The organism is Nostoc sp., assembly GCF_036917315.1.
Lineage (GTDB): Bacteria > Cyanobacteriota > Cyanobacteriia > Cyanobacteriales > Nostocaceae > Nostoc.
In genome coordinates this window covers 403,701-444,356 of record NZ_JBALDR010000048.1, presented here as the reverse complement: position 1 = coordinate 444,356, position 40,656 = coordinate 403,701, and the positions used below count along the sequence as shown (strand labels likewise).

General features: G+C 42.4%; 33 protein-coding genes and 1 pseudogene (1 of these 34 cut by a window edge). 8 read left to right on the top strand and 26 right to left on the bottom strand.

Annotated features, from left to right (window positions below; all coding sequences use genetic code 11):
• Positions 1 to 111: 111 nt before the first annotated feature.
• From V7K84_RS23210 to V7K84_RS23150, 13 genes are all read right to left on the bottom strand, one after another.
• A complete protein-coding gene (locus V7K84_RS23210) occupies positions 112 to 381 on the bottom strand; it encodes a type II toxin-antitoxin system RelE/ParE family toxin (RefSeq protein WP_334841486.1) in 270 nt (89 codons plus the stop codon).
• Positions 378 to 566 (bottom strand): hypothetical protein, encoded by a 189-nt coding sequence (locus V7K84_RS23205; protein ID WP_094347334.1) that lies wholly within the window; start codon positions 564 to 566, stop codon positions 378 to 380. The genes V7K84_RS23210 and V7K84_RS23205 overlap by 4 nt, the downstream gene beginning before the upstream one ends.
• A gap of 153 nt (positions 567 to 719) precedes the next feature.
• A complete protein-coding gene (locus tag V7K84_RS23200; protein ID WP_334841484.1) occupies positions 720 to 986 on the bottom strand; it encodes a type II toxin-antitoxin system RelE family toxin in 267 nt (88 codons plus the stop codon).
• Entirely contained in the window at positions 983 to 1,222 is a 240-nt protein-coding gene (locus V7K84_RS23195; RefSeq protein ID WP_334841482.1) for a hypothetical protein, read from the bottom strand. The genes V7K84_RS23200 and V7K84_RS23195 overlap by 4 nt, the downstream gene beginning before the upstream one ends.
• Before the next feature lie 575 nt (positions 1,223 to 1,797).
• Positions 1,798 to 3,663, bottom strand: coding sequence for an ABC transporter ATP-binding protein (locus tag V7K84_RS23190; RefSeq protein WP_334841481.1), 1,866 nt, complete (start codon positions 3,661 to 3,663; stop codon positions 1,798 to 1,800).
• Between the two features lie 88 nt (positions 3,664 to 3,751).
• A complete protein-coding gene (locus V7K84_RS23185; RefSeq protein WP_334841479.1) occupies positions 3,752 to 4,750 on the bottom strand; it encodes an aldo/keto reductase in 999 nt (332 codons plus the stop codon).
• Positions 4,751 to 4,863: 113 nt separating this feature from the next.
• Positions 4,864 to 5,484: a GDSL-type esterase/lipase family protein gene (locus V7K84_RS23180; protein ID WP_334841477.1), complete on the bottom strand. Its 621-nt coding sequence runs from the start codon at positions 5,482 to 5,484 to the stop codon at positions 4,864 to 4,866.
• Positions 5,485 to 5,677: 193 nt separating this feature from the next.
• Positions 5,678 to 7,216 carry an amidohydrolase family protein gene (locus tag V7K84_RS23175; RefSeq protein WP_099101810.1) on the bottom strand — a complete coding sequence of 513 codons (1,539 nt, stop codon included), beginning with the start codon at positions 7,214 to 7,216 and terminating at the stop codon, positions 5,678 to 5,680.
• A gap of 252 nt (positions 7,217 to 7,468) precedes the next feature.
• Positions 7,469 to 8,833, bottom strand: a complete 1,365-nt coding sequence (locus tag V7K84_RS23170) for an LLM class flavin-dependent oxidoreductase (RefSeq protein WP_334841476.1) — start codon at positions 8,831 to 8,833, stop codon at positions 7,469 to 7,471.
• A 608-nt stretch (positions 8,834 to 9,441) separates the two neighbouring features.
• The gene (locus tag V7K84_RS23165) at positions 9,442 to 9,627 is read right to left on the bottom strand and encodes an FMN-binding negative transcriptional regulator (protein ID WP_334841474.1); all 186 of its coding nucleotides are present in this window, start codon (positions 9,625 to 9,627) and stop codon (positions 9,442 to 9,444) included.
• A 168-nt stretch (positions 9,628 to 9,795) separates the two neighbouring features.
• Entirely contained in the window at positions 9,796 to 11,385 is a 1,590-nt protein-coding gene (locus V7K84_RS23160) for a B12-binding domain-containing radical SAM protein (RefSeq protein WP_334841472.1), read from the bottom strand.
• A gap of 739 nt (positions 11,386 to 12,124) precedes the next feature.
• Complete coding sequence (locus tag V7K84_RS23155; protein ID WP_334841470.1) at positions 12,125 to 12,748, bottom strand: 4Fe-4S single cluster domain-containing protein; 624 nt, start codon at positions 12,746 to 12,748, stop codon at positions 12,125 to 12,127.
• A gap of 653 nt (positions 12,749 to 13,401) precedes the next feature.
• The gene (locus tag V7K84_RS23150) at positions 13,402 to 14,643 is read right to left on the bottom strand and encodes a peptidase (RefSeq protein ID WP_334841468.1); all 1,242 of its coding nucleotides are present in this window, start codon (positions 14,641 to 14,643) and stop codon (positions 13,402 to 13,404) included.
• 546 nt (positions 14,644 to 15,189) lie between these two features.
• On the opposite strand from V7K84_RS23150, the gene V7K84_RS23145 reads away from it, so the two are divergent.
• From V7K84_RS23145 to V7K84_RS23130, 4 genes are all read left to right on the top strand, one after another.
• Positions 15,190 to 17,262 (top strand): serine/threonine-protein kinase, encoded by a 2,073-nt coding sequence (locus V7K84_RS23145; protein WP_334841503.1) that lies wholly within the window; start codon positions 15,190 to 15,192, stop codon positions 17,260 to 17,262.
• A 254-nt stretch (positions 17,263 to 17,516) separates the two neighbouring features.
• Positions 17,517 to 18,761: an O-antigen ligase family protein gene (locus tag V7K84_RS23140; protein WP_334841466.1), complete on the top strand. Its 1,245-nt coding sequence runs from the start codon at positions 17,517 to 17,519 to the stop codon at positions 18,759 to 18,761.
• Positions 18,762 to 18,775: 14 nt separating this feature from the next.
• Complete coding sequence (locus V7K84_RS23135; RefSeq protein WP_334841464.1) at positions 18,776 to 19,921, top strand: glycosyltransferase family 4 protein; 1,146 nt, start codon at positions 18,776 to 18,778, stop codon at positions 19,919 to 19,921.
• 30 nt (positions 19,922 to 19,951) lie between these two features.
• Positions 19,952 to 20,143 (top strand): hypothetical protein, encoded by a 192-nt coding sequence (locus V7K84_RS23130; RefSeq protein ID WP_334841463.1) that lies wholly within the window; start codon positions 19,952 to 19,954, stop codon positions 20,141 to 20,143.
• Positions 20,144 to 20,158: 15 nt separating this feature from the next.
• Here the strand turns inward: V7K84_RS23130 and V7K84_RS23125 are convergent, their stop codons facing one another.
• From V7K84_RS23125 to V7K84_RS23115, 3 genes are all read right to left on the bottom strand, one after another.
• Complete coding sequence (locus tag V7K84_RS23125) at positions 20,159 to 22,789, bottom strand: chloride channel protein (RefSeq protein WP_334841462.1); 2,631 nt, start codon at positions 22,787 to 22,789, stop codon at positions 20,159 to 20,161.
• 258 nt (positions 22,790 to 23,047) lie between these two features.
• Complete coding sequence (locus tag V7K84_RS23120) at positions 23,048 to 24,361, bottom strand: TldD/PmbA family protein (RefSeq protein ID WP_334841460.1); 1,314 nt, start codon at positions 24,359 to 24,361, stop codon at positions 23,048 to 23,050.
• Between the two features lie 354 nt (positions 24,362 to 24,715).
• Positions 24,716 to 25,576, bottom strand: coding sequence for a Tab2/Atab2 family RNA-binding protein (locus V7K84_RS23115; RefSeq protein WP_334841458.1), 861 nt, complete (start codon positions 25,574 to 25,576; stop codon positions 24,716 to 24,718).
• Between the two features lie 281 nt (positions 25,577 to 25,857).
• On the opposite strand from V7K84_RS23115, the gene V7K84_RS23110 reads away from it, so the two are divergent.
• Both V7K84_RS23110 and V7K84_RS23105 read left to right on the top strand, forming a co-directional pair.
• Positions 25,858 to 26,190: a DUF433 domain-containing protein gene (locus V7K84_RS23110; RefSeq protein WP_334841456.1), complete on the top strand. Its 333-nt coding sequence runs from the start codon at positions 25,858 to 25,860 to the stop codon at positions 26,188 to 26,190.
• A gap of 189 nt (positions 26,191 to 26,379) precedes the next feature.
• Positions 26,380 to 26,547 carry a hypothetical protein gene (locus V7K84_RS23105; protein ID WP_334841454.1) on the top strand — a complete coding sequence of 56 codons (168 nt, stop codon included), beginning with the start codon at positions 26,380 to 26,382 and terminating at the stop codon, positions 26,545 to 26,547.
• Between the two features lie 37 nt (positions 26,548 to 26,584).
• Here the strand turns inward: V7K84_RS23105 and V7K84_RS23100 are convergent, their stop codons facing one another.
• Entirely contained in the window at positions 26,585 to 27,232 is a 648-nt protein-coding gene (locus tag V7K84_RS23100; protein WP_334841452.1) for an HAD-IA family hydrolase, read from the bottom strand.
• 157 nt (positions 27,233 to 27,389) lie between these two features.
• Positions 27,390 to 28,583, bottom strand: coding sequence for an NAD(P)/FAD-dependent oxidoreductase (locus V7K84_RS23095; protein WP_334841450.1), 1,194 nt, complete (start codon positions 28,581 to 28,583; stop codon positions 27,390 to 27,392).
• Positions 28,584 to 28,779: 196 nt separating this feature from the next.
• On the opposite strand from V7K84_RS23095, the gene V7K84_RS23090 reads away from it, so the two are divergent.
• The gene (locus tag V7K84_RS23090; RefSeq protein WP_334841448.1) at positions 28,780 to 29,766 is read left to right on the top strand and encodes a methyltransferase domain-containing protein; all 987 of its coding nucleotides are present in this window, start codon (positions 28,780 to 28,782) and stop codon (positions 29,764 to 29,766) included.
• 141 nt (positions 29,767 to 29,907) lie between these two features.
• Here the strand turns inward: V7K84_RS23090 and V7K84_RS23085 are convergent, their stop codons facing one another.
• The 8 genes and pseudogenes from V7K84_RS23085 to V7K84_RS23050 form a co-directional block, all read right to left on the bottom strand.
• A complete protein-coding gene (locus V7K84_RS23085; RefSeq protein ID WP_334841447.1) occupies positions 29,908 to 30,042 on the bottom strand; it encodes a hypothetical protein in 135 nt (44 codons plus the stop codon).
• 73 nt (positions 30,043 to 30,115) lie between these two features.
• Positions 30,116 to 30,481, bottom strand: coding sequence for a hypothetical protein (locus V7K84_RS23080; RefSeq protein ID WP_334841446.1), 366 nt, complete (start codon positions 30,479 to 30,481; stop codon positions 30,116 to 30,118).
• Positions 30,482 to 30,495: 14 nt separating this feature from the next.
• A complete protein-coding gene (locus V7K84_RS23075) occupies positions 30,496 to 32,523 on the bottom strand; it encodes a serine/threonine-protein kinase (RefSeq protein WP_334841444.1) in 2,028 nt (675 codons plus the stop codon).
• Positions 32,524 to 33,076: 553 nt separating this feature from the next.
• Positions 33,077 to 34,171: a serine/threonine-protein kinase gene (locus tag V7K84_RS23070; RefSeq protein WP_334841443.1), complete on the bottom strand. Its 1,095-nt coding sequence runs from the start codon at positions 34,169 to 34,171 to the stop codon at positions 33,077 to 33,079.
• Between the two features lie 472 nt (positions 34,172 to 34,643).
• A complete protein-coding gene (locus V7K84_RS23065; RefSeq protein ID WP_334841441.1) occupies positions 34,644 to 35,204 on the bottom strand; it encodes a hypothetical protein in 561 nt (186 codons plus the stop codon).
• Between the two features lie 122 nt (positions 35,205 to 35,326).
• Positions 35,327 to 36,553: a type II secretion system F family protein gene (locus V7K84_RS23060; RefSeq protein ID WP_334841440.1), complete on the bottom strand. Its 1,227-nt coding sequence runs from the start codon at positions 36,551 to 36,553 to the stop codon at positions 35,327 to 35,329.
• 156 nt (positions 36,554 to 36,709) lie between these two features.
• Positions 36,710 to 37,840 (bottom strand): annotated as a pseudogene (locus V7K84_RS23055) (type IV pilus twitching motility protein PilT); the annotation flags it as partial.
• 100 nt (positions 37,841 to 37,940) lie between these two features.
• Entirely contained in the window at positions 37,941 to 39,944 is a 2,004-nt protein-coding gene (locus V7K84_RS23050; RefSeq protein ID WP_334841439.1) for a GspE/PulE family protein, read from the bottom strand.
• A gap of 369 nt (positions 39,945 to 40,313) precedes the next feature.
• Here V7K84_RS23050 and grpE point away from each other — a divergent pair, with 369 nt between their 5' ends.
• Positions 40,314 to 40,656, top strand: partial view of a nucleotide exchange factor GrpE gene (grpE, locus tag V7K84_RS23045; protein WP_334841438.1) — the start only. Its footprint extends 404 nt past the window's final position; 343 of the gene's 747 nt are visible here — the first part of the coding sequence; it begins with the start codon at positions 40,314 to 40,316; its stop codon lies off the right edge, out of view.

Here is a 40,656-nt window from a genome sequence, read left to right as displayed (position 1 = left end):
AGTTTGCGGTTTAATCTGATTGCTGCTCTCTACAATTACGAGCTTTCTCTTCCCAAAATCAAATCTTCCTGACCGACTTTTGCAAGAGGTCTATTCTATACTTGGTGTAATTTACTGTGCCCCATGTATAACAGCAAGTACATCAATTTGTTCGGGCTTGATGTAATAGATAATTCGATATAAACCTTCAATAACTTCCCGAATTTGCTCGGTTTCAAACTCTGGTACAATTCGACCAGATAGAGGGAAATTCGCAAGCTGCTGGGAACGTTTGGTTATACGGTCAATAATCCTGGTTGCGTACCGAGGTGAATTCTGGGCAATGTAAGTATAAATTGCAGATAGGTTTTCTACGGCTGTTTCTGTCCAAAAAACTTTCACTCTGGTAGTCCAAATTTTGCCCTAACTTCCTGTACGGAAATTACTTTACCAGCTTGACTCTCAGCAAGTCCAGCTTCCACAACTTGTCTAACATAAATCTCATACATGAGGTCATCCCATGTTGAGTTAGCAGGTAATTTATCAATTAGCTTTCGAGCTTCTTCTTTAATATTGAGCTTTTCCATAGAGATTACAGATAACTTGCTTTTCTATATTGTATGCTCAACGGGAATCACGTTTGGGGTTTGTGGAGGTGCGATGTCTAACGACAAGCCGCGTTGCATCTACGCGTTTTGGGTTTGTGGGGAGGTGCGATCGCTCTAAGTTTTTCTTGCATCTCAACTTTCATCTTTATAAATATTTTTACGATGTCCGACTTCCACAACATTCACCACTAGAAGATCGTCGAAAATATCATAGATAACGCGGTATTCACCTATTCTAATTCTGTAAGCATTTTCTTTCCCTTTTAGCTTTTTAACCCCATTCGGACGTGGTTCTGTAGCTAAATCATCAATTTTAATTTGTATACGTTCTTGAAGTTCTGACGGTATTTTTTTAAGTTGCTTCAATGCACTCCTCAATATTTCAACTTTATAACTCACGCAACTTCCTTTTTGATTCCTGTTTTTAGTTCTTTTTTAGCTTCTTCCCATGACAATGAATTCTCAACACTAGCTTCTTTTTTCACTTTGTCGTAGGCTTTTAAATCTTCTTCCTCTTCTTCTTCTTCGATTGTTTGAAGTAGTGCGTAAATTTCATCTAAAGTACTATCATAAGCTTGATCTAACAGGATGTTAATCTCTTTAATTAATTGTTCGCGTTCCTGTTCACTCTTCATTTTTAGACCTCTTTTATTGCAAATATATGTTTATATTTTGTCTTTCTTACTCTCAACTGAGGCTGTGACTAAGACAGTAATTCAATTATAAATGCGATCGCGTTTTGGGGTTTTGAGATAGGGAGAGGAAATAAATAAGTGTATTGACGCCTATACCAGTCGTAAAAATTACTCAAAATTTCTCTTTGCTTCCCTGCTCATTTCACGATAATCTCACTTTTTCGCGTTGCTCCTCTTAAGGAAGCGATCGCATCTGTATTTTATTTCACTGGTGGTAAAGTTCCCCCGTCACCTGCATCGGTATACTTACAATAGACATTCAAGCCGATTTTGAGGATGTAGAGAATAACAATAGTCGCGAGCGATGCAGCACTTATGATATGAAACTCATATTTAATTTTTGAAATATACGTAGGGTGCGTTATGCCTCTGGCTAACGCACCATCTGAAGACTTTAGTGCATTACGCTATGCGATAACACATCCTACTTCAATTACATTACTTTAGTTTTGTGGACTCTTTCCCGGACAATTCTTGAATTGAATTTGCAAATAAACCTCAAGTAGCGGCAAATGTCAAGCGATCATTCCCTCTTCGACGTTATCTGTGCCAGTACGAACCTCGTCGAGATTTTCCGGTAGAAACCCACCCGCTTGCATTTTCCATAATTTGTAGTAAGCGCCGCCAAGTGCCAGCAGTTTAGCGTGGGAACCATCTTCGATAATTCGACCTTTGTCAAACACCAAAATCCTATCTAGATGCACGATGGTAGATAATCGGTGAGCTACCACGATGACCGTTTTTCCATTCATTGCTAAGTCTAGGGTATCCTGGATCGCTTTTTCGGTGATTGAATCGAGGCTTGAGGTGGCTTCATCTAAAATCAGAATCGGCGCATCTTTGAGAATTACCCGTGCGATAACAATGCGCTGTCTTTGCCCTCCAGACAACTTGACACCACGTTCGCCCACCAGAGAATTGTAACCATCCTTACTTTGGACGATGAAATCGTGAGCATGAGCTTTTCGCGAAGCCTCGATCACTTCCTCATCGGTTGCATCCAAACGTCCGTAACGAATATTTTCTAGCAAAGTGCGATGGAACAGAGACGGATCTTGGGGAATTAAGCTAATCTGAGCGTGTAAAGCATCCTGAGTCATATCTCGAATATCGACCCCATCAATGATAATCTGTCCAGATTGTGGGTCGAATAAACGCAGAATCAGATTGACAAAGGTGGATTTTCCAGAGCCAGATAAGCCCACTAGTCCGATACGCTGTCCTGCTTGGATGGTGACAGAAAGATTGTTGAAAACTTTCTTCTCATCTGTGTAGTTGAAATTCACCCGCCGAAACTCAATCTTACCTTGGGTGATTGAGTGGGCGATCGCCTTCTCGCGATCGACCAATTCGTGGGGTTGAACGATGGTAAAGACACCATTGGCGACATTCCCAACATGTTCAAAAAATTCCAGAAAGCGGCGGCTCAAGTTGCGGGCTTCACTGATGATCAAAAGCGATAAGCTAGTTGCTACAACAAAGTCAGCAGTAGCGATCTTTCCTTCACTCCAAAGAGAGAGCGAGTAATACAGGGTGCTGATTTTCAAAATAGCTGCTGAGATGAACTGAAACCAGCGAATTCGCTCTGAGTACCAGTTGGACTCTCTCACGTGTTTGAGTTCGTGCCTTAATTGCTCATTCAAATAGCGTCGTTCAAAACCAAAGCGAGCAAATAGTCGGCTACTAGTGAGATTTGTGACTGTATCTACAATGATGCCAGTTGTCTCACTTCTGGCGGCTGCGGCTTTCCGGGAATAAAATCGGCAGCGAGTTGCCAGCCAAAACGAAATACTGATGAAGAGAACTGCCCATATTCCCACGAGTGCAGCCAGTGGAGGATAGGCGCGATACAGTATCGTCGTGGCAACGGTATACACAACAATTACTGGCATAAATTCAGTAATCATCATTTGCATCGTCTGGGTAACACCCAGAGAAGTTTCGCTAATTCGATGTGCCAATGCCCCGGAAAAACTGCTGCTTAAGTAGCGATGTGAATGGTGTTGTAAATAGGCATATAGCGATCGCACAATGTGCTGTCGGTGGACTGGATGGAGAATCGTTTGCAAGAGTCCAGCCGATCGCCCAAATACCACTTCACCCACACTCAAGCCGATGAACAACATCAAGGGTTGCTTCATGGCATCAAAAATCGGCTTGTTGTCGCCCGTCGATCGCGCCACGCCCCGGATAATCTCGCCAATAGCATAAGGCAACATGATGCCACAGGTTGCGTGTATTACCTCCAGGATCGCTATTAACACATACCACCAGCGAAACTGGTTCACGAAATACAAAATGAACCTGAATGGAGTTGATGGCAAATCTGGTGCATCAGGAGCACGTTGAAAGGATTTAGATTGTCTAGCTTTTTTCGTCATGAAGGTTGATCTCGTAACATCAAGCTGTTCTGCAAAATAAAAATGGACGGCTAGATAAACCGTCCGGTGTTGTTAAATAAAATCATTTCTAACGAAGAGAATCTCCTCTTCGATATTCGGCGGTTAGATCGTCTAACTTTTGTTTTAAATTGTCGTCAAGTTTTAGTTCTAGCGCCTTGAGGTTGTCAGCAAGTTGTTCTGGACGGCTAGCGCCAATGATCGGGGCAGTGATAATGGGATTAGACAAAACCCAAGCCACTGCTAAGGTGGTGAGGGAAAATCCAGCGAGATCGGCTACTGTGCGTAATTCTTCGACAGTATTAAACTCGCGATCGCGCCAGTAGCGTTCTTGATAACGTTCTGCGGCAGCACCTAGCGTAAAACGCGTACCTGACGTGGGGCCTTGAGTAAAATTGTGTTTGCCAGTAAGTAGACCACCCGCCAAAGGATTGTAGGAAATTACACCCAGTCCTTCTTCTTTTGCCAGGGGCAATAGTTCTCGCTCAATTTCGCGGAATAACAGGTTGTAACGGGGCTGAATTGAGATGAACTTGGTTAGATTGCGCGTCTCAGCACGACCCAAAGCACGGGCGAGTCGGTAGGCTAAGAAGTTGGAAACCCCGATGTAACGCACCTTGCCAGCACGAACCACTGCATCCAGCGCTTCCAGAGTTTCATCGAGAGGGGTTGAAGCATCGTCGGAGTGTAATTGATACAGATCGATATAATCAGTTCCCAACCGTCGCAGGGAAGCATCGATCGCATCCAAAATATGTTTCCGCGAAGCCCCCTGATCCCAAGGTGCAGGGCCAACTCGACCAACGCACTTGGTAGCTAAAATAAAATGTTCGCGTTTACCTTTCAGCCAGCGCCCAACGATTTCTTCGGTGCGTCCCGCAGTGGCAAGCCCACCGCCGAGGGGATAAACATCGGCTGTATCCAAAAAGTTGATCCCGCCATCGGCGGCGGTGTCGAGGATTTGCCTGGAAGTTTCTTCGTCGGTCTGCAAACCAAAGGTCATAGTGCCGAGACAGAGGCGCGAAACGGTCAATCCAGTTTTACCGAGATTAGTAGTTGGTAAAGTCATAGAGATGTTGTTGATTGAGAAAGTGTGGAAATTTTTAAATAGAATGCGAGCGTAAAACTAAAAGCTTATGCAAGACATCGACTAAGCCATGATTAGCCCGATGTCGGCATTTTTTAAGGTGTGAACCAATTTAACCAACCTTCCCAGTTTTGGACGATCGCAGCAAATTCTGCATAACCATCTGCTTTTGGGTGAGCGCCGTCATTGGCTTTTGCTTCTGCTAGCCAGATTGGTGACTTTACCAAACTGGAAAACACATCAAGATACGGAACATCTAGTTCATTACAAATCAACGCGAATTCCTGTGACAAATTTGCGAGAATTTGATTTCTTTTTTCTTGATCGACATCACCACAGGGTGGCGGACTAACCATCAAAATCGGATAGAGTTGCTTTGCTTGACTTAATATACTGCGAGCATTTGCGATCGACTCTGAAAGTTCGATTCCTTGCTGTTTTCCCGCCCATCCTGAATCGTTTGCCCCAAAGGAAAACACTACTCGACCATCAGATTCTTTTGGGAGACGATAGGAGACTTCCGAGTACCAACGTTGTTTGAGATACCGACTTGTCTCTGCCCGCACGCCCAAGTTGTAATGGGTGATAGCGTATCCTCTTGACTCAGCATTGCGGCACGCTCTACCTGTCCAACCCAGAAACTCTGGATCGCCTGTGCCATTGACAAAGGATTCACCAATAAAACAAATTCTGATTTCTTTGCGAGAATCTGACATAATTCAACTAAATTTTGCCGAAAAAGTTCGGTTTTGACTTGAGAAGAAACATTATGTTCATGATTCTAGAAGATATTAATATATTGTTATGTTAGGCAGGCAGAACGCTGCCTACCCCACTGAATATTGCAAGTTATTTTTTGAACATTACTTAGTGCTAATTCCTAAGTCCTGAAGAAGTACTCAGCACTCTTCATGCCACTACTAGGCTCTTGTCCACTTGTTTAAATTCGGTGTTACTTACCTTGGATTCGATCGCAGTACCCTTGAAGAAATCGGGGTTAGCTTGGGTGTAAAACTTGTAGGGATTAGCGAATACATAGGATTTGAAGTCGGCTTCGGAAATAACGCCTTCTTGTACGAGATCCCAGCTTTCAGCCAAGGGGGAAGTCAAGTCTGGCACATCCCAGTGACCAACATCTGAGGAATAGATGGCGTTGATTTTGACTCCCAAGGGGTTGGCTTTGTCATTGAATGCCGTAGCGATCGTGCGATCGTCGGACTCGGAACCAAAGAAGAAACTATTCACCCAGCGATCGCGGATGTCTTCAATTGTTTCAATACCTGCGGCTGCAAAATCGTCCAATTCGCTACCAATCGGCGCACGGCTATGACGGCTAAATGAAGCTCCCAGTACAGTCTTGGTCAATTCATCCTTATCGAGGGAATGTCCTTGAGTAACTTCTGCACCGTAGCGCTCAAATATCTCAAACAACTCATCGGCATTCGTCAATGCTGGATTGTAGTTTTCCAGTGCCTTGATATTGCGCTTCAAGAACCGATCTACCAAATGGATGTAGACACGCGCACCCCAATCTGCGCCACCTTCCAGCATCGCTACGCGTAACTGCGGAAAACGCTTGGTAACACCACCGAAGAACAACGCCTTCGCAAATGCTTCCGAACCATCGGCGAAGTGACCGATATGGTTGTTCATGTAGTTACTGATGGAGGAGCGACCAGTCCAACCCTGACTGCCGTAATGGGTGGTGACGGGTACGCCAAGTTCCACGACCTTTGCCCAGAAAGGATCGTAGTCGTATTCACTATCTAGTCCGTAGAAGTCGATATAAGAAGCATACTTGGCGATTTCGGGGAATTTATCAGCTGGATATTTATCAGCGATCGCTTTGATTGGCCGTTTCACACCGCCAGTAATATTAATTACCTTTAAGCCCAGTGTTTTCACAGCAAATTCTAGCTCCTCAATGCCTTCTTGGGGAGTAGTCAAGGGAATCCCAGCAACCGGTGTCAAGCGATCGCTATATTTCCGGTAGATATCAGCATGATAGTGATTGACCGCACGTTGCAGTGCCTGACGGTTCTCTGCACTGGCTCCAGCAGGTGCCAAAACATTGTTGGGAAATAGCACCGAATAGTCCGATCCTTGCTCCGCCTGACGCTCATAAAGTAGTCCGGGGAGGGTATAAGTAGCAAGATCCAAAGTATTTTTAGTAACTCTAGCCCACCAAGGCGATCGGATTGTGCGATTGTATTGACGTTCTTCAGGGGTTTGTTGATACCAGTCTTTACCGTTGCTCTTGGAGTTAAGACGGGAAGCTTCCGTCTTACGTAACTCATCTACGAGTTTCACGCCGCCGTACTTAGCGATGTAATCCTCAAAAGCTGGCGTGAAATCATTGGTATGAACATCGGTGTCGATTACCGGATAATCAAGGGTTGCTCTGATTGCAGCAGAGCGTGAGGTCTTCAATCGGCTATATTCAGTCATGTTTTTTCCTTGCCTACGGCACAAAAATTACAGGTTTTTTCAGCATCCAATGCTGCTATTGACAAATACATTTCTTGTAGAGACGGCGATTTATCGCGTCTCTCCTCTCCACAATCGCGTCTCTCGACAATTTTCAAATTCTCTAAGGTGGCGATCTACAGAAAGTGCAATTTAAAAGGTATGGCATAAGCATCCGTGAAAAATTCATTTACACTACAGCACTGTAAGCACAGTGCAGATATGAAAAGTCATTTACGCCAACACCAATCTTTCATCTAATTGTTTAGCGGCAAAACGATTGGTTGGACGACGCAATCCCAGATTTTCACGCAAAGTACTGCCTTCGTATTCAGTACGGAAGAGTCCCCGTTTCTGTAGAACGGGAACGACTAGGTTAACGAATTCATCCAATCCTGTGGGAAGGATTGGCGGCATAATATTAAAGCCATCGGCTGCACCGTTGTTGAACCATTCTTCTAGCTGGTCGGCAATAGTTTCGGGAGTACCAAGTATGGTGCGATGACCTCGTGCAGTAGCAAGAGAGAGATACAACTGACGCAGTGTGAGACTGCCACGAGTAGCTAAATCTTTGACTAGTTTGAGACGACTTTTGTTAGTGTTGGTGTCGCTGGGTAGTTCGGGAGCTACATCATCTAAAGAATATTTCGACAAATCCACACCCTTGTAATAGTTCTTTAAAATCCCCCAGGCCACATCGGGATGGATTAACGATTGCAAGAATTCGTATTTTTCTTGAGCTTCTGATTCGGTACGGCCAATGATTGGGAAAGCACCAGGCATAATTTTGAGATCCTCTGGCGATCGCCCATATTGTGCTAGCCTACCTTTGATATCAGCATAAAATTCCTGGGCATCGGCTAGGGTTTGATTGGCGGTGAAAATTGCCTCGGCAGTGCGTGCGGCTAAGTCCCGTCCAGATTCGGAGGCTCCAGCCTGAACAATCACCGGATAACCTTGGGGCGGACGACCGACGTTTAAAGGGCCTTTTACAGAAAAATATTTGCCCTTGTGGTTCAACGTATGCAGTTTATCTGGGTCGAAATAGACCCCAGATTCTTTGTCCCGGATGAAAGCATCATCTTCCCAACTATCCCATAGACCTTTCACCACTTCCACAAACTCTTCAGCGCGTTCATAACGCTGGCTGTGTTCTGGGTGATGCTCCAGCCCGAAGTTACGTGCAGCATTCTCATTGCCTGTAGTGACTACATTCCACCCGGCTCGGCCTTTACTCAAATAGTCCAACGAGGCAAACTTACGTGCCAGGGTATAGGGTTCTTCATAAGTGGTCGAGGCGGTGGAAATGAAGCCGATGTTTTGGGTTACAGTGGACAAGGCCGAGAAGAGGGTGACAGGCTCAAAATGGGCAATTTTACCATTGCGATGCTGAGTTTCTGGAGCGCCGCCCCAGACTCCGGGACTGTCTGCTAAGAAAACTGCATCGAATAAGCCGCGTTCAGCAGTTTGGGTAATTTCCTTATAATGCTCGAAATTCAGTCCCGCATCTGCTTGTGAATCGGGGTGTCGCCAAGCAGAGACATGGTGTCCGGTAGCTTGAATGAATGCACCTAAACGAATTTTGCGTGTTGTACTCATGCTTTTTTCTTTTCTTAAAATTGCCTTAGCAGTAGCTCTAAGGTTGGTATCGCTGATTTGTATATAGCTACGTCAGTTCTTATTTGACTGCTGCTACGATAGGTTGGCTAATTCCTAATTGCTCAAATGCCTGACACATATTGGTCAAATCCAGATGCCTACGTGGCAAATGACTGATAAAAAGACGACAGCATTAGGGTTTCAACCGCTGATATAAGTCCAAAAAATACTCGGATAGCATATCGACAAAATCTTTTCCCCATAAGACTTTGAGGTATTCCTGTCAGCCACTCAGGCATTCACCTGTTGCTAAACACTGAATGTAATCATGAAATGCTCTCTAGCAATCAAGATTACCGTTCAGTTACCTAATAATTGCTCAAAAATCAAATAACCGAATTGTAAGCAAGTTTAATAGCACAGCAGAATTAAGGATGCTGCTTGGCGCTCGAATTACCATAAATTTATCTAGTAATTTTACCCAGCAGATATGAGCCTACACGATCGATACAAAAAAAGATGTGTTGGCAATCACAATATCATGAGTAACTAATTATTAGTTTCTCGAATATTAAGTATTGCAAGCTATTTGTTTGCGAAGTATATAGTTATGTATGATGCCCAAAGCTGATTAGACAATACTCTAGGTTCGCTTCACCTCTCCCCACGGCTAGAAACTGCGGGTTTTTACTCTGGCAATTGAGAATAGACACCAATGTGGCAAAACTGTTTGCACGCATGAAGGCAACAAGTTTCTCAATCTCATCTTCTCGAAAAACATTTGGGATGTACATAATACACATCTCCGAAAAAGAATGTAGAGACGTAGCACTGCTACGTCTCTACAAAGATTCTGGTTAACGCATATTTAATTTCTGGAGATGTCTAATGATTATCTCCTGGTGTGATTGGGAAGGCTGAAAGAGGCATTTAATGGAAGTCTGAAACTCTTACTCTAAATGCTATGAGTATACTTCCATAACTTCTGCTTCCGGTTTTACCCTAGCTTCTGCTGCTAGAAATTCAGCCACTTGCGCCTCAATTTCATCCCGGACAATTTGGCGATATTCCAAGAAATGCTCAATTTGGGCACAAACAGCTAAATAACTACTCACCCCACCCGGATTATGCTGATACATACTCCACAAGTTGCGCCAGAATTGCCAGCGTGTCTGACGACGTACACCTTGACGCCAGCAAATAATTAGAAACGCTCGGAGTACTTTCCAGTTCAATGGTTTCTTCGCAGCTTTCCCCTTTTTCGGGTAGGTTGCTTCGCCCAAAAGCCGGAAGTGTTTGTATGTACGCTCCAAAAACCGCTCTGGCTCATACAAATCACAGAATGCCTGCACATATTCACGAGCAATGTCTTCTAAAGGTCGAGTTGGGACAAAGTTCATCAACGTGGTTTGATTGATGTTGGCAGATTTATTACGGAGTCGTCCTTCCTTTTCTAATCTATGCCAAAGGGCTGTATCTGGCAGGGCTTGCAGCATACTAAATAAGGCCGTGGGAATTGCTGTTTGCTCGACAAACTTGACAATTCGGGCGCCGGCTCCTACTTTCTCGCCATCAAACCCAATGATAAAGCCTGCCATGACTCGCAACCCGGAGCGGGTAATCTTATTTACCGCCTCGCTAAGTGAGTCTCGCGTATTCTGGTATTTCTGAGTGAAAGTAAGACTTTCTTCATCGGGGGTTTCAATTCCCAGAAAAACGGCTCCAAAATTACACGCTACCATCAAATCCATCAGTTCTTGATCTTGGGCTAAATCAACTGAAGCCTCTGTGGCAAAGGAAAAAGGATAGTTATGTTCTACCATCCAGGGCAGAAGAGACTTCAGAAATAATTTCACATTCCGCTTATTACCGATGAAGTTGTCATCCACCATAAAAATACTGCGTCGCCAACCCAGTTTATAGAGATAATCAAGTTCTGCTAATATTTGTTCTGGGTTTTTGGTGCGGGGTTTGCGACCATATAGCACAATAATGTCGCAAAATTCACATTGAAAGGGGCATCCACGGGAAAATTGCACTGACATCTCTGCATAAGCTTCAAACTCTAGCAAATCAAAGCGAGGAGTTGGAGTGTTGGTAACATCTGGTTTTTCACCACCAGAGCGAAAGATACCTGTGCGATCGCCGCGTGCGATCGCTGCTACAAATAAGGGTAGGGTAATTTCCCCTTCGTCTAATATCAAATAGTCAGCTCCTGCGGATGTCATTTCATTCGGTAGCGCTGTCGGGAAAGGCCCACCCACAGCGACTAGTTTACCTCTCTGTTTTGCTTCTAATATCTGAGAGAGCAAATCCTCTTTTTGCACAATCATCGCCGACATAATAACCAAATCTGCCCAAGCCCATTCTGCTTCTGTACAGACGCGAACATTTCGATCTACTAGCTTGAAATTCCATTCTTGCGGTAAAATCGCCGCTACAGTTACCAAGCCTAAAGGCGGTAGCATTGCTTTACGATCTAATAAAGCGAGTGTTTTTTCAAAAGACCAAAAACTTTTTGGAAAACGGGGGTATAGAAGTAAAACGTTCATATTTGATGCTTATAAACCTTGATTTTCGTTGCTAGTTGAGTTCATGTCAAACTAAACCAGTTGCGATGACACATTAGAGGAGCTTCTATATCCACTAGCTGTAACCTCTACTATGACTTATTTAGACAAAGTAATAAGCTAAACCACATCTAGTTTGCGCATCTAAAATTTATATAACTCTTGTGGGGTGGGCAACATGAGCGCCGTAATTATGCAATTTAAATGTGGAACAGCTTATTTTGTGAGAGCGATTATTACTGTTTTCAGACCAGAGAGTAGCTGAAAATTGCTCATAAGTGTTATCAATAACCCTTAACCCAAGGTATTGGTTTATAAGCCAATACGCTTGGGTTAAGATTTTTTGATGAAAATTTAGATCGTAAAGACGCGATTCATTGCGTCTCTTGCATTAACCTGTTCTTTTTGTGACTTGGCAAATTGGCAACTCTAAGAAAATTAACTGTGTTATTTTCAATACTATACAAGGTGTATTTGCACTTTCAAGCTATTTAGACGGGCTGCAACCCGTCTTTTTTATCCCTGGATCGTTTTAAAATCTAGTTTCCGGGTAGAACTGAAAATGTTCTTTCATTGCGACTCTGCCGCTAATTCAGGAGGCAGCAAGCAGCAGCCCATTAATCGGCATTCCCACTCAGAGACTCTTGACAAAACAATCTCTAAAAGCTAGTTCTAGACTGGCTTTAACCTTAAGTTGACACGCATGATTATACCTGTGCCCCTACGTTAGTTCCAGTCCACCTTGATAGCCAGTGACAATGCGGCCACCATCCTTGAGGATGTGGATTTCTATTTGGTCGCTAGCCCAAGTAATCTGATCTTGGAAAGCTGGGTTTAACACACGAACCCGTTGATTGCTAGAAGAGACTGGAGAATTGGGAGAATTAATTGCCAGAGATTGTACAAAAGGCCCGTCAATCAAAATATCGAGTTGTTCTAACAATGCTTGGGAACCTGGCGGCGCAGATTGGGATTGTAACTGCTTAAGAGTAAACCCAGAAAAAGACATTACATTTAAACCAGCAGCTTTTACCTTCTGGGCTAAAGATGCCAGTGCAGCCGCTTGCCAAAACGGTTCTCCACCAGAGAATGTTACACCCGTGTTGCGGGGATTGCTGAGAATATTTTCGGCAAGAGCATCAACAGCAATTAATTGGTTAGCCTCAAAAGACCAAGAGTTAGTATTAAAGCAGCCAGGACACTCACGCAGACAACCTTGTACCCAGACGACTGCACGACAACCAGGGCCATTAACTTCTGATTGATCGACGTAACCCATAATATTGAGATAGCCTGGGGGAATTTCTATGAGTGCTAGCGATGGGTCAGTTGGCTTAATTTCCATCTTTTTAACTCCTTTTAGTCGTTAACTGTTAAATATAGCGAATCTCCAGTTAGATAACCGTGACAATGGTTATATAACTGGAGATTTAATTAATGATTAATCTCTCAAAAATTTTGGCGCTTTGGAAAAGTCCGCTTTAACTTACTAGACTGAATTTTTTAGGATTTTTGTCAAATTTATTACACAATTGCTACAAAAATAAATGATGAAAATTTTCTCATCAAAGTTTCATAAAAGACTCATGTAACCTTGGGAAGCTACTTAAGTTAATATGGCATCCATTCACTGAATAATATTATGTCCGCATAATTAGTTATGCTAACCACAGTCATTGTACCCCACACGCCAGTCGCTCATGGGGGAAACCCCCAGACGCTCGCGGACTCGCTAACGCTGCGCTATCGCCCTTGGCGTCTCCCCTTGGGAGAAGACCGCGCTGGCTCCCCTTAATCCCCTCCCCGCTCTTCGGGAGGGGAGACAAAGCATAGCTTTGGCGGGGGTGGGGTTCTTCGGGTTTAATAAGCAATCAAGCGGACATGATATAACTTAGGGTCTTTTGTACAATGGTATCGAGACTATTACGGTAAATAAAAAACATTCCGGGCTATATCCTACTCATAGCAATAGTCTCGATACCAGAATTAGTAATTACTTCAGAAAATAGTCAATCTATATTTACCGCGTTCCTGTGGATTTTTGGAAGTAATAACTATATAGTATGTATCATCTTCAGGCAACCTCGCCCGGTCAATTAAAGCACTGTAGACACCACTTTTGTCTTTGTCTTTATCGATTGCGATCGCCTGTCCTTTAGAATTTAGCAAAGCTACATAAGGAGAAAACTCTTCATCAACACTATCTACACGAATACTTATCAGCTGATTTTTTTTACCTTGGAAATTAGAAACATTGTAAGCGCCTCCATTTTGTTTCAGGGTTGAGCTTTTGGCAGTTAGTTGGTCTGATTCATCTAAAGTATAGCTAGCTCTATCATTCCTCAGAGCCAAACTATAGCGACCTGTATCACCAGGATCTTGACTAGTAACAGCAATCTTGTAAATGCCATTCTTAGGCAGTCGCGCAAAAATGAATGCATCATCGCCACCACTGCTTTTATCCAAAGCGCCTTTTTTAACGATGATATTATTATCAGGATCGTGCAGAAACAACAAGGGTTTTAAACTCAAGTTATTGGATCTACGTGTATCATTACTGCCAATCAGTCTAATTTGAACTAATTGATTTTCTCTACCCTCAAACTCATAGAAATGAAAATATCTACCTTCAGATTGAAAGTCACTCTTACTTAAAATACCTAATGCAACATCTACAAAGTTAATCTCTTTGTAAGTTGGTGTTGCAGGTGAAGAAATCGCTGAATTATCGAAATTTTGGTTCCCAGTTGTAGCTACATTAGAACTTGGCTTGCGAACTCTCCCGGAGCCACCATTAGAACGATTGGCGTTTGAATTTGCAGTTCTAGTTCCAGAGGATCTAGATGCACCACCACTATTGGAACGATTAGAATTTGAGTTAGAATTCCTACGTCTAGACGCTCTAGGAGTAGAGCTATTATCTGAAACCCTGGAAGTTCGTCGCTGAGAATTTTCTCTATTAGATGATGCACGAGGAGTTTGCTGTATTGGTGACTCAATAGAAATCTTCCGTCTTGGAGATATTGATGCCTGAGAAGCAGGAATTTGCTCAATTCCTTTTTTGACTGCTTCTGGTTGTCTCTCATCTGGTGATTTAGCAATTATGAATTCTTGAGAACTGTGAGATTTCACCAAAGCACTTATAGGCAGCACATTACTTGTGATTAACAAACTACTACTCACGCAACCAATTAAAATATTACTTAATTTGCGACGATAGTTTTTGTTGTCTAATAGCATAATTACGCTCCTAATTTTACCGATCATTTTGTCTCTTCCTGAAAGACAAAATTAATACTAGTTGCTGTTTTAACCACAGCAGTGATTTAAATTGAAAGGGGAATTTAGCATATATACCTTAGCGGCTTGCTAAAGGCATCGCCTGTAATCAAATGAATTCGTATATCCTACATACCCAAATGTTTGTCACAATCAAATCAGAAAAATTATATTTTCAATTTAGACTACTAAAGAAAATCTCAATTTCGTAGGTATATACTGAGCTACAAACTTAAATTGCTGCTTTTCGGAATTTTGCCCAGATATTTTTGTAAACCTGACTAAATGGCTCATACAGATGTAATATACAAGCAAACCTAATACCCATAAATTCGTCAAAAGGCATCGTTCAAACACAATTTTTTGCAATTTATTTAAATTGTTCAATACCTGATGAGGTAAGGAAATTGGGGATTTTTATGGTGTCTCAGTGATATTTACTAACAAGAGAGATTATACTGCATGACTTAAGATGAATATATACCCCAAATGAAATGGATTCCCAGTATGCTCTGTTGTGTGAATCCCGATTGCCAAAAACCCTTAAATCCTGATAAAAACAACTATTGCCACAGTTGTAGAGCGGAATTGATACCCCTGCTAGGAGGTCGCTATCGTCCCACTCAGGTTTTATCAGACGAAGGCGGATTTGGTAGAACCTATCTGGCCAAAGATGTACACAAACTGAATGAATGCTGTGTTGTTAAGCAATTCGCGCCAAAACTTCAGGGAACTGGGCCGCTAACTAAGGCCGTTGAATTATTTAAACAAGAAGCGAGCCGGCTGCAAGAACTGGCAGAACATCCGCAAATTCCAACTTTATTGGCTTATTTTGAGCAAAATAGCTATCTCTTTTTGGTGCAGCAGTTTATCGATGGGCAAAACTTGCTCAAAGAATCGGAAACGCGAGGAAACTATAACGAAACGGAGATTCGCCAACTTTTGCTAGATTTACTGCCAGTACTGAAGTTTATCCATCTGCGGGGAGTGATTCACCGGGATATCAAGCCACAGAATATTATTCGCCGTCAAAGTGACGGGCGATTAATCCTCATTGATTTTGGAGCTTCCAAGCTGTTGACAGCAACAGTGCAGACTAAAATGGGCACTGTGATTGGCTCACACGGTTACACTGCACTTGAACAGATGCAAGATGGAAAAGCTTACCCAGCCAGTGATTTATTCAGTTTGGGGGCTACTTGTTTTCATCTCCTGACTGGAGTTCGCCCATCTCAACTATGGATATACCAGGGTTATGGTTGGGTTGCATCTTGGCGGCAACATTTAACCAGTTCAGGTACGAACGGGATTTCTATATCTGTAGAGTTGGGTGAAGTTTTGGATAAGCTGTTGCAACTAGACATCCAAAAGCGTTATCAATCGGCTGATGAAGTCATCACTGACTTGACACCTCAAATACCACCATTTTCATCAGTGCCCCCAACTATACTTACACCAACATTTGCAGCTTCCCCAGCAAACAAGCGGGCAGTTTCATCAAAATCAAATAACAATCTGAAAAGTCAACTGCTGTTAGTTTCTAGCATTTTGGTCTTGGGATTAGGGGGAGTTTGGTATTTTCAGTCTCGTCCCCAGACAATCAGCGAGGTTCCTGAACCTATTTCTCAGCCTGTTTCTCAGCCTATTCAGCCCCAAAAAAACGTCTCAGAAAATTCTTATCTACCCAAACCCTTCAAGGGGCATTCTAGTGACGTGAATTCTGTAGCTTTCAGTCCTGATGGTACAACCCTTGGTAGTGCCAGTGATGATAAGACAATCAAGCTATGGAATCTGACGGGTGGACAGGAAATCCGCACTTTAGAAGGACATTTCAATTGGATTTGGACTATAGCTTTCAGTCCTGATAGCAAAATCCTCGCTAGTGGCAGTGCGGACAAGACAATCAAACTGTGGAATCTGGAGACAGGAAAGTTAATCCGTACTTTGGAGGGAAATAGCGACGGAGTTACTTCCGTAGCTTTCAGTCCTGATGGCAAAACTCTTGCGAGTGGCAATGCTAGTAAGGATATGAAAATCAAACTATGGAATCTGGAGACAGGAAAGTTAATCCGCACCTTAGAGGGACATACCAGTGGTGTTGCATCTGTAGTTTTTAGTCCTGATGGTAAAACCCTTGCCAGTGGTAGCTGGGATAAAACAATTAAATTGTGGAATCTGGGGACAGGAAAGTTAATTCGCACCTTAGAGGGAAATGCAGAGTCGATTCTTTCAGTCGCTTTTGCTCCCGATGGCGTCATCCTTGCCAGTGGTAGTAAAGACAAGACAATTAAATTGTGGAATCTGAAAACAGGAAAGTTAATCCACACCTTAAAAGGACATAATGATAAGGTTAATTCTGTCGCCTTTTTGCCAAGCGTAGGTTCAAATGGTATCACCCTTGTAAGTGGCAGTAGTGACAAAACAATCAAACTTTGGAACCCAATCACAGGAAAGGAAATCCGCACTTTGGAGACAGGTTCTGGATATATTTATGCCGTTGCCATTAGCCCAGATGGACAAACCATTGCCGGTGGTGGAAGTGGTGAAAACATTCTCAAAATTTGGCAGATGATTAATTAAAAATATTTGATAGTCTACATTCGGAATAGATTGCGACTTTTTGGGTTCTACCTCAAAAAGAATATTTAGCTATGCAAAAATATCAAATTAATCATAGCTTCAAAAGATGATATTGGCGAAGACTGTATTATGGTAATATTCTCTACGTGTTCAGGATTATAGCTTGAAAAAAATATCAAAATCTATCCATAAACCTGCAAAATTGGTTTATATAGGTTTTATTTTGTCAAAAAAATATCTTTAAATAAAAGGTTATGATTAATATATTTTTCCTACTCATACTATTTTCTTCACTGTTAGGGCGAATTAAATTTCCAGGAATAAATATTGGTATTCATTATTTATTACTTCCGGCATTTAGTTTTGGAATCATTAGTTTATCGTTAAAATCTATACCAGAAGTTGTTAAGAAGCATAAAATAATTTTGATATCGATAAGTCTTATGTATTTGTGGATGTGGCTTTCCTCATTAATGAGCGAGTTTCCAAATATTGCTATTATTTATAGTCTAAAATACTCAACTTATTACATATTATTTTTTGCTTTTTTAGTATTAACCTTTAAGAATATAACAACACCATCTTTAACATTTTATTATCGTTGCATATTGCACTTACTACAGATAATTGCAAGTTTGGGTTTTTTAGAGGTTTTCCTTCCCAACAACTGGATTTTTAAATTATTAAAGTTCCCTAGCTTTTATCCTGAGATTGGTTCAATTATGCAAAACCCTAATCAGTTTGGGGTTATAGTTGCCATTGGGTTATGTTTAAGTCTGATTCTAGAAAAGCAGAATAAAATTTCTAGAATTGAATTAAATATAAGCGAATTGATTTTTATAATTCCCTTAGCTTTGTCTGCAAGTGGAAATGGTTGGGTAATTTTTATAATTGGGATGTTTCTTTTGCTGATATATGAAATTATTAGTTTTAGAAAAATGATTTATCTAATAAGCCTGTTATTTTTATTCATTGTAACTGCACCAGTTTCTACACGGAGAATTGGTTTGACAGATAGTAAAATATTTCCATTAACTAATCTATTTACAGAAAATTCCAATTTATTAAATCCACATGGAAAAAAGATTATTACTCTTGTAGGAACAGGGACTACAAGGTTTGAAATGTGGCAGGCAGCTATTAATGAAACTATTAAAAGACCATTTACTGGTATCGGCATAGGGGTTTTTCCAGACCAGATAGGAGTGAAAGTTTGGGGAAAGAAAAGTTATCACGCACATAATATATTTTTAAATGTGTCAGCAGAACAAGGAATTCCTGGATTATTACTATTTACTAATTTTTTAGCGAAAATAGCATTGAAAGTTAAATATGCTAATCCTTTAATTACTGTTCCGATTATTATGTTTTTAGTTTCTCAAATTCCAGATGTTTTTACTGAAGACTATACTTTTACAACTATTGAGTTTTATTTTATAGCAGCGGCTGTCAATTCTCGAAAAGATGTTGTCACGCAATTAAAACCTGAAATTATTTAAAATGCCAAAAAACTATGAGTTCTAAACCTCGTCTTTACTTAATATTTCCGAATATATTTGATTTCAAGGGAGGTATTCAAGTTTACTCAACATTTTTGCTGAAAGCTTTACAAGATATATATCCTGAAGCTGATTATGATGTGTTTCTAAAATATGATAAATATAGTTTAAAACAGCCAGACAAATTGCAGTTTTTAAGTTCAACAAGATTTCATTATTTTGGAGATTTACCAAAATTATTGCAACAAATTTTATTCGCCACAAAAATAATTATTTTAGCTATTCTTCAACATCCCGTTATAGTCATTTCTACTCATGTTAACTATGCGATTGTTTGTTATATTCTCAAATTTTTCACTGGAATTCCTTACTGGGTAGTCGCTCATGGCTTAGAAGTTTGGGATATCGAAAATAAGGCAACAAAATTCGCTTTAGAAAAAGCAGATAAAATCATTAGTGTTAGTAATTACACTCGCCAGCGCTTGCTTCAATATCCAAATATTGATTCAGAAAAAATAGTTATTTTACCTAATACATTTGATGCTAGTAAGTTTCCAATAAATTCTAAACCTACCTACTTACTCAAACGATATAATTTAACAGATGAACAGCCTGTAATTTTAACAGTAACGCGGCTAGGAAGCATGGCAAAATACAAGGGTTATGACCAAATCCTTCATGCTTTAGTTAAAGTGCGATCGCATCTCCCTAATGTTCACTTCATTCTTGCAGGTAAAGGAGATGATATACCTCGAATTAAAGCTTTAGTTACCAACTTAAATCTACAAGATTGTGTGACAATTGCCGGATTTGTTCCAGATAAAGAATTGTGCGATCATTACAATCTCTGCGATGTTTTTGCTCTGCCTAGTAAAGGAGAAGGATTTGGAATTGTTTTTCTAGAAGCTTTAGCTTGTGGTAAACCTGTATTGGCGGGTAATCAAGATGGTTCTATAGATCCCTTGGCTGACGGGAAGTTGGGATGTTTGGTCAATCCTGATAACGTTGAAGAAATTGCCGATAATCTAATTCAAATCCTGCAAGGTGATTGCTCTAATCCACTAATTTACCAACCAGAATACTTACAACAAAAAACTATTGAAGCTTTTGATTTTAGTCAGTTTCGCGCAAGTTTAGCAAAGTTAGTTAGTGATAATTAGTTACAATTTAAGAAAATTTGGTAAAAAAAAATGGATGATTCAGTATTTATTATATTTCTTGCCTTTGGATTTCTTTGGGTTTTGATGGGAGTTGTAGGTTGGATTGCATTTCTCAAATCTGAGGGTGAGGAAATTAAGTTTGGCAAGTGGGGACTTATAGTTGCTATTCCAATCTTAATACCAATAATTTTTACTCTGATTATTGGTGTATTTTATCATTAAAAAAATTGCTAAAATCTATGTTTTTTCCTTTTGCATCGCACCCCTAACCAAAATGACTGTACTTTCGACACCAGAAGCGATCGCTTCGGGAATATTACCTTGAATCGCTTGCTGTAACAATCCCTCGCGGGATGCTCCCAAAACTACAACGTCGTAACCTTCGGTTTGCACTAGGTTAATCACACCTTCGGCGACTGAATTAGCTTGCACGGGGAGAGCAACTACAGTACTGGACAATTTGCGCCGCCGCATCAAATGGCGGATGGCTTGTTCTGAAATTGACATATCTGGCTTGAGTTCAGATGGCTTAAACACCTGTGTCAGGCGAATTTTCGGATCGTTTCCCAATGTAATTAAAGCCGGTAGCAATTTAATTGCCAGTGGGGAATTGGGGCCACCAGCCACTGGAACTAGCCAACGGTTAAACTGAGGACTGGAAATTGGGGATTGAGTAGTGCCTAATTTTACTAACACGACTTCGCAGGTGGCTTGCCGAATTATGGTGTCAACAACGCTGCCAAAAATCCGACCAGGGGTAGATGTGTTACCTTTCCATCCCATTAAAATTAGGTCGATGTGTTGTTCGTTGATTGTCTCCAAAATTGCCTGCGCCACATCGTGGGTAACTCGAATCTGCGTGTGTAAGGGAATTTTCCACTTTTTTGCTAAGACTTCTGCCTGTCGTAGCAAGCGGCGGCTTTTTGCCGTTCTTACCTGTGTTTCTGATGGGGAACTGTGGCGAGGTATCAGCATCACTTGCACGCAATCTATTTCATAATGGCGATCGCGGGCAATAGCTGCTGCCATTTGTAATAAAACACCTGCTGTTTCGGGATTTGCTACGGGTACTAATAATCTACCTCTACCAATGCTGGGCGATCGCGTCTGGTAAACTATGTATGAAGGTTCTGGTCGCAGTTTTGGTGTCGCATTTTCACAATTGAGATGATCTGCTTCCGCCCGAATAATATCTGCACGGGTAATAATCCCAATCAGTTTTCGTCTATCTACCACTGGTAAGCGACTGATTTGATAGCGATCGAGCAAATATAGTACATTACTGAGGGTGTGAATTGGTGATACTGTCATCGGGACAGATGTCATAATTTCTTTTAAGAAAATATCGGCTAGATTGCGATCGCGAAATGTGTGGTTTGTACTCTCGCGGATTTTTAACAAATCTGATTGCGTTACAATTCCCACTAACTTGCTATCTTCTACCACAGGGAAACCGCGATGATGGGAACGAGCAAAAGCTTGCATTGCTTCTTCCAAGCTCATCTCTGCATCTAGAGTTTCTACTCGTTCTTGCATCACATCTTTTGCAGTTAACTTGGTTAATGCTCCTTCCATCGCAACTTCTTTGGTAAGAGTAATACCTTTTAACTCCAAAAGTTTCTCATAAAGCGAACCAGGCATTACCTTATCCGCAACCAGGTAAGCTGTGACAGAAACAATCATCAAAGGTAGCACCAGGTTGAAATCTGTAGTCATCTCAAAGACAATCACAATTGCTGTGATTGGCACTTTGGAAACGGCGCTAAAAAATCCACCCATACCCGCTAGGGCGTAAGTCGTAGGAGAACCAACTCCGGTGATATATAACTCAGATACACCGATGATGTGTCCTAAACAAGAACCTAAAATCAGACTGGGAGCGAATAATCCCCCCGGCGCTCCCGAACCAAATGCAATCAGTGTGAGGATGAACTGGGCCGCAAAGGCGATCGCTGCGACGCTAGGATGGGAATCTCCAGTAATTAATGACTCCCTTAATCCCGTATTATCACGGAAGGATGGGGGCAGCATAGCTACGACAACACCAGAGATAAATCCAGCTAAAGCTACCTGCAAGGGTAAGCTGATGTGTAATTTTCTGTAAAATTTAATACTAAATATAATGCCGCGATTAAACAATGCGCCAAACAAGCCTGCCAAAATACCCAACAGTATGAAAAAGGGAATTTCTGGAATGGAGAATTGACTGGAAGATTTTACTAATTGCAAGTTGAGGTCAAAAGAGCCACCACCTAAAAGTCGGGATATCACGCCACCAATAAAGGAGGCGATAATGGCAGTTCCGAGAGTCAATCCTGATAAATCTTGGAGTAATTCTTCAACGATAAACAATACACCTGCGATCGGGGCATTGAAAGCAGCAGCCAAACCCGCACCCGCACCAGCTGCAATCATCTGCCGTCGATGATCTGGGGAAGTGGGAACCCAACGACTCATCCCTGCTGCCAAACCTGCCCCCACTTGGACAGTAGGGCCTTGCCGTCCCAGAGTCATGCCGGAACCGATGGCGATGATCGCACTGAGTAACTTCACACCTGCTACCCGCCAAGATAATGTCACAGGCACATTGGCCAGAGATGCTTTGACTTGGGGAATACCGCTACCAGAAGCCTCTGGTGCTAATCTATCCACCAACCATCCAGCCAGAAATCCCAGGACAAGACCAATTGCAGGTAGTACCAGCCATGCCGGCAAAAGCTGGGTAGTATGCACTCGCCATGTCCCCAGCCATCCCGATCCGACTTTCAGGAATACCGCAGATAGGGCAGCAACCAGACCGATAATACAGGCTTCGGCGATCGCTAAACCTCTTCTAGGCTGCCACCAGGTGCGAAAACGCTGATTCATACCAGTTTTGGATTTTAGATTTTGGACTTTCCTGCGGAACGCTACGCGTAGCTTGCTTCCCCGGAAGGGTACGACTTCTCTACGAGATGCACTCGCTCGCGAACGCTCACTCGAACGATTTTTTATTACAAATCTTGACTAAAAAGCTGTTCGGTGGAATCTTCAGAAGATGTTTTAAAAGTCGTTGGCAAAATATAATTCGCTACTACACAAGCACTGTCCCCACTTACGAATTACGAATTACGAATTACGAATTACTTAATTGCTTCTTCCCGTAGTAGATAGCCCTTCTACGATCAGAGACGGAGTATAACAAGAACCATTCCAATCAACATCGTTGCCTAGTGTAACTAATTGCTTCAGGGCTGTGTAAACATTACCTGCAACCATCGTATCCTTAACACGCCCAATTACTTGACCATTTTGGACGCGGTAGCCTAAATCGACGTTGATCGAAAAATCTCCAGAAATACTGCCGCCACCACCCAACATTTGATCGACAATCAAGCCATTATCTAGTTGTTGAATCAAATCTGGTAGCGATGCCGAACCTGGCTGGATGAGAAAATTAAATAAACCAGGGGTAGGATAGCTACCTAAACCAGGGCGAAAACCATTTCCAGTGGTGTTAGTACCCAGTTGGGAGCCGCTAGTGCGATCGCTATAGAAATGCTGTAAAGTCCCGTTTTGGATAAATACTAGAGATTGAGTCGGAGTGCCTTCATCATCAAAAGGGCAACTGTAAGGGCCAGCTTCTGGATCTTGGTAGATGGTCAGACTAGGTGCAACTACTTCCTTACCCAAACGTTCTGCCCAAGGTGAAGCTGCTTCTAAAACTCGCTTGCCATTCAAAGCGGCTTGTACAGTACCCCAAAGCATATCGGCGGCTTTAGAAGTAAACAAAATTGGGACACGACCAGTAGGAGGTGAGATATTTTCACTCGACCAAATTAACCGTTGTAAAATTTGGTTAGCTAATCTCTGTGGATCGAGTTCTCCCCGCTTGGTTTGACCATCAGCAACACTTAAAAAATCATCACCACGCACCCATTCTGCTGATATATAGCAGCTGAGGGTAGTGTCTGTATAGTGACAATCTAAACCTTTGGTGTTGACTAGTCTGGTGGTTTCAATATCACATTCCCAGTCACCATTGCATACAACATCGGGGTAGGCATCACGGATGAGTGCGATCGCTTCTTTGCCCCAGTCCACCAAAACCTCTATCGGGAAACTTTCTCCTAAATTGGGGTAGTCAGGCTGAAAGTTAGAGCCTAATTCTACAGTTTCCGGTTGATTTAGTTGACTCAGAGCCAGAGCTTTTTCCACCATTACTTCGGCTAAGACAGAACCGTAAGCTACCGTCAGTCCCGGACGCCCGTTTCGCCAAAGCCGTAGTGCTGTGCCTTCAGATTGGTTAGTTTCTAGCTGTTTGAGTCGGTTTGCTTCAAAAAACACGGGACGAGAAAGCGATCGCGACTGATACACTTCAGCAGTTTCTGCTCCAGATTTTATAGCTAGTTCCAGCAACTGTTCGGCTAGTGTATCTTGTGACAAATTTTCAGAACCCATGACCCTTAGTGAATTGTGGATTTTGAACCGCATATCAACGCTGTCTCAAAAGAAGTGCGATGTCTACGACGGGCTACGCCTACGCACTTTCCAGTGATGAACGCAGATAACTATCCAAAAATCATCAATGTTTCTTTACAGTTACGATTGGAAACCGCAGATCGACACTGATGGACGCAGTTAATTATCCCAAATCATTGTCATGTCTCAACGGATCTAGTCATTTGTCATTTGTCATTTGTCATTTGTCATTGGGCACAAGATACAGAGGGACAGAGGGGAAAAACTTACTGCAACTTCTCCTCTGCTCCCCTACCCCCCCTGCTCCCCTGCTCCCCTGTCCCCTGCCCATTTTCACAAATTAACCTCTTGCAACAGCCAAAAACCAGCAAAAGATTCTGCTTTGGGATTGGACTGTACGCCGATAAAATGTACTCCATTAGCTTTTTGCTTGGCTGCTTCAAAACCTTTGGCTTCTGCTAAGATTTGAGGTTTTTTGATATTTGCCACAATCCAGCTTTCAGTTACACCCGTTTCTAAAAGTAATCTTGCCTCTTCGCTGGTGTCAAATTTTAAAAAAGCCAACTCCAAACCAGACATCCACCCAGCCAAGGGTAACGCTCTCGATGAGAAAATCAAAATACCAGGAATACGAGCTTCAGGTGAAACTTTCGCCAACTCTAAAGGGAAAGCTTCACCAAAACCAATTTCCCACTCTGGCATATCAGCAAAATCCGCAGCATCTAAAGTAACAAATACCCACTGCTGTCCTTCCAAGGCATCTGGTAAACGTTGCGGCAAAGGTTTCTCTAAGCGGACTGAGGGATTAGTCCCCCCTTGATACCCTTCCTCTTGAGGATAGACTTCTTGCATCCGCTTTTCTAACCATTGGTTGAGAACCAAAGTGCGACGGCTAGGCTGGGCGGGAATGCCCAAATCTTGGCAAGCTTTAGTAATCATATTGTTCATTTGGCGGCGGAAAAAGCGGATTTTAATTGGTGCTTTTCCAGCTTGGTCAATAGCTTCCTGCAATGCTGTCCGCAACCAGCCCGAATTTACCTGGGTACTGGGACAATATTGAGCATAACGAAACAAAGAGTCTACTTTTGTGCCGATATCCAACGGGCTTTCGCAGACTAAGACTTCCCAAACTTTTTTTTGATTAGCGTCCAAAATCGGACGAGAGTAAAAATCGATTTCCCAAATACTGCCCATGTTTTGCGGTAAAAATCTGGCTGTTATGTTTTCCTGATATCTCGATCATACGAGTGTTGGGGCAGTAGGGGAATAAGGGAGTGGGGAGTGGGGAGTTGGGGCAAGGGGGATGAACGAGTCTTTGAGGTGGATAATATAAATACTAGGCATGTCAGACTTAGAGGTTTTATGTCCCTGACGCTTTAAAAGTTGGAAAAATGCAACAACAGTACCCCAGCGATCGCATGAAACTATTCAATGGCAATTAAGATCATCTTAAAAGACCCTACAGAGGTAGATGAATGCAATTAGAAGATTATTTTGAGTTTTTAGACCCAGATGACATCCGTCTCAAAGGCCATCGCATTGGTATTGATAATGTGATTCAATATTACCTACAAGGATGTTCGCCGGAGCAAATTCTAGAAGAATTACCTTCCCTGAATTTGGAAAAAATTTATGCGACGCTTACCTACTATCTGCATAATCGTGTTGAAATAGATGCTTATATGTTGCGGCTAGCAAAGTGGCGAGAACAGCGCTATCAAGAATCATTAGCTAATCCTTCACCTTTGATGCAACGTTTAAGAGTATTAAAGGCGCAACGCGAGCAGGAGTTGCTAAACTCTTGGTGAAAGTACGTTTTCTCATTAATGAAAATTTGTCGCCCAAACTGAAGATAGCTGTTTTGCGCTTCAATCCAGCAATAGAATATTCTGCGCGTAGGCGATGCCGAAGCACCACCATTAGGTACGCTTGACCCAGATATCCTGCGCTACCTGGAATTATCCCAACGAATATTGGTTACAGACAACCGCAAAAGTATGCCCCAACATTTGGAAGAACACTGGGGAGATGGAGGACATATTTGGGGACTAGTTTGGTTGCGTTCCAGTGGGAACCTGAGTATTTGGGCAGAAACAATTTATTTGATTTGGGAAACGACTGAGGCAGAAGAGTGGATTGATAGATTGGATTGGATTCCACTTTAAAAAAAATTTGGCGTTGCTCCCATTGAAAGTATCTCCCTCATTTACCACGGTTAATCCAAACACCTCTTAATCCAGCTGCTTTAGCTGCATGATAATCTTCTACAATGCTATCGCCGATATGCCACGCCGCCTCTGGGGAACATTTATGTTTGTCTAAGGCAATGGCAAAAATTTGCGGGTCGGGTTTAGCTGCACGTACCTGCGTAGAAATGGTGACGGAGGTAAAAAACTCTCTCAATCCCAAACTTTGCAATACTGAGTAAATCCGAGAATCGAAATTGGACAGCACCCCTAAGCTAACTCCCAACCGCCGCCAGTTGATTAAAGCTGGTAAAACATCGGGATAGACAAACCACGGTTCGCCAGTGCCAAAGTGAATGTAAAGTTCGCTAAAAAAAGCCGAAAAGTCAGAAAATTCCTTGAGAACGCCTGCCCTTTCAAAAGTGTTCAGAGCAATTATCCGCCACCAATCAAACTCGCGCTGGGGAATATCTTGCAGTTCTGCATCTGGAAATATCGGCGGCGGTGCTGTTTTAAAGCTTTGGATGAAGGCTGTATTTAATGTTTCGGCTGAAACTGTAACGCCAAATTCCTGGGCTATCTGACTATAAACTTCGCCCACACCACCTTTGACATCGAAGAGTGTACCCACAGCATCTAAAAAAATAACTTTCGGTTGTTCCATTAAAGTTTGAAAATTTTGAATGTTGAATTTTAGATTTTGGCTTACTAAGAGCTTCTGTGGGTAGAGTCTAGCATCTGCTAAGTAGATTGGCGGAAATAAAACAAATCATCGTAAATGTATTGGTTTTTTACCAATTCCCAATTCCCTGCCTTGAAAGTTACCGAGAAAGCGTTTCTATAATCGGACGGAATAGCCAATTAAAACCAACTTTCAGCTGATGCTCTAAAGTTGGCAATCTATATAAATAAGCAGCACGACGGGCGACGTATGCCAAGGGGCCATCTAGTTTAATTCCCAAACCAGTGAGAGTAGCATTGTCTATTCCTAGCGCCATCATTTCTCCTAACTGTTGGTAGTGGAAGGGAAGGAGGGGGCGATTAGTCAGAGTTGCCCAGATATTCCAAGCAGTATAATCAGCTTGTTGAAAAGCCGCTTGTGCCGTAGCGGGGACTTGCTGTCCTTCAGCATCATGACAGTCTGCTAAATCTCCCAAGGCAAAGATTTCTGGACGATCGAGGACTTGCAGATTGGATGTAGTGATAATTTGACCGCGCTGATTTTGCTTGAGAGGAAGAGATTTCACTACGGGCGCAACCCTAGTTCCTACAGTCCAAATTACCAAATCCACGGGAATCGTGTCTAACTGGTTTTTGTACTCTAGGGAAATGCTATTTTGTTCGATTGATTCGACTTTGGTTTCTAAGTCAAGAAATACACCACGGGCATCTAAGGCTTTCTTTGCTGCTTCCCGATTAAACTCTGGGGAAGTTCGCAAAATTTGGTCGGCGATTTCAACGATCCGAAAGCGTCCTCTTTCGCCTAGTCTGTCGGCTAACTTACAAGCTAACTCTACACCACTGTAGCCAGCCCCAACGATCGCTACCCGAATTTTATCAGCATCCGATTCTTCTAAAAATCGCAGGCGTTCTTCTAAACGATAAGCATCAGAGATTGTGCGGAATGTGTAGGCATAGGCTGCTGCACCAGGGACTAAATCTAGCGGTGTCTCACCTCCTAGCGCCAGCACTAATCGGTCGTAAGGGATTTCCGGGCCTTCTTGGATATTTACCCGTTGCTGGTCGATGTCAATTCCAGACACAACACCTTGATAAAAACGCACCCCTGTGCCTTGTAAAAGTTCTTCAAAGGGTGGGGCAATTTCCCAGGTTTGCAGTTCGCCAGTGAGTAATTCGTAAAGTAAAGGAGAGAATAGGAAGCGATCGCTTTGATCTACCAGAACAATTTCGGGTTTTTGCGTAGATTCCCAAGGTAATTGGCTTAACCGCAGGGCTGTGTAGAGACCACCAAAGCCTCCACCAAGGATACAAATTCTAGAAGTTTGTTCAGTCATCTATTCTATGTTATGGAAGAATCAATATTAATTAGGCAACTAACTTCAGGGTAACTGAAAGTTTAGGTTTCAAAACCCTCCATTTGTATGAATGGTTTTAACATCGCTAACTCAACACTGCTTCGGTGAAAAATTTGGACAGCTTGCATTCTAACAATTGGATAAACTTGTTAGAAAAGATTAAGGTTTTATTTCCATGAGTTGGTTTTTTTCGACGCTGGGAGTTTTCTTGGCACTAATGACGATTTTGCTAGCGTTGTATCTAATCACTGCGAGGACTTATCAATCATCTAACTCTGTAGCCAATTCCTATGACGAATGGACTGAAGACGGGATTTTGGAATTCTACTGGGGCGAACATATCCACTTAGGTCATTATGGTTCGCCACCACAACGAAAGGATTTTCTCACTGCTAAATCTGACTTTGTGCATGAAATGGTACGTTGGGGTGGTTTAGATAAATTACCCCGTGGCACTACTGTCTTAGATGTTGGCTGTGGAATTGGAGGTAGCAGTCGCATCTTGGCACGAGATTACGGTTTTGCAGTCACAGGTATTACCATTAGTCCTCAACAAGTCCAACGCGCCCAACAGTTAACCCAAGAGGAACTTGATGTGCAGTTTCTTGTGGATGATGCGATGGCACTTTCTTTCCCAGATGCCAGTTTTGATGTAGTGTGGTCGATTGAAGCTGGACCACACATGCCAGACAAAGCCATTTTTGCCAGAGAGTTGATACGGGTGCTAAAACCTGGTGGAGTGATGGTTTTAGCCGACTGGAATCAGAGAGACGATCGCCAAAAACCGCTCAATTTTTGGGAGAAACGGGTAATGCGGCAACTATTAGATCAGTGGTCGCATCCGGCTTTTTCCAGTATTGAAGGCTTTTCCGAGCTTTTGGCAGCAACGGGGTTAGTCGAGGGGGAAGTGATAACGACAGACTGGACGAAACAAACACTTCCCTCTTGGCTAGATTCCATCTGGCAAGGAGTGACTCGACCAGAGGGATTGGTGCGTTTTGGTCTATCTGGTTTCATTAAATCTCTGCGAGAAGTACCTACCCTCCTACTAATGCGGCTAGCATTCAGTGCTGGTCTGTGCCGATTCGGAATGTTCCGCGCAATCAGAGCTAACTCGTTGCAGAAATCAACTAAACAGTATAGTTTGGTTAGCAATTCCTGATAGCCTCGTTAGTTTTAGAGGTTATTTCTAAATCAATATGGTTTAGATAAACACTCTTTACTTTCCTCGTATTCTGGGAAAAGGTTAAGCGGTAAGGGGTAAAGAATATATTTAAAACCTTTTCCCTTTCCCCTTTCGCCTTTAACCGAACCGTATTGGGGCATAAGCACTCATCCGGGTGCGTGCTTCTGCAAATATTTGCTGCCAACCTGAAAACAGCTTCGTTATTTTAATCCCAAACCTGCGATCGCGCCGACGGTTGGTGATGCTGCTCATTTTACTCCTCCCAATTTGAGACAGTTTATCGTAATTGGGGATTGTGGGCTGGAGACTGGAGAATGGTTTGAGATTAAAAGGTGGATGAACGGAGTTCCGAGGTGGATTCATCCAGTTCAAAGGTGGATGAACGGAGTTCTGAGGTGGATTCATCCAGTTCAAAGGTGGATGAACGGAGTTCTGATATGGATTCATCCAGTTCAAAGGTGGATGAACGGAGTTCTGATATGGATTCATCCAGTTCAAAGGTGGATGAACGGAGTTCTGAGGTGGATTCATCCAGTTCAAAGGTGGATGAACGGAGTTCTGAGGTGGATTCATCCAGTTCAAAGGTGGATGAACGGAGTTCTGATATGGATTCATCCAGTTCAAAGGTGGATGAACGGAGTTCTGAGGTGGATGAACGAGATTCTAACTCTTCTTCATCCCCAATCCCCAATCCTTAATTTCCACTCACTGAGACAACCGCCAAATCTTAATCGTGTTATCTTCACTACCGCTAACAAGGGTTTTGCCATCGGGAGTGAAGGTAACAGATGTGACGGTGTTGGTGTGCCCTGCTAATGTGAGAATTTCTTCTCCTGTTGCTGTATTCCAAAGTTTAATGGTGCGATCGCGGCTACCACTAGCAATAATTTTACCATCGGCACTGAATGCTACGGATGTGACAGTATTGCCATGCCCCGCTAAGGTGCGAAGTTCTCTTCCGGTAGCTAAATTCCAAAGTTTAATGGTGCGATCGCGGCTAGCACTGGCTAAAGTTTTACCATTTGGGCTAATAGCCACAGTTGTCACTGTTTGAGAATTTCCTTCTAGTGTGCGGATTGGGTATCCTTTTGCTAGATTCCAGATTTTGATTGTCTTGTCAAAACTGCCACTGGCCAAAACCACACCATTAGGACTGATAGCCACTGACCGCACCCAGAATGTATGCCCTGCTAGTGTCCGAATTTGCTCTCCTGTTGCCAAATCCCAGATTTTAATCGTGTTGTCATCACTGCCAGTAACTAGAGTCTCGCTATCAGCACTGATGGCTAGGGCATGAACTGAGTCAGAATGCCCTATAAGAGTGCGAATTTGTTTTCGCGTTGCCAAATTCCAGATTTTAATGGTGTTGTCATCACTAGCACTAACTAGAAGTTTGCCATCTGGACTAATTACTACGACATTCACCTGCTGAAAATGGCCGTTGAGTGAAGCGATTAGTTTTCCGGTTGCGAGATTCCAAAGTTTGATTGTGCGATCGTCGCCACTGCTGGCTATGGTTTTACCATCGGGACTGATGGCGACAGATAAAACTGAGTTTTCGTGTCCTTGGAGGGTGTTAGCCAAGGAAACCTTACCCAAGCTAATCTGACTCAAAATCGCATCATTTTTACTAGGACTATTTTGTTGAATCAACCTAGAGACCAAACTGGTTTGAATCCGGCGAAAATTTTTATACCAAGATTCGCTGAATCCAAATAACAGAATGAAAGCACTTACCAAGATTAAAATTCTCAGTAAGGGATAGCTTTTTGGTAAAGCTGGTGCTTTAGTTGGTGGTAATTTACCAGATGACTTACCCGCAGGTGGCAGTGCGAGGAGTTGTTTGGGAGTCAAGTCTTTCAGGACTTCTTCGGCTGACTGGTAACGTTCCTGGATATCTTTTTTCAAAAGCTTGTCGATGACAAAATCTAATTCAGGATTTAACGGACTCCGCAAATATTCCCGCCAATTACTTACCCAGGCGTACCCAGATTCCATCCACAACTGAAACGGGGAATTTCCCGTTAGCAGATGAAAGCAGGTAGCCCCCACACCGAATAAGTCGCTGGCGGGGAAAGCTTTCCCATCTCTAATTTGTTCTAGGGGAGAATAACCATGCGAACCAATGGATGTGCCAGATTTCTGCTGAACTTTGGCGGTAAATTGCTTTGAGGAGCCAAAATCAATCAGGCATAATCGCCCATCATTTTTATTGCGGATAATATTTTCTGGTTTGATGTCTCGATGAATAACTTTGCGATCGTGGATAAATTTTAGAATGGGTAGTAAATCTAGCAAAATAGATTGAATGTCTCTCGCGTTATAAGCCTTGCGCTGTTGCAACTCCTTTAACAAATTATCTCCATTAATAAACTGCTGCACCAAATATAGACAGCCGTCTTGCTCAAAGTAAGCTATCAAAGTCGGAATTTGAGGATGTTCCCCAAGGTCTTGTAGTCGCTGCGCTTCTTGGGCAAATAACTCCATCGCCTTTTTTTGCGACCAAGTTCCTTGGAATTTTGGAGCTAATTGCTTGATAACACAGCGTTCATAGAGTTTATCTACGTCTTCTGATAGATAGGTTCTGCCAAATCCCCCCTCATCTGAAAGGACTCGGATGACACGAAAGCGATTTCTTAAAAGTGACACCAGCGGGGTGCTACAACTTTGGCAAAACTTCTTTCCATTAGGATTCAGGGGATTTGAGCAATCGGGATTTAAGCAGCAGATCATGATCTGACAGGCGCGACTGCATGACAACTTAGGCTAAGTTTGCCCCGAACTTTCCCTTAAGATAATTGACTCTCGCTTACTTGTGGTAGATAAACCCTGTTCTGGGGATTGGGGAATTACTTATATAGTTAGCTTTTGTAAATAGTAGTCAGTCTTCCTCATCTGTGGAAAACTACGAGAGCCATAAGATTAATTATTCTATCGATTATATAATAATCTGAATAAAAATATTTTTTGGAACTTTTAAACCTAGTAATTTTGCTTGTATCTTGGCAAGCGAAAACTGACTAAGTATTGAAGATAAACTCCGATTAATTAATCATTACTGACTATCAAATATAGTTAAAATGCTTACTAAATTTGTTTTAGCTATTTTAAATTGCCCATAATTAATTATTCATTTGATACTTCAGCTAAAAAAGGCTGCAACTTACAGCAGATTGCAAGTTGGTGCGATACACAAGCTAAGTCTGTTACCCAGGTATAAAGCGTGTTTTACTCCTGTTAGCGCAGCGGGGCGTAGCCCATTCTGAATTCTGAATTCTGCTGTATGTTATCTTGTTTCCTTGAATCTTGCTCTCCATTTCCGAATGGCACTAGCAGTTCTAGCTACAGGTGGCATGTATACATCATAATTTTCGTGTTGTATAATTTCATGTTGTGTAATTTTGTTTTGTGCAATTTCGTGTTGTGTAATACTTTTATTATTTAATTTTTGGTTAGTTAGACAGTTAGCCAAAGTAGGCAAATAACTTTCACTACTTAAAGCTTTCATCACATCATCGGCAGTCTTAAACCGATCCTCTAAGGTGATTTTCACCATTTTTCCTAAAATCTGGGCGAAACTGTTGCTGATATTTACCTGTTTTTGCCAAGATATTTCACCAGTATTTGGGTCGTAGTCCAATTCTAAAGGACTTTTAGCAGTCAACATATAAATACAAGTTACACCCAGTGCATAAATATCACTGGCATAAACTGGACGTAGAGAAAACTGTTCTGGTGGTGCAAATCCCCTAGTCCCGATAAAGTTTGTATTTGCAGCTTGATTGATTGAGTTTTCACAAGCGTCAACTAATTTCTCTTTCACCGCACCAAAATCAATCAGCACTATGCGCCCATCATATTCACACCGCAATAAATTCTGAGGCTTAATATCCCGATGAATCACATGATGTTTATGAAGATACTGTAATACAGGTAATAACTCCTTTAAGAACTGCTTAACTGAGGATTCACTTTTGGGCCCAGTTTGCCGCACTTCTCGCGCCAAAGTCAAACCCGGCACATATTCTTGAATTAAAAAGAACTCCCCATTCGCCTGAAAGTAGTCTAAAAGCATGGGAATTTGCGAATGACTACCGAGTTGTCCCAAAGTTCTTGCTTCTTTTTCAAAGCGCATACACGCCCTTTGCCAACTTTGGGGACTAGTCACTTTTGGACAAAGCTGTTTAATGACACACAGTGGATTCCCAGGTAATACGGCATTTTTGGCTAAAAATGTTACACCAAAACCACCTCTACCTAAAACTTGCAGTATTTCATAGCGATCGCGAAATAGCCGTTTGGAACCACACATCTGACTCAACTGAGTTTGTTGTGAAATGTTCTCTTGATAATTCGTTGTTTTTTGAGAAAAACGATTCATTAGTATAAAGTATCTGCTTTTAAATGTCTCTAATTCTATGGCAATTCTTTATTGGCAACAGTAAGATTACTGAATCTTTGCCAAATCCTCATTACTCTTCAAAAAGTAACAATAAATTTTTATAGAACTGGCCCTTTCACGGATGTGTCACAAGCTAATTTGTAGTTTGGTAAAGGTGAAAGTCTGTTGGTGGGTATTTATAACAATTTTGTATGAAGATGCACATAATAAAACCCCTCTAGTTTAGCAAAAGGGGGACGGCGTAGCCGGGGGTAAAATATGTAGTTTCACATTTAGTACATTTATAAAGATGCAAGTCCTTGCATTCTTTCGTTCGCGGAGCGTCCCGCAGGGATGGGATGTTTTTTTGACTATACAGCAGACTTCAAGTTAGTGAGGTACACAACGATTCGTCTGTTAGCTAGGTATAAAGCGTATTTTACTTTTCAATTCTGAATTCTGCTGTAAGTACCTAAGCTGGTGGAGTTTGTGAAGAGAAAATATCTGTGAGATTCTCCTCAACCAGCAAATCTGGTGTTTGTATAATAAATGGGAGTTCGGCTCCCACAAGACCTCTTTGGATGCGTTCTAAAGTCTCACTAAAAACGATAAACAGAGGATATATAGCATTAGCTCCCTCACTCAAAATATGACTGTGACGGAGAGGCATCAACCACTCATAATCATTGTCTAGACAAACTTGGGTTTGTCGCCAACGTCCTAACAAATCAGAAAAATCTTCGTGAGCGCGATGAATAAAGACTAAAATTTCTGCTCCAGTTTTGATTTTCCACTCTGGATCGCACATCAAAATAGCCACATCACAGGGTAAGCAAATCGTTTGTGGGGCTGTTGTAGCAGGATTGCGAAGCCGGACAATTGGCAAAGGTATAGTGATGACACTTTCATCAGGACGGCGCAAACTGGGAATCATCTCCAAGTATGGCCGATATTGCTTTAGTAAGGCGATCGCAGCTAGATGATTGCTGTACTCTGCCAAACTCGCTTCGTACTGAGATTTTTGCACAGTCATAGTTTATTAAATAGTGAGCAGTTAGGAGTTAAGAATAAAATTAATCAGTTAGAACTTAAAAGTTAAAAATAAAATGTTTCTATTCCTAACTCCTAAACTTCTAACTCTTAACTATTAATCCTTTATCCCAGCTTTTCAAATACCGCAAACATCGGCAGATACATCGCTAGCAAAATGGTTCCCACCATTCCCCCTAGAACTACAATCATCACCGGTTCTAAAATACTGGTCATTGCTTTTACTGCTTGCTCAACTTCATCTTCATAGAAATCGGCAACTTTCATCAACATTGCATCTAATTCTCCAGTTTCTTCTCCAATACTAATCATCTGAATTGCCATAGCCGGAAAAACGCCATCACTTTGTTGTAAAGCAATGCTAATCATACCTCCTTGTTGAATTTCCATGCGGGCTGCATCTATGGCATTGGCAATTATTTGGTTTCCTGATGTATCTCGGACAATTTCTAAGCAAGTTAAAATTGGTACACCTGAACGAGTCAAAGAACCAAAAGTCCGGCTAAAGCGGGCAACTGAAGATTTTTGAATTAAGTCACCAAACAATGGCATCTTCAGGGAAAGACGATCGATTGTGATGCGACCAACAGGAGTTTTAGAGTATTGTGTAAAGGCAATTTTTAGTCCTATAAGAGCAGCAAGCAGGACGAAAGCACCCGGACTTCTCAAAAACTTACTAGCATCCATCAAGAATTGCGTTAGAGGTGGTAATGAGATTCCAATTTGTGTAAAAATTGTGGCAAAAATCGGAATCAGAAAAATAGTCATGCCGAGAAAGATCGCAACTGCGATAAAACCCACAACAGTTGGATAAGACATTGCTGATTTGATTTGGTTTTGTAGACGAGCAACATCTTCTAACAACTTAGCTAAACGATTCAATACTTCGTCTAGAACACCACCAACTTCGCCAGCTTGAATCATACTCACATATAATCCATCAAAACAGTCAGGATGCTTCCGCATTGCCTCTGAAAGATTCATTCCGCTTTGAACATCGGTGCTAATGTCCACAAGGGCTTGTTTCAATTTAGTATTACTACACTGTTCGGAAAGTACCCCCAAACTTCTAACGATCGCAACTCCCGCATTCATCAAAACGGCAAATTGGCGCGAAAAAACGGCTTTGTCTTTCACAGAAACCTTAACTAAGGAATTCTGGAAATTTTTGAAGGCAACATCTGGCTGAAATCCCTGAGATTGCTTGAGTTCTTGGATTACAAAACCTTGATCTCTGAGATTAGTCCGAGCTTGTATCAAGGATTCAGCAACAATTTTTTCGGTTCGAGATTTTCCTTGCGAATCCCGAACACGGGCAACGAAGTTTGGCATAAAATAAATTCAAAATAGTTGTTATTAATTGGGCGTGGGGCATTGGGCATTGGGAGGTGTAGGGGGTGTGGGAGGAGAGGGAAGCAAAATTCATCATCTCCCCACACTCCCCACACTCCCTCATCTCCCCACACTCCCTTATCATCCCCAGTTCCTTTAATGCGCTTTGGCAGCCGCACCAGGTTTCGCACCTGCTGCCTGTGGTGGCACAGAAGTACCGATAAGACGCTGGATTTCATCTGGCTTAGAAGTCTTAGACATCGCCGCTTCAAAGGAAATGGTTCCATTTTTGTAAAAATCGGCTAAAACCTTCTCTAGAGTTTGCATCCCCAATTTGCCACCAGTTTGAATAGCTGAGTAAATTTGAGATGTTTTGCCTTCTCGAATCAAGTTAGAAATAGCTGGAGTGACAATCAGAATTTCTTGAGCCATTACCCGACCATACTCACCAGGTTTAGGGCTTTTCTTGGACACTAAGGTTTGGCTAAATACCGCCACTAACGAGTTAGACAGTTGTACCCGCACCTGGGTTTGTCTTTCATGGGGGAAAACGTCAATAATCCGGTCAACCGTTTGTGCAGCGGAACTGGTGTGTAGCGTACCAAATACCAAGTGTCCTGTTTCTGCTGCGGAAATCGCCAAGGAAATCGTTTCTAAATCGCGCATTTCCCCTACCAGAACAATATCTGGATCTTCCCGCAAAGCTGCTTTCAAAGCATTAGCAAAGCTCTTAGTATCTTCACCTAGTTGCCGTTGGTGAACCAAACTTTTAATTGGTTCGTAGACAAATTCAATTGGGTCTTCCACCGTCAAAATATGCTCTGCCTTGGTGCGGTTAATCAAGTCAATCATTGCCGCTAGGGTCGTTGTCTTGCCGGAACCTGTAGGGCCTGTCACCAAAATTAACCCTCTGGGCTTATCCGTCATTTCCCGCACGATATCTGGCAAACCTAACTTTTCAAAGTTAGGAATCTTAGAACTTAATGCTCGTAAACAAGCAGCATAAGAACCACGTTCTTTATAAACATTGACCCGAAAGCGAGCCAAACCCTTAACACCATAAGAACAATCCAACTCCCAGTTCTGCTCTAAGGTTTTACGCTGGGTGTTGTTGAGCATACTAAAAATCAGCCTTTGACATTGATCGGCTGTCAATACATGCTCACCTATGGGCGTAAGTTTGCCACTGATGCGGAAGTAGGGAGGCAAACCTGCGGATAAGTGCATATCCGAGCCACCCAATTCAATCAACTGCTCCATCAAATCTTCAATCATCATTTCCATAGTTCTGCTTCCTTTTAATGTTTTTTATTTGTCATTTGTCATTTGTTTAAAGTTATTAAGCATTCACCAATGACTAATGACCAATGACTAATGACTATTAGTCTTAAAACCGAGCTGTCATACAATAAGGACAATCCAACCATTCTTGTTTCAATGTGGCATCGCAACTCCGACAGGTAAGACCAGTCTTGCGTTTGGCTTTTAACTCTGCTTCCAAACCAGTATCAGTAAACGTCACTCGTTCTACTTCTTCTAAAGTGGTGGAACCTTCGCGCACTAAGTCTAAACTGTAAGCCAGCAAGGTCTTCATCCCCTCTTCTATTGCCACTTCCTTGATGCGTTCTGTGGGTGCATCTTCGTTAATGAGAGTTTGCAGGTTTTCGGTGACTCGCATAACTTCATAAACACCACAACGCCCTTTGTAGCCGTTGCCATTACATTTTGGGCAAAGATGATTTTTGGCTTTGGCATCTGCGATCGCATCTAATGTCAAGGTGTTAGCTTTATAGAAGGTGACTCCCACATCAGAGGAAGCTGATAGACCATAACGAGCCAGTTCCTCGGTTGTAGGAGTATAGGAAATGCGACATTCAGAACATACACGCCGCACCAAACGTTGAGCTAGAACGCCAATTAGGGAACTAGAAACCATGAAAGGCTCAATCCCCATTTCTCCCAAACGAGCGATCGCTCCTGGGGCATCATTGGTATGTAAGGTAGTTAATACTAAGTGACCGGTCAAGGCAGCTTCAATCGCTGTTTTTGCCGTTTCCTTATCCCGCGTTTCACCCACCAGTAGCACATCTGGATCTTGTCGCAAGAAAGCCCGCAAGGCGGTAGCAAAATCTAATCCTTTTTCCCGAATCACCTGTACTTGAGTAATCCCTGGAAGACTGTACTCAATTGGGTCTTCTACAGTACTGATATTAATTCCGGGATCGTTCTTTTCTGATAGTGCAGAATACAGCGAGGTTGTTTTCCCGGAACCAGTTGGCCCAGTTACCAAAATTAGCCCAAAGGGACGGCTGACCATATCCTGGACAATATGTAAAGTCTCTGGATCGGTAATTAACTTATCTAATCCCAGTTGGGTAGAGGAGTTATCCAAAATCCGCAGTACCACCTTTTCCCCGTAGCGGCTGGGTAAGGTATTCACGCGGAAGTCCACCTTACGTCCCTCAAACATCCGGCGGATACGTCCATCTTGGGGTAGACGACGTTCAGCAATGTCTAGATTGGAGATGATTTTAAATCGGGCTGTCACTGCTGGGATGATTTTTTTCGGCAGGGGATCGAAAGCTTCCTTCAGTACGCCATCTTTGCGAAAGCGAATGCGTAAGTTTTCTTCTTGCGGTTCGATATGAATGTCAGAAACGCCCTCATGCAAGGCTTTAGCCAGGATTCTGTTGACTAGGTTGATGACTGGGGCATCCTCTGCACCCTTCATCGCTGCCCCTAGATCGGCCTCCATTTCTTCAGGAGCATCCGAAAGATCGAGATTTCCGAGGTTTTCTAAATCCTGATTAATATCTGTAAACTTTTCTTGTTCCAGATGCTTCTGCTTAACAGCCATTTCATCCAGATATTGGTTGATTAGCTGTTGGTAATCTTCCTGGGTAATCACCATGCGCTGCAAGGCCAAACCTTGGGGGCGCAATATGCGGTTCAGATCATCGGAAGCTTCTAGATTATCTGGAGCAACCATCGCCACTAAAACTGAGGGCGGGGTTTGATCTTCGTGTTTCGACAGTGGTACTAAACGATGGCGACGGCAGATATCCACTGGGATGAGGGTTTCAATCAGGTTCCCCATCATCGTGTTGCCAACGGAATTGACTTCTGGATCGAGGAATTCAACTCCGTATAGTATTTTCAGTTCAAATAGCTGCTGTTTTTTGTATTGCCTGAGCAACTCAGGCGATAGTTGTTGCCCAGTAATTGACTCTAATACTTCCGTTAAGGGTCTGCCAGATTTGCGGCTTTCAATTAATGCCTGCCTCATCTGTTCGGTATTGACATAGCCAGATTGTACTAGCTTGTTGCCGAAGGGCGAAAACTCTGTTCTGGTAGTTAGAGCGGTACTGCGCCGTTGTGGTGACGAGTTCATAAATGAGCGAATGAGTAGGGGGAACCTCTGCTTAAAGTATTCCCCTACTGTGAGACAGAATTCTCATTTACCAAAAAAGTCCTGAGTCACGTCGCTTTGCTCCGAATTCAAAATTCAAAATTAAAGATATTTTCAAATAAGATGAGGGGCGAGTCACATTTGGCGCTACTATTGCAAACTACTCGTTCGGGTTCCCGCCTTAGTAGCGTCTGAGCTAACGTGTTCACCATTTGTCACAATAAGAGGACGGTTATATCACTTCCAGGAACTTGTCGGCAATAAAATCAGCCTCAGTTGCAAGTCGTGGATGACGACGGTTGCAAGCTGTAGAGATACACTGCCATAAATAGGATCTGGAATGAATAGACAATGATCGATGAAAATAAACAGATAAACAATACAAGCCAGCAATTGGGTGAACCAACAGAGGTAAAGCAAGCAATGAAGAGTGACTTCCCAGCCCAAACTAATTTCAATGAATCTGGCAGCGAGGTGACAGAGCAAGTGGCAGCCCAAACAAATATATCAGGCGATACTGCTGTCAATTCAGAAAATAACGTCGCTGCAACTGAGAAAACTGGAGTGGAAACAGCAGCTTTGGCAGAACTGACTCAACAAATCGAGTCCGTCAAAACGCAACTAGAAGAGCGTAGTACTCAATATATGCGGATTGCCGCTGATTTTGAGAATTACCGGAAACGCACTAGCAAAG

Coding starts and splice junctions, on each gene's coding strand:
- V7K84_RS23070 (WP_334841443.1), bottom strand. CDS start 34,171: ATGAATCGTTTTTCTCAAAAAACAACGAATTATCAAGAGAACATTTCA.
- V7K84_RS23050 (WP_334841439.1), bottom strand. CDS start 39,944: ATGAACTCGTCACCACAACGGCGCAGTACCGCTCTAACTACCAGAACA.
- V7K84_RS23195 (WP_334841482.1), bottom strand. CDS start 1,222: ATGAAGAGTGAACAGGAACGCGAACAATTAATTAAAGAGATTAACATC.
- V7K84_RS23065 (WP_334841441.1), bottom strand. CDS start 35,204: ATGACTGTGCAAAAATCTCAGTACGAAGCGAGTTTGGCAGAGTACAGC.
- V7K84_RS23075 (WP_334841444.1), bottom strand. CDS start 32,523: ATGATCTGCTGCTTAAATCCCGATTGCTCAAATCCCCTGAATCCTAAT.
- V7K84_RS23105 (WP_334841454.1), top strand. CDS start 26,380: ATGCCCCAACATTTGGAAGAACACTGGGGAGATGGAGGACATATTTGG.
- V7K84_RS23180 (WP_334841477.1), bottom strand. CDS start 5,484: ATGTCAGATTCTCGCAAAGAAATCAGAATTTGTTTTATTGGTGAATCC.
- V7K84_RS23170 (WP_334841476.1), bottom strand. CDS start 8,833: ATGAGTACAACACGCAAAATTCGTTTAGGTGCATTCATTCAAGCTACC.
- V7K84_RS23095 (WP_334841450.1), bottom strand. CDS start 28,583: ATGACTGAACAAACTTCTAGAATTTGTATCCTTGGTGGAGGCTTTGGT.
- V7K84_RS23110 (WP_334841456.1), top strand. CDS start 25,858: ATGCAATTAGAAGATTATTTTGAGTTTTTAGACCCAGATGACATCCGT.
- V7K84_RS23205 (WP_094347334.1), bottom strand. CDS start 566: ATGGAAAAGCTCAATATTAAAGAAGAAGCTCGAAAGCTAATTGATAAA.
- V7K84_RS23120 (WP_334841460.1), bottom strand. CDS start 24,361: ATGGGTTCTGAAAATTTGTCACAAGATACACTAGCCGAACAGTTGCTG.
- V7K84_RS23175 (WP_099101810.1), bottom strand. CDS start 7,216: ATGACTGAATATAGCCGATTGAAGACCTCACGCTCTGCTGCAATCAGA.
- V7K84_RS23085 (WP_334841447.1), bottom strand. CDS start 30,042: ATGAGCAGCATCACCAACCGTCGGCGCGATCGCAGGTTTGGGATTAAA.
- V7K84_RS23140 (WP_334841466.1), top strand. CDS start 17,517: ATGATTAATATATTTTTCCTACTCATACTATTTTCTTCACTGTTAGGG.
- V7K84_RS23155 (WP_334841470.1), bottom strand. CDS start 12,748: ATGGAAATTAAGCCAACTGACCCATCGCTAGCACTCATAGAAATTCCC.
- V7K84_RS23100 (WP_334841452.1), bottom strand. CDS start 27,232: ATGGAACAACCGAAAGTTATTTTTTTAGATGCTGTGGGTACACTCTTC.
- V7K84_RS23190 (WP_334841481.1), bottom strand. CDS start 3,663: ATGACGAAAAAAGCTAGACAATCTAAATCCTTTCAACGTGCTCCTGAT.
- V7K84_RS23160 (WP_334841472.1), bottom strand. CDS start 11,385: ATGAACGTTTTACTTCTATACCCCCGTTTTCCAAAAAGTTTTTGGTCT.
- V7K84_RS23185 (WP_334841479.1), bottom strand. CDS start 4,750: ATGACTTTACCAACTACTAATCTCGGTAAAACTGGATTGACCGTTTCG.
- V7K84_RS23165 (WP_334841474.1), bottom strand. CDS start 9,627: ATGTACATCCCAAATGTTTTTCGAGAAGATGAGATTGAGAAACTTGTT.
- V7K84_RS23060 (WP_334841440.1), bottom strand. CDS start 36,553: ATGCCAAACTTCGTTGCCCGTGTTCGGGATTCGCAAGGAAAATCTCGA.
- V7K84_RS23090 (WP_334841448.1), top strand. CDS start 28,780: ATGAGTTGGTTTTTTTCGACGCTGGGAGTTTTCTTGGCACTAATGACG.
- V7K84_RS23125 (WP_334841462.1), bottom strand. CDS start 22,789: ATGAATCAGCGTTTTCGCACCTGGTGGCAGCCTAGAAGAGGTTTAGCG.
- V7K84_RS23145 (WP_334841503.1), top strand. CDS start 15,190: ATGCTCTGTTGTGTGAATCCCGATTGCCAAAAACCCTTAAATCCTGAT.
- V7K84_RS23115 (WP_334841458.1), bottom strand. CDS start 25,576: ATGGGCAGTATTTGGGAAATCGATTTTTACTCTCGTCCGATTTTGGAC.
- V7K84_RS23135 (WP_334841464.1), top strand. CDS start 18,776: ATGAGTTCTAAACCTCGTCTTTACTTAATATTTCCGAATATATTTGAT.
- V7K84_RS23130 (WP_334841463.1), top strand. CDS start 19,952: ATGGATGATTCAGTATTTATTATATTTCTTGCCTTTGGATTTCTTTGG.
- V7K84_RS23150 (WP_334841468.1), bottom strand. CDS start 14,643: ATGCTATTAGACAACAAAAACTATCGTCGCAAATTAAGTAATATTTTA.